This is a genomic window from Zhongshania sp. (assembly GCF_047636175.1).
Classification (GTDB): Bacteria; Pseudomonadota; Gammaproteobacteria; order Pseudomonadales; family Spongiibacteraceae; genus Spongiibacter.
Map to the genome: position 1 here is coordinate 1 of NZ_JBLIKC010000023.1, position 57,671 is coordinate 57,671.

Genomic DNA, 57,671 nt, shown 5'->3' on the forward strand with positions numbered 1-57,671 from the left:
AGGCCGCGCAGGAGTCATTGAGTGCATCCATGGATGGAAACGGCACATCCCAAAGGGATTGCGCGTCGGCTTCCGTACCCCTGGATTTGTTCAGTAGTGCAGCCATCGACATGGGCGCGTCGCTTTTGGCTTCAGCGCACCACTTCGTGAGTCCGAGAGATGAAAATAAGAAGTCATAGGTTGCCATGAGCGTTCAATATTCCTTGCGCATTCAGAATGAGGTATTCGGTGTGATTTTTATGGACCCAACAAAAAAAGAGCCGGCGTGCCGGCTCTTCTTGATAGCGTCTACTGGCCAAGAACGTTGGCGAGTCGTTTGGTGGCTGAAGCATTCAGCCATCCAGACCATTCGTCGGTATTGTTACTCAAGAAGTAAACGGCAGCCTCTTCGGCGGAAGCGTTGTTCTCATCCATCCAGGCCAGCAGGGCGCTCATAGTGCTAGTTTTGAAGGTCATGTTACTCAGCATTTCAACTACTTCTGGCTCGCGCTCACCGAAGCTGGTGGTAACGGCGGTCAGAATAGTGGCAGCAGGGAAATCGGAAACGCCGGGATTCTCGGCCATTTGGGTCTGGTTGCTGGTATGAACATCTGGCTTGTAATCGCCAATTTTAACCCGAGTCATGTCGTACTTGCCCAGTGGTACAGTCGGTCCCCAGTAGTAACCGAACCAAGGCTCTTCGCTCTGAACCGCCGAGGCCATGGACGTCGCCAGAGTTTCACCGGAACCGTGATCAAATACCTTGATGCCTGATGATTCAAGATCAAGAGCGCGAGTCAGGTTATCATTGACTACACGGCAGCCCCAACCACTCGGGCAGTTGTTAAAGCGGCTGTCGACGAGTTCCGGATTCGCCATGATGCCTTCGATGGTTTTCAGTTCCGGGTGTTTCTCGGCCAGATACGTGGGAATCCACCAGCCTTCTATACCACCTGGGTCCAGTACTTCGGCTACCCGCTTGATTTTGCCTTGCTCTTCCAGGCGCAGGTATGCCTCGCCGGCAGAGTTCAGCCACAGCTCGGTCACGATGTCTGGTTCGCCATTTTCAGCTACCGATGTAACGGCAGGAATGGTGTCCGAAGGAATCACGGTTACGTCACAGCCGTAGCCTTGTTCCATAATAAAATTGGCAACGCCGGTCACGACGGCGTTCGAGGCCCAGTTCATCTGGGTAATTGACACTTTACCGCATTCGGCAACAGCGAGTGAGGGTGCAGTAAGGGCGCACAAAAGTGCCAAGGGCGTTAGTTTACGCATGATGGGTACTCCATGTTAGGTTTGAACATACACGGCATAGGGGCCGATGAGGGAGTCTTGAAGACTTCTCGGAAGATGATTTCGCGTTTTAAGAGCGTATTTGAAAGGCAGTGCAAGAGTAGAGACCTCAGTTAATACTCACACACTAGGGTAATGATTTAAGTAAGAGTTACAAGTAATTAATTTTGAGGGTCGCCAAAAATTTGACGTTACGGTCGTATTTTTTCAATCGGATGGGCAACGAAAAGTCATGGGCAAATTTAAAATCTGACCCTGATTTTTTGGCCGATTTCCCACCACCGTTAAGGAGTAAGGGCTTATTTCGAGAGTAGGGCTAAGTTTTTTTATTTCAATCTCTTTTTCAGAGATATTATCAATATTGCAGCAGTGTCTTATATTGGCTAAAGTCAAATCAGCATCGGCACTATTATAAACTTGTGCGACACAATCCATGATTGTATCTTGTAAACTCACCGATAAAGTAGAAAATATTTGCGTTAAAGGAAAAGCTGAAATGGAGCGACGCTTAAAGATCCTTTTTAATTCAAAAATATTAATTTTCAACAGTGAATAAATATTATACTGAAAATTAAAAGAACGGATTGAGTATGTTAGGCTGAAATATTTATATTTCTGTCGTAGTGGATTTTGCAGCCTTCCGTAAGAATGGTATTAAATAATTTAGAGTATTAAAGCCGCCACTGGTTAATAGGCAGCCCATCATCAAGAACATAGAAATGAAAGATGTATTAAATTTATATTTGATTAATATTATGTTTAATTCCCGCTAATATCAGATTTTAAAATCCTGATTTAATTTGCGGTTTCTAAACAGTTTTGATATCTAGTAACAAAATTAATCGTTACGCATCTTGATCAGTATGACTGCTGCGATGGCTAGAAGTAAAATAGCTATTGCTTCGAACAGGATGTTTTCAGGTGCCATATCCTTACCCTGTAAAACAATTAGTCGAGCAAGTGCTGTAATTGCAATGAAAATTGGGTAAACAAACGCTGAGCGTTGGTCAGAGTAAAATACTGCCACCATGCCGACAACTTCAAGATAAAGAAACATTAAGAGAATGTCAGCTAAACTAATCGTCTGCGCAATATAAATCGTGTTGATTTCAAAAGCTACGGCTCCTAATGTCATCACAACAACGATAATCAGTATTATCCGTTGGATTAGATGAAAAATCGCAAGCACCAAAGACCTTTCAGCGTTTCCTGCATCAAGACCATCGCTACGCTTCATCTCATTTGTGTTTTCCTTTGAATTTTTTTCTGAATTCATAAATAAAGTGTACTCATATATTTAAGAGGAATTTTGGTCATGTATAATCGAATAGGGGTAAAAGCCGTTTAAAGCTCATTATTAATAAATATTTAACGCGCAGGACAAACCTATAAATAATGTAATAACCAGTTAATCAGTTAATTGACTTATTCACAAGATAGTAAGCATATGTGGAGCATTGATAAAAGCAGTATGTTAAGACCCGTCAAACGTTTGATTCGCGACCCTCTGTAGGACCTAAAATGCTGTCCACGCCTCGATTTACAACATGAGTATAAATTTCCGTTGTTGAAATGCCAGAATGCCCCAAGAATGCCTGAATACTAAGAAAATCATAACCCGCTTTGAAAAGACGTGTCGCAAACTATGCACAAAGCTGTGGGCTGATGCAGGCATCCCGATTGCCACCGCTCGTATCGCATGACGAATATGGTACTGTAATTGGTTAATAAAACGCGCGGGGCGCTCTGGTATGAGGTACCTGACCTCGTCCATAACAACACCTTTTAATACTGATTATATATTCAGCAGTAGGCGGTATTAAAGCTGTCAAACTTCTATTCAGCAGCGTTGAGCTCACTAATTCTGCTGGAGCTCACTTAAGAAATTGATTTTTATTGAGAAGTGATTATGATCTTAGCTAGGGGATTTCAAATCAAATGTAGGATGCACACAAATGAAAAACAAAGTTCAGACTTACTATCACCCTGATTCAGTATGAGAAATTAGCAAATTAATGTGTCCGGTTTTGTTGACCAGAACATTCATTCATGTGCCTACCCATTATATTTTAGCGCTTAAACCAACGTTGTTTTTCATTAAAACCTGTTCAGCGCGGTAGCTGGAGCGAACAAGCGCGCCTGATACGACTTCCATAAAGCCTCTATCCAACCCCCACTGGCGATATTTTTCAAATTCTTTCGGTGTCACATAACGTTCAATCGGCAGATGATTTTCAGTCGGCTGCAGGTATTGGCCAAAGGTTAAAATATCACAATTTATGGCACGTAAATCATCCATGGCTTCGATGATTTCTTCTTCGGTCTCGCCCAGACCCAGCATGATACTGGTTTTGGTCAGAACCTCCGGCTTGTATTCTTTGGCGTGCTTTAATACGGCTAGGGTTTGCTCGTAGGTGGCGCGCGGGTCTCTAACTGGGTGCGTGAGGCGCTTTACGGTTTCTACGTTTTGGGCAAAAACGGCGATGCCACTGTCGACTACGATTTCTATGCAGTCGAAGATGCCTTCAAAATCGGGGGTGAGTGCTTCAACGGCGACATCAGGGTTATCAGCTTTGACGCGCCGAACAACTTCGGCGTAGTGGCCGGCACCGCCATCTTCCAGGTCGTCGCGGTTTACCGAAGTTAGTACCAGATACTTGAGCCCCATTAACTTGACAGATTCGGCGGTGTTTTTGGCTTCGTCTTTATCAAGCCAGCCTTGAGGGTTACCGGTGTTGACAGCACAAAAACGGCAGGCACGCGTGCATGTATCGCCCATGAGCATAATTGTCGCAGTTCCTGAGCTCCAGCATTCGCTGATATTGGGGCACATCGCTTCTTCGCATACCGTGCTGAGCTTATGTTCATGAACGATGTTTTTAGTTCTGTCATACACCGCCCCGCCTTTGGCTTTTATTCGCAGCCATGATGGTTTTTTGAGCCGTTCATGCGAATCCTTGCTGGAGGCTTTGATACCATTTTTAATCGCCGTGATGCCTTTATCGTTGACGAATTTTTTTCCGCTTTTAATTGGCTCGGCGGGAATTTGAGTGGCAGGGATCAGGTCACGGCTATTCATAATAGTGGCTTACGTCTCAATCTAAGGCCCGGATGTATGGGCTAATGAGTGGGATTTTTGTCAGTCAAGTATGATTTGAGCAATACGCTGTTGATTGTGCAGAGCTTCTTTTTTACCCGGGAATAACTGGATCGCATTCGGGGTAATTAAAATAACCCTTTGATCCATTAAGCCGACATATCCCGATTGATACTCTTGAATAATGCTGTCATCAACCCAGTTTAAATGATGCTCAGGCCCTAGCTCGGCATATCCCAGACAACTGTCCGCCAGCGGGTCTTCAAAGCTGGCCCTGGATTTATGCAGTGCAATGGCTTGTGTTGCCAGTATTAGGAGCTGACCGTCACGAAATACCAGGGCCTGTACTTTCTCTGTGTTCTCAAGCTGAAGAGAGATGACGTCTTTGATGATGTCTGATGTCCCGGAAATACTCATGTTCAACCTGATGCATCAAATAAGCCCTAATGATACTAAAGCTGGTTTTCATTTGCTATTGAGTTGTCAGGTTATGGGGTTCAAGGCGTCTTAACGGGCTTTACAGGGTACGCTGGTCGCTCGGGGGACTACCGCCCTTTCAATCCCTAACGTTTCAGCACTTCGGGGTGCTCGAATTCAGTAATAAATTGGCTTTAATCACACCCTGCTAGGGCGCGCATTGCAAGTGCAAGGCTTCGCCAGCGGTGCAGGAGCGCAGACGGGCGCTGCGCTCGTTAAGTATAATTCACAGGCTTAGGGTCAACTAATATGAGAAAGTGTTCTGCTTCTACAGATTAGTGTGTTGCGCTGACCATTTGAACCCACACACATTAGCGGTCAGTCGCTGAATTTGGTTCTTTTGATGGCGGTGCTGTGCCAGAGTAGCCTGGCTACGCAACAAACGATTTGGCTGCTTTTTGATCAATCTGTCTTTGTATCTTTCTTACGGAACCAGCAACATATTGATATTACTAGACAATCCCGTTGCTTGTGATCCTCTTAGATAAGTAGAGCAGAATAACGATTCGTGTATGCTCAAATCATGAAAAAGTTAAATTTGACAACAGAATTCCGTGTAGCTCAGGCCGTAGGTTCATTGGCTATTGAGGGTATTCGTGTGTCTCCCGAGCTACGAGCAAACATGACTCGGGTCATTAATGGCGAGGTTAAAGGCGAAGACCTACGTCGCGAGCTTGTGGAACGCTATCGCCAGCGCGTCGCCATATAAGAACACCCTCAAAATTGTCCTACGATAATTATGACCTTTCCGAACGCGACCCTTACTGAATCTCAGGCTCGACCTGTCTCATCAACAAACTTGGCCTTACCGATAAACAAGCTCTAAATGAGGCTGAGGCAGAGTTCAGCTCTATTGCCATGGCTGAGCTAGAGATCAATCCATTGAGCAGCACCTACAATCTAACCTACTTGAAAGCCATTCATTATTATCTATTTAATGACGTATATCAGTGGGCCGGTTTTGCCATTCAATGGTCTGCTATATCAGGCGAGGCCATGGCGAATGCATGCCGAAAAGGACGAACAACGACGCCTGACTACCGCGATTTAATTAAGCTTAATACCATTGAGCCAGATTCCATGCCCGACTAACCCCTGAGCGTTTACTTACTAAGAATAGTCTAGCTATTTTACATAAATTCTATTTTGTGCAATAAGGATTACCCTTGAATTGCGACAGGCAAAGCTAAAATGCTGCGCGCATCCCATCGTGGAATGAGATCAAACGCCCAGCAGTTGACCGTTCAAGCAAGGGGCAAAACAGCGCATTGATAATGGCGTTAGCTGGCAAAGAACGGGAATGAGTTTGGTAAAGGCAGGGTCAATATAGGCAAAAGACTGGTGGGAATTCGACACCAGTCTTTTGCCTTAACGGGACTTAAAATACTTTTTTAAGGGTGAAGTAGAAATTGGCTTCGAAAGATTTTAGCGCGGCTGCGTTGGCAAAACCGTCGTCGGCTAAGGAGCGGGCAAAGACGCTGTCAAACTGCGTTGCCCAGCCAAGATCCGCGCTAAATTTCACGCCGGCGTCAACAATACTTCGGGTGTCGCCTTCCACACCGGAGGCATTCTCGAACCAAGCAGCGCCATACTCGACAAAAACCGACGGTGTGAAGTCCAAACCGAGGACGGATACCGTGTTAGCGTAATCAAGCTTGCCATAATAGCCAGAGTCGCCCGACAAAACGCCAGGTAAATAAGCACTCATTGAGCCCATACCCCCTAATACCCACTGTTGCTGCTGGGGCAACTGCTCATTCGCGAACTGCGCCGACAAATTAAGGTGTAAATCGCCACCAGCAGCCACCGGTAGCTTTGCCGTAAACTTTGGCAGCACTGTCAAAAATTCAGCCGTTCTCGCGCCAGGCACAACCTGCGGCGCACTGCGCGCCCCGGGGTTGCTTACCAGGTACTGCGATTGATACGCGTCGTACTTACCCAGACTACCACTATCGCCTGTTAAACCGGTCTTCAAGGACAGCTGAGCCGACCAGCGCAGTGATTTTGGGCCCCGCAAGTCGGCTGAGAAATATTTACCGCCAAGTTCAAGCGTCGCGTATTTTTCGTCTTGGAGATTACCAAAAACACCGACATCAATTTGCGAATCGATATAATCAATACGCTCGAACAGGTTTAGCCTTGAGCTTAAATCACTCGCTAAGACCTGCTCACCCGATACACCAAGCGTATTAATTTTGGCGTTTAAACCCACTTTTTGGGTGCTCGTGGTCGTCGTTGAGCTTGGACTACACAAGCCTAGCGCGCCTAAGGCATCACAAATGGGGTCAGATCCCGACGCAGTCGTAGTTGAGCTTGTGGTGCTACCAAAGTCTTGGGAATACTCCGTGTGTCCAGCGCTAATACCGTATAAGCCCTGTGCAAAAGGCCGATCCGCCGCCAACTGAATTCGGTAGTAATCTTCGCCACCACGCGACTCGCCTAAATCAGTGAACGCAGTTTCAAAGCTGCCCATAGCGCGACTACCGTCATTAAAATTGTGGCTAAGGCCAACATCGCCAAAATAGCGGCCCACGTAGCGACTACCTTGGTTACCAAATCGCAACACCAAATCAGTGGCGTCGTAATCTTCCTGACGCTCGCCCTTAAATTCCATGACAACACGCTCTGGGTTGTTATCATCGACTATATAACTCACAGAGTAATCAATACCGGTGCGCTCACTGCGAACGTTGGCAATTACCCGAGCGCGGTCGAACTCCGCCCGGCTTAAACTAGGATCGTCTTTTAAACCGGCAAAAAACGCGCTTATTTCACCGCCTTTGAGCCCGACCACGCGCGCCTGAAGCGCATGTACATAGATAACATTTTCTTTTGGCGCGTATTGCATCGACACCAGCATATGGCCTTTTCTAAGCGCAGCTGAACTCATAAGAAAAATTGCCTGTGAAGGCGTTTTCGCTGATTTGAAAATTTTATCTAATTCATCCTGGCTCAGGTGGTGATCACCAGAAACCCGCACTTGATAGCCATTTATCAAGCCTTGGTAAGTGCTAGCCGTGCCTGCCCACTCAGCAATCTGGGCTACGGTTGCTTGTTGCGGCGGGAGCGCAGAGGGAAAATCAATTGCCATGTCATCGTCTCTAAACTATAAAAACCAAGGTAGACCAATCCCCAAAAATAAGCGCCAGAGCATCATCTCTAGCGCTGACACTCATTTCAGCGCTGGGACATATTTTCTTCTTTCACCGCATCGAACACATCAGGCTGTAAAACAGTCAACTCTACTCGACGATTTTCTGCCCGGCCAACTGGGTCATCACTGCCATCATCATTTACATTCGGCGCTATTGGGACACCCTCACCGTAACCACGGAAGACCAAACGATCTTCTTTTATATCGGCGGCAATCAAGTAGCTATACACGGTTCGCGCACGTTTATACGAAAGGCGAATATTGTAGCTATCACTACCCATCGAGTCGGTGTGACCATCGACCGTCACCAGGAAATCGGCTTGCGCGTTTAAGACTTTTACCGCGTGCTCTAGAATCGGGTAGGACTCAGGGGTTAAATCCCATTTATCAAATTCAAAGTTCACACCGCGCAACACCAGCGGCGCATCTTCCGACAAATGGCATCCGGTTAAGAACACGGGCATATCAGCGGGAGTACGTAAACACTCGTCTAATTCATCACACACACCATCAAGGTCCGCGTCTTTACAGGAATCCAACAGTGCTAAAGATCCAATGTCACCACAGCCAGCACCACCCGACGCCGTGCAACTGCCATTATTGCTTGCACCGCCGCCATTTGCATTTGGACCTAGCGGCGCATTGGCGACGGCAAGGCTAATCAAGCCACCGGAACCAGAACCTGAACCATTCAACACACCAACGCCAGCCACTCCGCTATTGGCAGAATTTGCACCGTTTAGCACACCTACCGCGATCGTGCCGGAGTTGCCCGAATTTGCGCCATTTAATACCGCCACGCCAGTGAGCTCAGAATTACCGGAATTTGCGCCACCCAGCACTGCAACGCCCGCGCTGTCGCCGTTGCCCGATCCGCTACCTGAGAGCACAGCGACACCGGCGCTACCGCCATTTCCTGAGTTGTCGCCCGATAAAACAGCGACCCCAACGGCTTCGCCGTTGCCAGACGAGCTTTCACCCAAAACTGACAGACCAACTGGCTGATCACTAAGGCCTGGCAGTGGTCCATTGGAACTCAGTCCAGAACCAGCCTGCCCGCTACCATCCTTAACACCAGCTGCGGCCGGGGCAGTAATAGTCCCGTCTGGCCCTGCGACCGCCCGAATTCGATCAGCGCTACCGCTTTCATAACTTAAACCGTATTCATTTGCTGCTTCAGAGCCACCCGCATCATCCAAGGGTACCGCCGGTTCCGAGCCCGTTTTATTACCAGAGCCCGTTACCTCGCCAGAATTTGCCGTTAAACCTAGATCATTTTCAGGGTTGAGCACGTCAACGCCGAGAAAATCATTATCGCCAGTACCAACCGGATCTAGCACTGAGCCGCCAACGGTGCCAACTGACGTAGCAATTTGAGAAAACAGCGCCGGTATACCCAAAGAATTTAAAAAATCAGTCACTGCATCTGCCTTGGCAGTATTTGCAGATAACAACATCGAGCCAAGTAACAAGACACTTAGCAGCGCAGCTGTTAGATACCGAGGAAACGTTTTCATGCCGAACTCCATAGTCATACCCAATACCCATGAAATACTTATTGCTTACCAGCTGATGCTAGCGCCCAAACAAGACTGCCAGGCACCAGAAATCCCGCCATAAAACGGTGATTTGATGCCCTAAAATACAATTTAAAAATCGCAGCGACGAATGCGCTACGGTCCAGACCCTCACCGCCAGTTTGAAACTGCCGCCAAAACGCCGCTATCATAGGTTAAGCGCTAAAATACGCAATAGGCGGAGGCATTGAACTCAGTGTGAATATTGCATAATTGTGAGCTTGTTCCGACTCTTCAATCCAGACTGATTTAAGCAGGGTTATGCACGAAACAATGCGACGTAAAATCTGCTAGGCGCAGTTATTTCGCTTAGAGGATGTCATTCGAGGAAAATTCAGATTTGCACGAAAAGTGTCTTGTTAGAAGCAGCATTAGTTAATGCAATATTAAAGATGACAGTGATTTACATTGGGTATTAGCTTTAGAGGCATATATGGAATGCAAATCCAAAAATAAAATCAGCGAGAATGGGTTGAGTTATAATCGGGTAGCCGAGCCCCCACAACACCCTGCATGAGGATCCGCACAGGGCGTTTCACTGAGAATGGTGAAGCTTGATCCAACCATCGCGCAACGCGTAGAGCCCCTAAGATTTTAAATAGGCATTGGATAATGTCTGATTAATCCCCGGTGTTTTAGAGCTGCGCCATCGGCCTTTACTGGTAATACCGCACGTAACGGCAGTCTGTACGTGGACGCCTCGATTCATCAGGTTTTTTACTTTGGTTCGTGGCTTTCGCCACATCCCATCGCCACAGAGGTTTAGTAAGAAAATGATCCAATCACCTAAGAAGGCCACGCACAACGACGCGATAAGCGTTGCTTTGCACCATGGCGCGTGTGGCGGCTGGCGTTATGTGCTCTACCTGACCGTAGAAAAAATAACTCCGTAATCTCTACAAAGAAAGAGGAAAAAAAATGAATACAATTAGCATAGCTATTGGTCAATTTCTGCTCGGCTTGTATTTTCTTGTTCCTGGAATACGCAAATTCACTGAGTCAGTCGACCTGACGGTTTATATGCAATCTCATGACATAACGTTCCCGACACAACTCTTGTGGTTTGCCGGATCTGTGAGCATTATTGGTGGGATTTTGTTGATGTGCGGTCGGCACGTTAAACTTGTAGCCTATGGATTTGTAGTCTATGTGCTACTCGTCAATTTTATGTTGCACGACTTTTGGACCATGAGCGAGGGTATAGCCGCTCGTGAGATGCAGAATTTTGTCAAAAATCTGGCAATAGTGGCAGGGTTACTGGTCCTCGCTGGATATTCTCCATCACGTCGACTCTCGCTGGACGGGTGGTGGCGAAGTGACAAATCTATTAACGGATAGGTTACTTATTTAGATAGATTTTCTGGAAATTCTTATTAAGTTAACGCAGGGCTTCATGCGAAGTACACATAACAAGCGGATGTTGTCGGACTGATTTTCTGCTGCGCTCCATACCAGCCGCAAATGCGGGCGTTAAGGTCGTAGATATGCATACGAATTTCATCAAAATACGTATTTTTGAACCCACAACCAGATTAGGACATGCGGCATGAAAAGCTAGTACGAAAGTTTCCGACGTCACATTAGCGGTCAGTCGCCGAATTTCTAATCATTAACTTAAACAGTCAAGAAAATAGGCTAGCTGCCGGTCTCAAAACGCCTTTCCCGCCTTGAACGCCAGTGGTTAAGAACCCAAAATGCTTACTGTATCTGCACCTTTAAGCGATGTGAACAGTAGCGTGATCCCCATTAATAAATTAGCGAGTTACTGAATCCATTGACATTTATAATAAACGCGGTATGTTTTATAAAAGGAATAATTAATAAAAATAAGGGAATAGTCTTCGTTTGTCCTGCTCTCGCTATAATTGCGAAGAAGCTATCTTATTGAATTCCATTGTATTTTTTAATTCATGCTGAAGCCCATCCTTTTATAAGGGGGTAAAGTGATATAAGGCGCAAGTCTTCTGAATAATACTGTTGGGCGTCTATTAGAAAATTCTAAGAGAGCAGCAATGACTACTATCAAATTCGGGTAACACCTTCACTCGCTGAAACTGAATCTCACGGGCATGACCGAGTACGGGGTAAGTTTCGACGAAATGATGTTCGGAACCATTCCGCTCCCCGCGGAGGGTGCCAGATTTGATACTGCGTTCGAGGACCAGGCCAGTGGTTCGCGGCTAAACGGGTCAGTTTTGGGATTGATTACCCTCGAGCACGCGCAGATGGCCATATGGAGCTGTATATCCACGAAGCTATTACCACGTCGGATGGGACAAACATTGACGCCCAAGGGAGTTGTTTTGAATTTCTGGAGAAGGCGGGATTATGAACATTCGCGTGAACATGACCCTATTTACGTCCTCGGAAGACTACACGTGGGTGAATCCGTTGCAGGTATGGTGCATCGGAGTGGTCAATAAGGGGGCGGTCGAGGTGTCTTGCGACGTCACATGAACCTTGCGCCATGGTTTGGGAGACGCCCAACAAGGTGCTGCAGGTGACGCTTGACCTACCGTCCACTTTTAACAGTTCATGAAATTCGCCTGTTAACGCTTTATGTTTCTGGCTCCAGCGTCACGCTATCTGGCAGTCGCTGAAATTCTAAATATCATTGCAGCGGATATTTGATCCGCCGCCGACTTTTAAACGGCCGGTGCCTCAAGTGCCGGTTACCTAAGGCGCTAGTCAGGTGCATCACATTAACCATGGTGAAGCACCACAATGACTAAGGAGAAATAAATGAGCAGATCAGTTGAAGGCGGATGTCTCTGCGGAAACGTGCGTTACAAAATTTCTGGTGAGGCAGTGATGCAATTTTTTTGCTTTTGCACAGATTGTCAAACAATAAGCGGGGCTGCTGGATACGCCGTATATGGTGTTCCCATCGCCTCCGTTGAACTTACGAAAGGCCAGCCATGTCAGTTCGATAAGCAAGCGGACTCAGGGCGCATTAATTCCAGACGCTTCTGTGACAAGTGCGGTACACGTCTCTGGGCTCAGCTTGATGAACTTGGTCTTGCAAGCATCAACGCACTTACCCTTGATGATAAATCGTTATTTTGGGCAACACAGAATCACCTTCCGGAAAGCGCGCCGAGTTGGTGTACGTTAAATAGAACTCTTGAAACGCTAGCTCCCATACCGAGAGAATGAGTGGTCTTGTCGATATCTGGCTAACAAACAAAGGCTACCGACGCCTACGGCACGGCTGCTTTGGGCGTTATGCGTCAGGAGATACCGAAATATGACACTTTCAGAGCTAGGGTTACTTGGAGAAATTGTAGGATCACTCGCGGTTTTAGTTACCTTGATAATACTTGTGGTTCAAGTCCGTGGCGCCCGGACCGAACTGTCAGCCCAGATGACACGTGAGATCAAGCGAGACAACAATCAGGCTTATCATCAGCTCACGCAAAGCCCAAAACTGGTTGAACTCCACATTCGAGGACAGTCCGATTACGAGAGTCTTACCGACTCTGAGAAAGTGATGTGGATGATCTGGCTGTTCACATGGATTAATCAGGCTGAAGACGCGTGGGTCGCCCGCCAACGAAGAATCCCAAACATGGAGTGGGTAGACAACTACTTACTCGGTGTGGCACTTGTCATCCGAAGCGATGGCGGGCGGGCCGTTTGGCCCAAACTGCGAGGTTTCTTCGACGAGGAATTTTCGGAGGTAATCAATCAACGTGTGCGAGAAGGTGATGAAAATTTCCTTCAAGCGCTGTTAGGCTAGTGTATAGAGTGCGCTGGCAGCGACGCATAACAAGTAAAGGAACCGGACTAATGGACTTCCCTGGGTTCGCTAGACAGTTGCTAGCCATTAGGTATCTAGCTAACTATGGGAAGTCCAGAATTTCGTAATTTCGTCTGCTTTCCAATAGAAAGCGAGCGGTATGGAAATCACTGCCAGTACGAGCCCAATTGCCATAATCATGCCCATCATCGCTAATTCACTCCTAAAAAGTACGCCAGCTTGGAACTGCAAACAGTTTTAAAACTATTTCGTTTGAATGCTCAAAATTAACTAAAAACACCGTGCCGAATTCGGCCAATCAAGTCTTGAACTTCCCTAGCGCCGCGGGCTGTCGCGGCGTGGATAATCGGGGACTCACCACCCAGTACCTCTTTAGGTTCATTAAGCCAGTTAATAGCTGCTGACTCATTGCCCGACATCATTTCAATTGCTGCGGCACGTAACTTCGCCAGCCGTACATCAGGGTCAAATACATCATCTTGCATAGTGCGCCTCAACCTACCCCAGCTCTTATGGACAACCCATTGGATCCATTAATTGAAACTTAGCGCATCACCCATTTCTGGAGAAACTTAACGCTTCGGCCTACATTTGTATCATGAAAAAATTGACACTAACAACAGAATTTCTTGTATCGCAAGCCTTAGGATCTATGACCATTTCTGGTATTCGTTTTTCCTCTGAAATCCACGACAAAATGACTAAAATAATAAATGGCGAGGCCAACGCTGGCGATTAACGTCAGTAGCTTGTGTAACGCTATTGCAAGTTTAGTGACTCAAACGATCACAAACTCTAGCACACCCCAAAATAATGCAATTCTGCATCTTTTGCTTAAATTGTTTAACACCTATTTTAGTCCCTGCTAAGGACGATCGATCTAACCAGATAACGCTATTTAGTGTCTACCAAACCGTAGTAAGTCCAGTTGGTGTTTTGCCGTACAACTTGCGATCAGCATAAATATACTCAATAGATAGGCTCTCACTAAAACTCCAGTCAAGAGTTTTTCTTCATTCTCTAAATCGCTAGTTGACACTTACCATTCGGGCGCAGTTATGTCGAGTTGTTAGGGTGAGCAGGAGCCTACACTATTGCTTGCGAATGCCCAGCACCCCAATTCGACTAACAAATTAATCAGGCTACCCGAAGAGAGGCTTTTGTTCGGCCTACCCAGCTCTGAAGCTTGAGTTGGCTATTCGCTAGCAAGCGGTATCGCGCTGATTGGCACAATCGGAAACACCACGCTCGATGGATGCTCTGCATCGCTATAAATAGTTAGCAGACCGGCTAGTTGATCTAGCAGGTCGAGTATCGGTGGTATGCCGCGGGGAAAGTCGCTGGCACCGACGGAAATGCGTAAGGCATGACCTTCTTTGATCACGGCACTGGTGGAAAATATTTCTACATTGATAGGCACGATTTGATTCAGTCCCGGAGTCTCCCGGCTTTCCTTAGTATACAGGTGCCAAGGTTGAATCATTTGCCCATCTAAAAAGCGAGAGCGCTCTGAGTCTAGAGCTCGGGCGGAGGCGGTAAGTAGACCGCTGGTGAGCTGTTTGGAAACGCCATCCGGAGCTACGTCGGTCACACGCACGACGACGCCGGCATCTAGCGCGGTAGTCGAAATCCATAAGTCCGCTTGGATCGGGCCATTGATGAAGTAGTCCTGGTCCATCGGCGTGCTGGTATAGGTAAACTCCAATGCTTCAGCGACGCGGTTGTCCTCGTAACAAGGTAGCGGAACAACACCGAGAATACCGGCCGACCATTGGGCAGTACTGTCTGAGCAGATGCCACCCACAGGTTGTTGCAGGATCATGTTGGCGCTTTCGCCAGCATCAGCCGCTGTTTGGGTAAGGCTGCCGTCACCCCGCAGGTGCCAACGCTCGGCGCGCGCTTGGGGATGCGGCCAGTCCTCCATCACGGCATAGCGTTCCTCACCGTAGAGATATTGGGTGACCTTAGGCATGACCTCGGCACCGTTATCCATGCCTTTCAGGTAATAATCGAACCAAGCTAAGGCGATGTTATCCATGCTCGGCACACCGTCGACGGGCAGGCCTGCACCCTGTGAGCCTTGTAGGTGATCCCAGGGTCCGATCAGCAGCTTGGCATTGGTGTTGTTCTTCAGGCCTTCGTAGGTCATGGGTTCGCTGCGTTGGAAGATGTCGCGCAGGCCGCCGAGGACAAAGGTTGGGATGGTGATTTCATCGATATGCGTAAGCGGAGAGCGCACAGACCAGAATTCCGTGCTGTAGGCCTTGTCATCGAAACCGGTTAGGCCGCCAACGAAGGTGGGGGTTTGGAAGGCGATTAAGGAATTGGTGGCATGTTCGGTGAGCAGTTTTACGAACAGAGCCGGGTCTTGGATATTTTCCTGAGCGGGTATTAGCGACAGACCCGTCACCAGATACAACCAGGCTGGCACGAACGCACCGTTGATCTGTCCACCGGCGAAGGTGATATCACGATATACATCGCCGGGCGGTACGATGGTGAATAAGGCCTTGTGCGCTGGGTGATTGTGGCGTGCGGTAAGTAGCTGAGTTATGGCCATAAATGATGGCCCCCAGGTGCCGACATTGCCGTTCGACCAGGATTGGGTCGCAACCCATTCCATGACCTCAGCATAGTCTTCCTGCTCGATCGGCCCCCAGGCGTCCCATACGCCTTCGGAATTACCCGTGCCGCGTACATCAACATTCACATGGGCATAGCCGCGTTGAATAAAGTGGGCATTAGGTGCGGCTATTGCACCGAGGCTACTGTTGTACCCAGTCTGGGTCAGAATGACCGGCAGCGGACCCGTTACAGGGCTGCCTTCTACATCAGTGGGCAGCGAAACATGTGCGGCTAAACGAATGCCATCACGTAGGACAATGTATTCAAGCGGCAGCGTGGTGAAACCACTGTATTCCTGCTCGCGCTCATAGGGCTGCCAGCTGCTTTGTGATGAAGTTTGCGTGCCGGGCGATACCCCAGTGTTGATGCCGTTATTGTTTGAATCACCGCCGCAGGCACTCATCAGCAATAGAAGTAAGCTAATTAGACCGGCTTTGATAGGAAGTGGGGGTGCTAGGTAAGTCATTATTATTCTCCGGCAAGTGGCGCTAGGCCACGGATCAGTATCTTGAGTATATCTTTGAAATAGGCTTCGTCTTGATCCTGACTTTGTGTGGGATCAAGTTGCCAGGTCTGCTGAAACAGTGCTCGGTAGCTAAACCATGACGCGATGAGGGAGTTGGTCAATAAATGTACATGGCGGGCATCTTCGTCTTCACGCAGAGTACCGGCCTTTTGCGTTTGACTAAAAGCCGTACCAGCTTCCTGTAACAGTCGCGACATTTCCGAAGGGATACTGGCACCATTGTCGACGGCAATCCAGTTGGCAACTTAGGTGTAATCAAGGTGCGTTTGGAAGAAGCGGAAAGTGCGCCGAAGAAACAATTCGATGCCCGGCATATCCAGCGTCGAGTTTTGGTCAATGAACTCGCTGGCCCCAGCCAGACTTGCGTAGTAGTCTATAACTGCTTGCCAAAGCTGTTGTTTTCCACCGAAATAATGCACCACCAAACCTTTGATGTAGCTTGCTTGGCTATAGCATCCAGTGATGTCCCACTAAAGCCTTGTTCCGAAAACACCCTGCGTGCTGCCCCGAGAATTCGATTATAGGAATCCTCACGCGCTTGCTGTCGACTGGTTTGCTTGGGGATTTTCGTGCCCGTAGCGGTTACAAAAAAAGACATAAAATAATTTCATTGCCGAAATTGTCAATGAAATTTACACAAGCACCCAATTGATTGCAAGCAACCCTTTATAACAATTTGTGTCCCTTTTATCTTATTTACGATTGTAAAAAAATGACACTAAACAATCTTCTAGCCGGTAATGCCACGGGAACTAAAGTTACGCAGGAACCTTCCGGGGCATACTTGGCCCCGGCTAAAACTGTAGTGCTAAATAAGGGCTGGGAGCTTGTGGCGGTAACTGGCGCTTCTGGTGCAGATCACGCACTATATTTAAAGCGTGCCAAGCTTAAAGTCAGCAGCGAATAGTCATGTTTGGCATTGCTCATAACAAGTGGCGGCAATACTGACCATGCGGGGGGGACCGTACGCCAAAAGTGCTGAGCGTATTTTGTGGCCGTTGCAATAGGCGTTAAGGTCCTAGAAAAACCTGCGACTTTCACCGGATTACGTATTTTTGACTGTCCGGTAATTACCAGATCCGGAAATGCTGCTTTAACACGTAATGTGACTGGCGTTAGCGTCACATTAGCGGTTAGTCAATGTTTCCGCGTTATCGAGACAAGTGAACAAGAGAGTATTTCCCATTAACACATTGGTGAATCATTTAACTCATTGAAATTTCTAAAAAACGCGATAAGATCAAGGGAGTGAATATTTGGCAGAAATAAAGGGAATTAATCTTCGTTTGACTGGCACTCGCTAATAGCTAGGCCACCATCTGATTGAATTCGCGCTTTTATAAGGAATGACACTTATGTCAGTTATAACAAGGAATGTATTTGTAAGCCATCACCACAAAGATGATGCAAGTGTAGATGGGTTGAAAAGTATTTTGGCGGGTAGAAATTATAACATAAGAAATAGTTCGATTAGAGCAAAACCCGAAAATCAAAAACGCTTAGATAACAAACAAGTTAGTGATAACACAATTAGAAGATTGCTTCGCATGAAGATGCGTTGGGCAAGCCAAATGATTGTTGTAATTGGTAAAGAAACGCATTCCAGGCCATGGGTTAACTGGGAAATCAAAGCGGCCAGTGAATTAGGGATTCCAATTATTGGTGTTTATGAGAATGGATTAAAAGATCAAGTCGAAGTCCCTGAAAATTTTAAAAAATATGCTGCATCTAGAGTTGGGTGGAGAGCAGAAGCGATAATTGATGCTATGGAAGGAAAAAGCCAGTTTGAAAATCCCGATGGTAGTCAAGCTCCAAAAGAAAGCGGGCGTAATATACAATGCTGATACTCCCTGATTCAAATTTATTCGTATATGTAATTGCGAGAGATTTTGGCTTTGCACCTAATCCTTTTTTTGGTGTTTGTACGTTAGCAACATGTAAGCCAGGTATTCGCAAAGGTGCAAAAATTGGTGATTGGGTATTGGGCGTCGGCGGTAAAAAACTAGGTATAAATATACACCGAAAAGGTATTTTGCTTATGCGGGTTTCTAATAAGATTAGTTTCGATGATTATTGGACGGATCCACGATATTCTTTAAAGAAGCCATGCCGGAATGGAAGCCAACTTAAAATGCTTGGCGATAATATTTATCATAAAGATAAAAATGATAAGTGGATTCAGGAGGATTCGCACCATAGCAATCCTGATGGTACTATAAATATTGATAATTTAGATCGAGATACCGGAACCAGTGATAACGTTTTGATCTCTGACTTATTTTTTTACTTCGGTGACAAAGCAATTCCATTAGATCTTGCATCAATTAACTATAAGTCTGGGTTAGGTTTTAAAAAGATATGTCTTCCGACCTCGACTGAAGGACGAGAGCTTATTGACAGAATATATTCGAAAAATAAAAATAATGTTAATTGTGTTGTTTCTGATCCATGCCAATTTTCGAACTCTCACCAAAGAGTCGATCAGAAGAGTGGAATATTAAGTAAATAGACGTGAATTTGAATAATACGTAACAATAACGAATTACATAAATTGGGCGTTAGGATGAAAAAAAGTTACGTACCTCCATTAATTGTCTCTTTTATTTGGAATCCCTCAGATAATGAAGTGGTTGATCCATTGCTAAAAGTATTTAGAAATACATTTGCACGTGATAAAGATAAACCATTTTCAAGATCGCTTAACATACCGCTTTTCTTTTACAGCTCACTAAATTGCAATGAAGTGCCGGAAAATAGCCCAACGAGAATAGCCGGGAAAAATATAGTTTTCGTTTTTACAAGCGTCAACACATTAGGGCGGCCAGTTTGGAAGAATTATGTTGAGGCGTTACCAAGATCGAATTCAATCAATATTGTTCCAGTTGCAGTTGACAGGAATGGTCTGCGTCATGCGGGAATTTTGGAAGGGCTAAACTGTATTAGAATGTATGAGTGGCCTAAAGTAGACTTAGATCTATATGCCACTGTCTCATTGGCACATGAATTATATCGCTATGGGTTTTCGCGTATAAAACCTGATGAAGAAGGGAAAAAATCGTCAATTTCACTATTTCTTAGTCATGCTAAAGCCGGTGATACGGGGCGTGTTCACTCGGAAAGAATAAAGACGTTCATTGATAATTCGAATATGAATCGCTTTTTCGACGCAAATGAAATATCCCCTGGGTATAAATTTGATGAGGAAATAGAGAGGAGTATTAAAAATTCGACGTTGATCGCAATAGTAAGTGATGCGTATTCATCGCGATATTGGTGCCAACGGGAAATATTGCTTGCTAAGCAATGTGGTCGTCCAATTATTGTCGTTAACTGTTTAGCGGACTATGAGGATCGTATTTTTCCTGCAGCTTCAAATGTACCTTCTGTTCATCTGGAATCAGCAGTACCAATAAGCAATAGAGATATATTGCGAATCCTATCGAGTTCCCTTCTGGAGACGATTCGTTTTTCTTACTCCAAAAAGTGTCTCGATGAATACAGAAATGCAAATTGGATAGACCGTGATTGTGAAGTCGTCTCGCGGCCGCCGGAATTACGCCAAGTAATTAGCTTTAAGAATGATGGCAAAATGAAAATATGCTATCCAGAGCCGCCTATATACGCGGAAGAAGCCGATTGGCATGATTTGATGGGAATGGAGGTTGTTACACCGTTGTGGAATCCGGTAGATCAGAGCTGTCTTTCTGGGAAAAAAATCGGGTTGTCAATTTCAGAAGTAGAGGCCGATGGCTTTTCAGGGAATCATGTTCACGCAGACAATTTAATTCAGTTGTCGCAGTATCTAGGGAGACATCTTCTCGCTCGCTCAGCTATTCTCCTCTATGGAGGAGATCTCCGACCTGATGGGTTTACGGAATATATTCTTGATGAAGCGCAAATATTAGATGATCGAGTACGTGATGCAAATCCACACGTTGAAAATCACTTAGCATGGCCTTTGTATGTTTCCGATCCAGAGATTATGTCCTGGAGGGCTAGATTTTCTAATGTGATGAAAACAGTGGAATACGATGTTCCTGAAGATATTTTTGAAACCGTTGACAAGAGTATTTTCCTTCCGCCGATTACCCCAGAAAACCTGTACATTTGGTCTCGATGCCTATCGGTAATGAGGGGAAAATCCGTTGGTTCATCTACGGCTAGAGTTTGTGTGGGTGGGCGTTTAGTTGGGTTTAAGGGGAAAATGCCAGGTGTGTTAGAGGAGTTGATATTAGCTTTAGATAATGGGGTTCCAGTATTTTTGCTTGGTGCTTTTGGTGGGGTTGTTGGAGAGGTATGCAAGTATGTTTTGGGTGAAGAATTGCCGCTACCCCTGACGGAAGATTGGCAGGTATTACATAATGCGGGTTATGCAAATTTACAATGTATAGCCCGTACAAATGGGCATGAATGTGATTATTCAAGAATTGCCGAAACTATTAAGCGTTTTACGGTGCGGGATTTGGCAGGTCAGTGTGGGCTTGACGAAGCGGAGTATCGACGCCTCATGGTATCGCCATTTATCGACGAGTGTGTCCATATTATTTTGAAAGGGCTGAAAGCGCTATAGTTTGTGGTCATTGGAAGATGCTATATAGACAGGAAGTGAATGGAATGGGGAAAATTACACCAGCAGAATTTGAGAAATTAGTCGGCGCTATTCCGTTGCACGAGTATGAGCGAGTAATAAAGGAAACGGATAAGTTTTTGATCGCGGATATAAATCCGATACTCCTTGGGCTTTTTGGGGAGGTTGGCAGTATTATGTCTGCGTCAAAGAAGTATCGTAGAGAAAAGAAGGCTTATATAGGATACAAAGAATCTGTTGAAGAGGAATTTGGTGATGCACTCTGGTATTTTACTGCCTTGTGCAGACGTCTAGATGTTAGGATTGCTGACATTTTTGAGGCAAGTTTGAGTAATGACTGCACCAAAATCATATCAGCCAATGACCAAGAAAATTCTCCTATTTCGCAAATCACAACATCCGCAAATGTTGATGACCTAGATGAGTCTCTTCTAGAGTTGGGGTATATTGTCGCTCAACTGCTGAAGACGCGGGGCGCATCTCCAGATGTTCGAGAAATTCTAGTCGGATTTGCGCGTATTTACATTCAATCCATGCAAGTCACAGGACTTTCATTTGCGAAAGTAATAAAACGGAATGTACAAAAGGCTTTCGGGCGATTTTCTGTTCCCGCAATAGATTCTCTTCCAGATTTCGATGCTGGATTTCCAGTGGAAGAACAGCTTCCTCGGCATTTTGAAATTCATATTACACAAAGAGCTACTGGCCAAAGCTATTTAAGGTGGAATGATGTTTATATCGGATCGCCATTAACTGATAACATTCAAGATCCTGATGGATACAGGTTCCATGATGTATTTCACCTGGCGCATGCGGCAATTCTTCACTGGTCGCCCACTTTTAGATCTTTAATAAAGCAGAAGCGTAAAAGTAATAAGATTTATGATGAGGCACAAGATAGTGGTCGTGCCATCGTCGTAGAGGAAGGGTTGACTGCCTGGCTATATTCTTATTCCAAAGGCCTTGAATATTTCGATGGGCACGATAGTGTTTCTTTTGATGTATTAAAAATAATTCAAAAATTCGTTCACGGGTATGAAGTCGAAATGTGTCCGTTGAAACTCTGGGAAGACGCTATTCTTCAAGGGTACTCAGTATTTAGAAAAATACGGGAAAATGATGGAGGAATTGTAGTAGGTGATCGTGAAAAGCGAACACTAACATATCGATCAATAGGAAATTAGGATGAGCGCTGAACGCTTTGTCAAAGAATTAGCTCGTTTAAAATTCGATAATACCTTTAATCCCTATTCTGACAAGTGTGATGTTTATGATTATTTTGATTCGCCAAAAAGGCGACGGGATTTGCTTCGAAAAATGCTTGTAGCAGCAGGTAAAGTCGAAGTCGATGCAATTTGGATTGGAAGAGACTTGGGATATCGGGGTGGGCGTAGAACTGGATTAGCTTTAACGGATGATCTGCATTTAGCTCACCATGCAGAAAGATGGGGAGTAACTTGCGATAAGATCACTAAAGGAAACGCGGTGCCTGAGAGGACGGCGACGGTAATTTGGAACGTACTATCACAAATTTCATCTCCTATCTTTTTGTGGAATGTATTTCCTCTTCATCCATTTAGACCTGATTGCGCTTTTAGTAATCGAGCTCACAACTCTATTGAAAGAAAAGCTGGTGAAGAGGTGTTGGCGCTGCTTATTAATTATTTGCGACCGAAGCGATTGATAGCGATCGGAAATGATGCGGAAAGTGCCGCTAGTCAGTTTGTTGATAGGTGTGAAGTTGTTAAGGTTAGGCATCCTAGTTACGGTGGGCAGAATGTCTTTCTTGAACAAATAGAGCTACTTTACGGTATCGATGGAAAGTTACCTTCGAATATGTCTTTGTTTGATTGAAATAAATAAGTCGCTATATCGAAGATGTCAAAGGACATAACAATCAAAGACAGCATCGCCCTGATCTTCCCTCGATTTAACGGACACCAAAATCTAATAGATGAGGTGTCCTATGTCAAAACACAAATGGGGTCAGGTCTTTGATTTATGATTTAGGCAGTGTAGTCGCATAGTGAATTTGGTCATGTGATTAAAAGCGAGATGATCGCCTCTACAACAACACAGACGCTCAATAACTATGGGCGTTGAGGCGGTATGAAAATCAATAATCTTCGGCGTATTAGGTGTTTTTGAACGTCCACTTATTCCCAAACTAGGGCATGCGGTATGAAAGGCTGTTGCGTCACATTAGCGGTCAGTCGCTGTTTCCGCGTTATCTAGACATGTGAACAAGAGAGTGCTTCCCATTAACACATTGGGGAATCACTTAACCCATTGAAATTTATAAAAAACGAGATATGATCAAGAGAAAGGAATGCTTGGCAGAAATAAAGGGAACTAGTCTTCGTTTGACCAACGCTCGCCAATAGCGAGGCCGCTACATCATTGAATTCCCTAGAAATTTTAAATTAACGTAGAAGCCAGCTCCGGGATAAGGGGGCCAAAGTGATATATGGCCTGAGTCGTTATAATAAACTGTTATATGCTCGTATACATCCATAGGTAGATTTGATGAATTTAGAAAATAGAGTGTTGCCATACCTATCTTTAGGAACAGTTACTTTACTGTGTTTCATTTCAACTGTTTTTATTCCAGAAGGTGATTTTAAGAATGTACTCTTATCCGTAGGAGCTAATGGGATATTCTTTTTTATCGCTTACTTTTTCTACGATATTGTTAGGCAATTTATCCTAAAAAAGGAACTTCGATATATCCATCAACATATTAGACAGCAAATATCATCTAGCATATTTAGCTATTTGTACTTCGTGAAAAAGATAGTTTATGGCTATAACCTTGATACGAATACAATTGAAAATATTATGGGTATAGCAAAATTAAAGAAAGGTGAGATTAAAAACCACGTGGCAAACCAAAGTTATTTGGGTTTTCAAATATTTAAATCTTCATCGGAAGTAAGAAGTCTATTTAATGAAATAGGTAAAGACAGTATTTTCTTGAAATTTTCATCCCATTTAGATTCCATTGGGTTATTAAAAATATCAAACAACTTAACGAAGTTGGAGTTAATATATAAAAACCAAGAAAACTTTAGAGCATGTGCAGAGAAAGGGATTGAATTTAAAGTTGTGGATGGAAAAACACTAAATCCTGCGAATGACGATAAATTACTACTAATGAAGTCTACTGCCCATGACTCAAGATTTGTTGTTTACGATAGTGGGTATTTTGAAACGGACACTCGTGAATTACTTTTAAATCGGTATGTCTTAAAACCAGAAGTCGCAGAATTCGTATCAGTTGTAATGCAAGAAACTCTCATACTCATGTCAAACTGGCTGCCTCAGGAAAATGATATTGTTTTCCCAAATAGTATGTTCAGAGTCATAAAAGGTTTCTTTAGTGAAAAAACAGATATGAATAATAAAGAAAGTAACTTGTTTGTTGCTGATATAGTTGAATATAAAAATCGCATATAACAAGTTTGTCAACGAGGACGAATTTTAGCTACGCATTTTGTATTGCCGCTGCGCGTCAGTATCACACAAACTGCTTCGCAAAAATTAGCCTGTTACAAAAGCGTTATGACACTAGTTGCATATCAAGGAAATAGGAAATGACAAAGGCAATATCTATTCAAGTACAAAATGATGACGAAGAAATTCTAAAAACGTTTAATTCCGAAGCAGACTTAGACTTCTTGAAACTTGAAACTTCAAGCTTCGATGGCCAATCAGAAATAGTTACTTTATTAGTAACCTTGACTCCAATGGCTTTAACATTTTTAGGCAAAGTAATCACTGAGCAAATTAAATCAAAAAGATACGTAAAAGTCATATACAAGGGCGTTCAAATTCAAGGTGTAAACGAAAAAAATGTAGCAAAAATACTAGAAGAAATTACGGGTGAGGAAAAATAAATGTCCTCTTCAGGAATGGCGGGGATCACTCCAGAAATTAAAGCATATCTAGAATCAACTAGGCTTGTACTTCCTCAAAGCTATGACAAAAAGTTTCAGGATTTAACTAACCTTATTTATCAGGTTCCGATCGAATATTTAAACATGGTATCTAAGGCATATGAAACGAATGCTGAAATACAAATAGTATATAGCGACTCTCTAAAGTCTGAGGCTGTAACTGTAGGCGGTAAGAACCACATAATTCACGACAGATATTTAGGTCAAGCTCTAAGCATGTTGAATCGCTTATTCTTATATGGAGCATCTAATCACACGAAAATAATATATGCACATAAAATAAATTCTCAAATATTAAGTCGATATGGCTTTTACGAGGAGGCAATATTTTCTGCACAGTGTTATCAAGATCTACGAAATGAAATGGATCACAAAGAAAAACAAGAAGAGGATGGCACTTTAGTTCACGCCAAGTATATACATATTCAGGAGATATTTATTCTTCTTCATGAGCACTCTCACCTTGTATTCAAGAAGAAAGATCAAAACTATAACGAAATTAGAGATGATGTTAATGAATGGCTCAGATCATACATAAAAACAGAACAAAGCACCAAGGAATTGTATAGTACTCTTGTTTCTGATAAATCAATCCCAGAGGAAGAAAGAAAATTTATAGAAGAAAATCTTGAGTCACTTATTAACAACTCAAATATAAAAGCTGACTTTATTAAAGACATAATGAATCGAGACAAACTATTGGAAGAATTTTGTTGTGATCGGCTAGCTATTGTTCATCTTCTTCCATATATAAATCAATCGTCTTTGAGCTCAGAAGAAGCGATTAAAGCAATAATTATTTGTTTTTTGCATCTTAGGTCAATTCAATTGGCCGAGATTAGATGCAGCCTAGAGAATGAAAAAAACTTTGAAAGAAGGAAAAATGAAATTGATTTAGAGGAAAATCTATATGCAACATTTTATCATGCAAGGCTGCACCATATTAAAGATTTCTGCTATCAATTCTTAATAGGCAATGATGACGATATTCAGATTGTTCACGAAGATGTTTCTAATATCATGAGCGATCATTCTGATGACATACTTACACCTATTCAAAATGTATTATCTACATTGCTTTACGATCCAGGACATAGAGAAGAAATGAAACGATCTCTTCAGTACATTCAGGATAATATGCCTAGCGGTCAGTACGATAAAAGAGTCGTTAGTGCAATACTACATTCTGTTCCTAGTAGCGAAGAATGATCGCAAATACAAGGAGTGTCATAACAAGGTGCTGTTGTCGGACAAGTTTTCCGCTAGCGCTCCAAACTTGCCGCAAAACACGGCGTTAAGGTCGTAGATAAGCATACGACTTTCATCAAAATACATGTTTTTGACCGTCCGCTTATTACCAATACCGGCCCTCGGATGCGTTCTAAAGCAGCCGTACCATAAAGCCGCCATAGGCATCTTATGAGTGAAGTTCCAGGCCGAATAATAGAAAATTTCTGCATTATATAACCCTATAAAAAACAATAGATGAACCTAAGTCTCGCCTACTAATACCTACACAATTTGGCTTGTACTTGGTGTTACTGGTGCACCATTGCTTGGTAGTTCGATTTGGTAATCTCTCATTTGTTGCCGCTCCAGTCTAATATGCTTCGCTCGCCTGCTTCGGCTTGTGCATCAATCGCTGCGCTAAGGGCAATGTCAGTTCACTTGGGAAAGCAGTATAGTCCTGCGTATGCATTAAAACCCACGAAGTAATCTTTTCAACAGTATTGCCTTCGCTTTCCAGTACAAATTTGATTAGTGCATCCAGGTAGGGCTTTGATCTGTCGAGGTGGCTGAGAAGACAGGAATTAGCAGGGGGACGCTTTCGAAGATTGCAAATGAGAAGGGCTACAACACAGTAACAGCGAATATTGACAAATTATGTGCTTATTTCGGGTGTCAGGCTTCTGACCTTATGACCTTTATTGAGGACAAGGAATGACCGCTTGGTGTGGTGTTTTTAAGCATTGATCGAACAAAGATAAGAGGTCGGATTAATAAGGGTTGCCACACAATGTGCCACACAACCCGTCACAATTGCGTCACAGCCAATTTCAGGCAAAAAAAAACCCAGACCAGTGGTCTAGGTTTCTTCATATAAGTCACAGACTTATGTTTGGTGCGCCCGGGTGGATTCGAACCACCGACCGCTCGGTTCGTAGCCGAGTACTCTATCCAGCTGAGCTACGGGCGCTCAGGGGGCGTACTATATGGATGTCACCATGCTCTGTCAACGAATTCTGGTTAATATGGTTTAAATTTCTGTTACTGTTCAGAAAATAATCAACATATTGATATTCAAGCCTATTAATCGGTATTTCACTGTGTCCCGCTTACTATTTTAGCCTCGAAATGACGGTATTGCCCAGTGCTGGCCCTTAATCTTCGCTAGGTAATTAAGCTCGGGCAAGCCACACGGGCTGTGGCAAGACTGAGATGTCAGTGTGTTTATCAGGTCTTGGCGCGGGCGGTGACGTCCGTGCCGATTAAGTGGCGATAGAAGAAAATGAACACCCCTGAAAAGGCCATTTGCGCTGCGCCATAAAATATCAAGGTGAAGAAAATCATGTCGCCGATTGGATCAGCCACGCCGACGACAGCAGGGAAGAGCGACGCCTTGATCAAGATGCCCAAGTTAACATTGCGTAGTACAACTTCAATATTAATAGCGGCGGTATCCGGCCAATCAAGCCGCATCGCGCGGGACACTCCAATGGAGAGGGCACAGATTGCGACGATGAACGCCCAAACCACTAGTGCGTTTTGCACGCCGAAGGTGTCCATGTCTAAGCGGCCCGCACCCAATGCTCCAATAACAATTAACAGGATAATGAACAAAGACAAGCGGATGGCCCACTTTGAAATTGTCGGGGCTAGCCGTGGTAAGCGATTCAACACCACCATGCCAATAGCAAGTGGTAGTAAAAGATAGATGAATATTTCTAAAGCAATTTTCCCGGCGGGAATAGCGACTTCTCCCGAAAGATGCTGGTCGACCAGCAGATCAAGCACGATGGGCACTGAGACTAAACAGAGCAAACTGGTAACGGCAGTAATGGCGATGGAAAGCGCCACATGTCCGCGTGCAAAAAAAGTAAAGATGTTGGAGGTGGTGCCGCCTGGAATGGCTGCGCAGAGTGCTAAGCCAATGGCAACGCCGGCAGGCAAGGTGAATCCGATAATGAACAAGTAGCAGGCGAGCGGTACCAAGATGACTTGAATTACTGCGCCGGTAGTAAAGCCCCGAGGATCTCGCACGACTTCCTTAAAATCGCCGGGAGTGAGTGTTGCTCCCATGCCTAGCATCGCAAGCGTTAACTGGCTTGCCGCAAAGATAAATTCGTTGGCAATAAAAAAGTCAAAAGGGTTCATAGGCGAGGGAGTTATTCCTGAAATGGCAGCAGAATTTCTAGCATCCCGCTGGCAGGCAAAGGGTTCATGGCAAATGCCATAAGGAAAGTGGTGCGACGCAATCCTTACTGCGGTTCTTACTCAAAAAAAAGCAAACGCTTAGTGAGGATTAATACTTTTATTGATTCTAATTTATAGTAAGAACAAGACAAGTTGCAACAATTGCTTCAGTGAGGCGATTGATATGGGCTCGCTTAAGTGACCTGATCTCATTCGTGATTATTTTTGAGATAGTTAAATATAGGCCGGCAGGCAATCAGAACGTCCTTAAACCGGCAGGAGCAGCCTCGTTTCCAAGTAAATTAAGGTGTTAGTTCACTTAAAGATTAGGATATCGCTAATTGGCGGGTTCCTGAGCCAAGCCTACTGGACGGCGCGTGGCGAAAGCCTCGGGAATTACGTAAATAAGTGCCGGCAGGGTAGTCGCCGGTTTGATCTGAAAAGATGCGCTCGCCAACTAAAATCTCTTCGCCTTTTGGGTGGTCATGCGCGGAAAGTGCCGATCATGGATTTTAGTGAACGAGACTGATGGCGCTTCTGCGCTCAGCATCTTCTACTGCAGGTGACTGGCGCCAGACGTGAGCTTTGAAGCTGGCTACACGTGTGTTTAGGGTCACGCGTTCGGTGTAGCCAGAGAGATAATGACATTTTCCGCACTATCGACTGAACCTCCTCACGGAGGCTTTGTTAAAACCATGATGTTGCGGCTATGGTGCCGTACGCATCAACATTAAGTCAGCCAGTTGAATATGCGCGTCGCCCAATTCTGGGAAAACTATTTGTAACTCCTTCAGCGAGCTTAAATCAACACCTTTAAAAGCGGTGAGCGGTATATCAATGGCATTTAACAAGGTTTTACGGCTACCGCCCCCCTCGGGATCGCCGGGCGGATAATACAGCGAATCAGAAAACGAGCTTGCCAAGACAGTCGCACTTTGGCCCGCGGTATCGAACAGGCTAAGTGAGAAATCCATCACTATATCTTTATCTGCATTTAAGGTGCTCACGGCTGCGCGTATGCTCAACACATCAAAGTCAGACGCATTGATATCAGGTAGCTGGTTGCTGAGCGTTGCTGTGTTGGTCCACTGCAAAGCCAATTGCGGCGTAATGCTAAAGGTAGTGGCCGATGGACAGCCAACGCCGTCACGGTCTGGGTCACAAATTTCATAAGCAGAAAAACCATCCAAATATATTGCTCCACCTACATCATTCAAGGCCAAGTCTTCGCTGCCGCCAAAGTCATTAATTAACAGGCGGTCTTTGGCGGGTGCATGCACGCTGAGGTGATGACGGTCTTCACATGGGCCGACGCCAGCTGGGCAGGCAAAATCTGGAACTTGAGCCTGACCATTCCAGTATTGGCCGTACTCGGTTTCACCGCCAACATAATACCGGAAGAAAGATGCCATAAAGAACAAGCCCAAGGCGCGTTGCTCTTCTGGGGTATCGCGCTGATTGCTATCAGTATTGGTGCCGCAGAATGAATCACTGCCGGAAGAGTCTGTAATCGTCCAGTCGTCGGTGGTCCATACCGTATTAAAGTAATTATGGTTGCTTCCCATTGTCACAATTTGAAATTTAGGGCTGGGATCATCTGCATCGAGAAAGCGAGAGTCGTCATAAATAAACGCACCCTGAACATCTTCAACATCGCCGTCGCAATAAGGTAGCAAGGTTGCGAAGGTTTCACCGTCTACAAACTCTTGATTGTAATCGGTTGGTGCTAACGCAAAAGTTGCCACAATCTGCTGCGGCTCGGCCTGTTCACGGTTGTAGGCCAAGTAGCGAGCAGCGCCGTCGCCACCACGTGAATGCCCCATAACTCCGATGTGGTTGATATCCAGCGCGCCTACTAGGTTGGTCAAATCGACGTCACCGCTAACTGGTTTGCCGTTATGAATGTCACGAAAGCTGTCTAAGTGGCTCTTAATGAGCTGTGCACGGGCATTCGCACCCGCGTCACCGCTCGACGCCGAGCCGTCGCTGTCATTAATGTCGTTGGCGTCGACTGAAATAACAAAATAACCATGGCTAGCGAGATTCTCCGCTAAGTAATCGTAACCTCGGTAGCTAAACGCCGGATGCACTAGTGGTGTATTCGGGCACTGGTCGTCATCGGCGATCAATATCGGCAGCTGGCCAATTTCGGTCTCGCAGGTTTGATGGCGCCCATGCATTAACAGCACCATTGGCATGGGTGTGCTGGCAGTTTTGGAATAACGTACATAACCATGTACGTCTGATTCGTAACTACGATCGCCTATTGGGTCGGTTACGGTGATACGGCCAAAGTTATAGTCTACGTCTTCAATCACCTCGTTAGGACCTGTAGGCGATGGATCTGCTGCTAATTTTACTAATTCAGCTCTACTGGCACCTGGCGTGGTATCGGTAGAATTTTTTGTGCTGTCTTGGCAAGCTGCAAGGATAGTAAGTGCCATTAAGCCAACCATAGCCCTGATAGGAGAAAATGATATAAAAGATTGCACGGAATGACTCCATAATTAATTTGCTTATGTTAAGCAAATGCCGTGCCACAGAGTTGCCGCGCTAAATCAAAGCCTGCCTTTTAAACATTAAGTCTAAAATGCACCACGTCACCTTGGCCTTTGGGTACTTGCATGGGGGCCGCACCTTTCAGGTTTGAAGAAAATAAAACCAGATTTTGAGAGGAATAGCCCAAGACATCACGCTTAACAACTGCTCAATACGATATAGCGTTTTCCGGATGTTCCATAAATATCGTGGGTCCCGGGGCTCGGATTATCGGAAGCCTATCGTGGGGTATTCTGTTTTAGTATGTGTAGGCTAAGTAAGTTAGCGAAAGAGCATTAGCTCATCTCTTATTTGTCATTGATGCGATGCAGCTGGGTATATTTTATTATGTGTTATCGCCCTGTATATAGCGCTAATAAGAGAGCGCCTTAACAAAAACTATAAAGTAGGTAGAGATAAAATTCGATCAAAAATATACCTTTAATGACCAGCACAAGTTGGATAATATGTGCCAAAATAGCGTTATTAAGAATGATAACTGAGGTGGATAGGGGTGTTATGAAAAGTACACTAGTATTTATTATATTGGCAGCAAACTTATTGTCATTTGCTTCTAATGTGTCGGCAGATAAAACTATTTTGGCTGGAGGATGTTTTTGGTGTATGGAGTCAGATTTCGAAAAACTTGAGGGTGTAACTGATGTGGTCTCAGGATTTACCGGCGGAAGCTTAAAGAACCCGACATACAATGGTAACCATAAGGGTCATTTTGAAGCGGTTGAGATTACCTATGATCCTAATAAGGTAAGTTATAAAAATTTATTAGATTATTACTGGGTTAATGTCGATCCCTTTGATTCGAGAGGGCAGTTTTGTGATAAAGGTGAAAGTTATTTAAGTGCGATTTTCGTTGCGAACGAAGCGGAAAAAAATATTGCCGAACAGTCTAAACGAGACGTTGAGAGTAAATTCCCTAATAATAAAGTGGTTACGCCTATTTTAAGTGCTTCTACTTTTTATCCGATTAAAGGTGACGAAAGTTATCATCAAGACTTTTATAAGAAAAGTCCGATTCGTTACAAGGCTTATCGTTGGAACTGCGGACGTGATAAGCGCTTAAAAGAACTATGGGGCGATGAGGCTGTTCATTGAAAATGGTTATAACAGCAGTATTAGTGCAGCGCTAGAAAACAGCACTTTAGTCCGTACAATGTTTTAGTGATTTTTTATCTGGCAATTGATCTACTTCAGATGTTGGGAATATAGCTGTAATAGAAGTCTTTTTAAATTTAGGCTGCAACACCTACAAACTATTAAGCGCAGTTGCGGCCGCCGTTACCTTACTTGTAAAAATTGAATTTTTTGGGATCACCGAAAGTGAGGTAATGAGACTGATGCTCTATCTCCGAATTAGCTGTTTAGCGATATGGCATGACGTGTGAAAAGATATATTGCCATCGTTTTGCGCTGCGCTTCTCCGATATTTTTATAATCCGCTAAGTAGTCTACGATACAACGGTTAGGTGACATCGTTAACTCATCTGCAGATGGCGCGATAATTGCTGAGGTTTGGTGCCGTATTTATTTGGAGATTGCTTTATGCGCTTTGCTAATCCTAGTCGCGCTGTTGTTGTGTTGTGCTCCACCTTTTCCCTAATTTTGCTTGCAGCCTGCGGGCCTTTGAATTCCTCCTCAAGCTCTAGCAGTAAGCCAATCGCAAAACCGCCAGAACGCTTCGAGCTACTGGAGGCGACGGTGGCAGATATTCAGGCGGGATTTCGCGGCGAGCAGGTCGATGCCGCCGGTAAACCCTTGAGTTGTGTCGGACTGGCTGAACAGTATCTTGATCGGATCGAGGCGCTGGACACTTCGCCGGAAACGGGGTTGCCGATCAGTAGTATGGTCAGCATTAACCCTCAGTGGCAGGCACAGGCACAGGCACTGGATGTCGCTTTTGCAGCTAGCGGCCCGGTGGGATCGCTGCATTGTGTGCCGGTGATTCTAAAAGATCTCTACGATACCTTCGATTTTCCGACTACGGCTTCTTCCCTCGCCTTGGCTGGTTCACAGCCGCCTGATGATGCCTTCACTGTTTCGCGCCTCCGCGAAGCAGGTGCACTTATTTTGGGCAAAGCGGGTATGAGTGAGTACGCTTATTGGACTCAGAGTTTGAACAGTGTTTCGCAGCGTATTGGTACGCCTTACAACACTAATATGGATTCCGGTGGTTCTAGTGGCGGTTCTGCGGCCGCCATCGCGGCTAACTTCGGCCTGCTGGGAACGGGGTCAGACACGTGCGCGTCGATTCGTTTACCGCCGGCAAATAACAGCTTGGTGGGTGTGCGTTCCACGGTAGGTTTGGTGTCACAGGATGGGCTAGTACCGCTGTCGCACACCATGGATGTTGGCGGTCCGATTACGCGTACGGTCCGCGATGCAGCGCTAATGCTGGACGTTATGGCGGGCGTTGATTCTGCCGACCCGAGAACTCATGTTGCCGACCGTTCACAGCCCACCAGCTATGTCGATTTCTTAGACGCGAGCGCGCTGCAGGGTAAGCGGATAGGGGTGCTGCGAAGCTACGGTGGCACCGACGCATTCGGAGATAATGCTGATGTTAATGCATCAATGACTCAGGCGCTTGCCGATTTGGCTGCGGCGGGTGCAGAGATTGTTGACCCAGTAATGCTGCCGGACTTCAGCGATATCTCCAAACTGCTCATTGTGCAAGAGTTTGCCGATCATATGGATGAGTATCTGGCCAGCTTCGACGCTCCACGAGACAACACGCTAGACATTTTCACCAGCGGTTTGGTACACCCCTTTATCGAAGCTTTGATAGGTGCGAGTCTAGCCGCTCGGGACACCAGCTCCGCCAGTTACTTTGAGGCCCTCGATGAGCGCGAGGCGCTGCGCGAATATGTAGAAGCTGAGATGGATGCACTTGGCTTAGATGCGCTGGTTTATCCGCCTGTGCAAGAGCCCGCTCAGCCCACGGGTTTGGTGCAAACCGACAACTGCAGTTTTAGTAGCACCACGGCCATGCCGTCGATTGTAGTGCCAGCTGGATTTTCGTCTGATACCAAGCCACTGCCGGTGGGTATTGAGTTTTTTGGCCGCCGCTGGGATGAAGCGGGTTTGTTTGGCATCGCCTATGCGTTTGAACAGGCGACTGAGCACCGCCGACGTCCGGCGCTGCCGGGCGATCCAGCACCCTAGCGCGAGTCGGTCAATGCGAGATGGAAGATCTTGCACTAGACCACTCATAGGACTTCCTCCTAGGATGATAAATTGTCTGAGCTAATCGGAGCCTTCAAGTAGCCCCAGCATCCATAATCCTATGGATGCGCGGAGCTGGGGAGCAAGGGCGCAAGAATTAAGAGCCAAGAATGGCTCGGTTAATGACTTTATTCGACAGCGCTCAACGATGTCGCTATCTGCTGTATCAAGGGCCGGATACATTGGCGATCATATTTTAGTAGCGCCATGTCTTCTGGCTCGTATTGAATGCTGGCGCCAGGGCCTGCAAACATAATCACATTTGGCAGCATAGGATGGTCGTCTTCCCGCACCTCTAATTGCCGAGGATTACCGGCCGCCTCACACCATATTTCCAGATAGTCTTTCCACGATAAGTTTTCGTCACCGACTAAATAGCCTTTGCCACCTTCACCGTTTTCCAGAGCATTGAGCGCGGCTTGGGCCAGTGAGTGTGAGCTGATGTGGTTGGTGCCGCCCGTCGGCGCAAACAATGGCAGATCGGGAATCGCGCCCTGTACATAATGTACCAAGGCGGTAATATGCGGCGTGTCCAGGCCCGCAATTTGCCCCAGTACAAAGGGGGCATTGAGGCAGCAAACTTTAAAGTCAGCGCTGTTCAAAGCACGCACAGCGACATCGGTATTATGGCGTGACGTTACATAGGCGCACTGGCCAATTTGCGCCGGCGCAACAACTGGATAAAATGTGCCGATATAGACTGCCCGCTGAATACCGGCCGCTTTGGCGGCGGTAAAGAATCTTGGTACGGCCACGTCGTTGTATTTGGTATAAAACTCCTCGGGTGTGACCGAGCCATCGTAGGGCAGATTGCGAATATCGGCAGCGGCGGCAAAGACCAAGCTATCAAATCCTGCCAAGCGGCCATCGCCGCAGTCATCATTAACATAATCGCCCTGTAAAAAGGCTAGGGCCGCAAGTACCGGTGCTTGCGGAATCTTGCGCGCCATAATCGTCACGTCATGGCCGTGCTTTCTTAGGTGTAGCGCAATTTCGCCACCGATAAGGCCTGAGCCACCGACAATTAATACATTCATTATTTTTTCCTATGTTAAATTTCCCGCTAGTACATTAATGGCGGAGTACCCATCGATCATGTTGTAAATTAAAATACTCTAAACCGCTTTTGCACATGTTGTTGTCGTTCGGCAATGGCTGCCTTGCGCTGCGCCGCAGAGATACGTGGCGTCTGCGTTGGGAAGCAGGCCGAAATATTATCAAAGGCGACTTTGCGCGCTTTAATATTCGGCCACTGTTCTTGTGGTGGTAATTGGCAGTAGGCCCAGCGATTTGATAAGTAGCCTCGTGTCAGACCGGTGGTGTCAATCCAGTTGGGCAAGCCGGGGTCACGATGGGCTACCACCCAGCGCTGCACGCCATCTTTCGTCACATAGGTCTGAAAACCATTGAGACTGCTTTGGTGATTGGCGTAGTCCGGCGACTCGCCCCATAGGTTGCCAAGGTGGATGCTGGTATACACCGGCTCACCGCTGTAACTGGCCTCAATGTAGAGCGCCTCGTCTTCCGCTAAATCAAAAATACCACCGGCATAAATATTGGTGCTCATACCGCCACCGGTGTCCTTTGACGCGGCGTTGGGCTGGTTGTAGGCATTGACGGGCATATAATAGCGGCCTTGCTCGGCATGGCTTTGATTGCAGTTAAGCACCTTATCGTAGAACGCTAGCCAAAAATGCATTTGGCCGCGAATAATGCCGCCCATATTCCGCAGCTGTTGTGCGCCCCGTTCGCTAGTCAGTGCGGGCGGTTGCTGGCCTTCGGTGTGGAGCGCAGTAATACTCATCTGGATGGCCTGCTCACGCCCCCAATCGTAAAACAGTTGGCGACCACTAATATAACTGGCGAAGCGATCGCCGCCATCGGGATTACGCTTGCTTGGTGGTTTGTGGGTACAAACAAAATTGCCGTTATAGTCCTCGGGTTTTTCTGGCCCTAACAATATTTCAAAATCACCATTTTCTGCGATCAGTAGGGAAGACGTATCCAAACTACCAAAGCCCGTGCGGTCACCTGCTACTAACTCGCGCAAATCGCCGCTGTCGCCAGACATCGCGCCCTTGTGTACTTCAAAAATCACATACTGTGGTGCCAATGGGCCTTGCTCCGCGCGGGGCTCACCTCGCCAGTGACGGCTGTCCGCCGCGTTGCCGTGCACTTTGTAGTGCTTACTACCATCGATGGGCGCATAGAAATATATCGCGTCGGCATTATCGATAGTCGCTTTGTTATACACCGACAGACCGTTGCGAAATACGGGGAAATCGGCGTCTTCGTGAAAGGCGCGTTCAACGGCGTGATGAATAAAACCGGAGAGATAACGATAGCCCTCGGCCAAGCTGCGATCACTGGCGTCCGGTGGAAAGTAGTCGGGATTATCGATGGCATCACGTGCCAATTGCAGTTCAGCAATCATGTCATCCCACGCTGCCTTAAGCTTTTCCTTGCTGGCTGAGACGTCCACCTCGCTGCTAGATTTACGAGTGCTGGCTGATGGCTTATCCATTAATCTGCTCCATTGTCTGAGGGCCATTTCTATCGCTTAAGCGCGGCCATTGGTATTCGTCAAACAAATCGTCGAGCTGGGCTTCAATCTGTTTATGGGACAGTTCGTAATCTTTAATCGTGTACTCAAAGTGGGTTTTGTGACTGCGCTCTGTGTTTTCCTGAGCGTCTAAGTAGGCATCAAAATCATCTGACAAGGGCATTGCCAAGGCCTTATAAATTTTATGGACTGTCTTTCGTGGCTCCGCGGTGATGTCGCGGTAATCGACAAAGGCGTGAAGGGTGTCTGGGTGCGCTGTGAGTACTTGACGAGGGTGGCGCATTGAATCAAAAGAAATAGCCATCATCTCGCGGAGTGAAGCGGCGTATTGCTCAGGCGTCCACCCCTTGGCCCGCCAGCTTAACTCCAGCAGTTTCAAGGTGCTGGGAATGCAGTCGTTGGGGTTGCGCATCAGCACCACAATACGGGCATCGGCAAAGGTCTCGATGATCGCGCCCACCCAGCCACACATCAGTGGGTTTTTACTGAGGTGGATGCGATTACCGCCATTTAATAACAGCTGGCGTTTAAGGCATTCGCGATAGTGATGCATCCAGCGCCGGCTTTTTTTGGCGGACATTTGGTCAAGGTGATACAAATCAATCTTATCCATCATCGGTACATCAATCGCCCACTGTTGGGTGACGAACGCAGCCCGCATTACAAATTGATCTTCCTCTGCGTTCCATAAACTCATATTGTGAATATGACGAAATTTACCAAAGGTCTTATCATCCCACTTTGTCAGATAGCGCTTGCAGGGCGCCCCCAATAAACGGTCGAGTCGGCCCAGGCCGCGAATTACCTTTTTCTGAAGCAGTGATGGAAAAAACAATTCCCAATATAGAAAATAACTAAAATTATCGCCATCTGCGGCCAGCAGGCGATGGCACAAGGTGGTGCCGCTGCGAGCGTGACCAACAATAAAGACTGGCTTGTGAACTTGCTGAAACCACAGTCGTGGGAAGAAGAGATAATCCAATAAAAAGCATAGACCGTGAAATCCGCTTGCCAAGGGCAGCCACAGCAGTAACCTCAGCAGTGTTAGCTGTCGGCCTGGCCAGTTTTTTAAAAACCATACATGTCGTAAAACTCGGGCATAATACCCAAAGTCAAAATACATAAGAAAAGCCCGTCGGTATTAACAATAGGGTCCCAGCCTAGAGGCTTGAACAGGCTGTTAACAACTGGCATTCTCACTTTTCAACAGCAGGCATAAGTGGTTGAATTATAATAATAATTTTTTATTGTCGTGGGCGTTTAAATGGCCCGCTTACATTTTTGAGCGAGTGTTAGGGTAATGACGGAGAAGCAACCACCACGAGCGCGCAAGCGCCCTAAGCAGAGTCGCGCTCTGTTTACTGTGCATGCGATTCAACAAGCGTGTCTCAAAATTCTAGATGAAGAGGGTGCTGGCAAACTTACCACTCAGCGTATTGCCGATGTTGCTGGGGTGAATATCGCGTCGCTATACCAGTATTTTCCTAGTAAAGAAGCGATTCTGGCCGATGTTTACGACAAGGCTATCGTGGATATAGCTGAGCAGACCAGCAAACGCTTTCAGGAACTTAACACCCTTTCAAATCGCTCCGTAAGTGACACGCTGGCTACCATCATCGATTTAGAGTGCGAACAATTATTGGCGCTACTCAAACTTGATCCCGCCTTCTTCCGTGAATATAAACACAGCTTTGATATTCATCGTCGCGTTGACGAGCTCACACAGTCTCAGAACAATCCATCTTGGCAGCAATGGCTAGAGCCCTGGTTGGCTAGCCATCAATGCAAGGGTAACCCGCGTTTTCGCGGGCAATTAATTGAGCAGACTCTGCAGGGCAATCTCCAATACGCATTGCTGGAGCAGCCTTCATTATTGGATGACCATGAATTTAGGCAGGCGCTTTTGCAGCTACTGCTTGCTTATCTGAGCTAAGCAAGCAAGGCGATAGATTTAGCCACCTTTGGAAACCGGTATAAGCGCACCTGAAATAGATCTCGCCGCTGGTGATATTAGAAAACTGATAATTTCAGCGATTGAGTTCGGTGTTACCCACTGGTTGGTATCTGCATCTGGCATGCTGTTTCTGTTTGCTTGGGTGTCGATGATGCTGGGCAAAATTGCATTGACGGTGACCGGTGTGTGCAATAATTCTTTAGACAAGGCTTCGGTGAAGCGGTGTATTCCTGCTTTTGACGCGGCGTAAGCACTGAGACCGGCATCAGCAGATAATGCCCCCAGCGCACCCATATTAATAATGCGACCGGCGGCACTCTTTCTTATTTCAGGCATGGCTAGTTTAGTCATGGTCACTGCGGTTAATAAATTCATTGCGTTCATTCGCTCCCAACTTGAGATTGGAGCCTCTTCGAACGTCGCCCAGGAAAAGCCGCCGGCGATATTAAGGAGTACGTCTATGCCGTCGAATGCTTCTGTAACACGGGTAATGACCTGCTCGCAGTCTTTTGCTTTGGTCAGGTCTACTCCGGCTAAATCAAGTATGCCGTGACTCTTTTCGCTGGGGGCGGCGGCGAAATCGACGCGGCAGACCTTGTGTCCTTGTTGGGCTAGCGCTTTGGATACTGCCGAGCCCAGTTCGCCGAATCCACCGGTAACGATAATATTTAACTGCGACATTCTTGGATCTCCAATTGTTTATTGTAATATTGGTCAGTGAGCTTAGACGCTCATTCTGAGTTCAAGCTGGTGGCGTCTTCTCGATTTAAAATCGCCCGCGTTGCTTTCTGGCGACAATGGTACATCCTTTGCGCCGAGTAAATGCCGTTTTATCGAAGGCGCTATAGAGGAAATGCGTCAGTGACCCATGCTCTTCAATCGTTCCATAGCTCAATCTGAAGTTGTGTGTGGCATAACCTTCTTGTAACCCGGCGGGATCGCTATCTGTGGTTAAGAACGCATCATCAATAAAGTTCAAATCCCATGCGAACTGCAGATCGCATATATGGTCTTTGTGAGGTGATATCCATATGATAGCGGATAATACTATTATCCAAGGATTGTGGGGTTGTTGCCAACTGTAATATGATAGTTAGATTGTGAGCGTGTCTATTTAGCATACAGGGTGAGGGTTAATCCCATGGTTGGGTTCGGTGTAAATAAGTTGGCGCGAGCGTCGTTCCCGCTAGTGATGGCAGTTATTTTGATGGGCAGTTTGAGCTCGCTGGCGCAGGATGCGGCCGCTGATTCTGTCGATGCCGATTCTTATGCGTCAACGGTATTTGCGGCGGCGCGGCCATGGCTCTTGGTTGCGACGCGAGACGGGACCCAGGTTTACCGAAGTGAAATCGAGGGTTCGCCCTACTTTGCGATTAAAGCTATTACCTTGATCAAGTCTGATGTTGAGTCGGTTGTTGGGGCTTTTGATGGCAAACATGCGCAAAAGAACGGCTGTAGTCCCTGGCGCAAAATGTGCAAGACGTCTCGGGTGTTGAGCAAGCCGACAGAGCTGTCGAGCTATGTATACAGCGTACTCGATATGCCTTGGCCTTTGTCAGACCGTGATATAGTCGCGCGCAGTCAATTGACGATCGACGATGAGCGCGGTGTGGTCACCCTCGATATTGTCTCCGATGCATCGCACTACCCGCTTCAGGATCACATTCGGGCTGATGCCAATATCCGCTATGTTTTTCGTCGCCTTGAGGGAAACCTGACCGAGGTGATCTATACGAATCATACCAATTTAAATGGTGGGGTACCGGCGAGTTTATTTAATTCACAAGTGGTCTCATCGACTGCAAAAGAGATGTCGGCGCTCAAGCGTTTTGTTGAGTCTTAGTGGCGCCGGCACCCATTCGATCAAGGGAATATCATGGTTAAACGCGCAGAGCTTAGCGGCGCAGCTGGTCACTATCGTATTTCTGAGCTGGTAGAGAAGTCAGGTGCCACTCGGGAGATGATTAAGTACTATCTGCGCGATAATTTATTGCCCCCCGCTATTAAGCCACGTCCGAATCTGGCGCTTTACTCAGATCAACATGTACAGTTGATCGCCGTGATTCAGCGTTTGCAAAAACAAACTAGGCTGTCTCTAACACAGATAGCAGAAATTATTGCCGAGCAAGATTATGATCCTCGGCGTTTAGAGATACAGCTGCTCTCCGGTAAGTTTAGCCGGCAGCACGGAGGCACTATTAATCCGCTGAAGGACGGCCAAAGTCCTAGTCAGCGGGGCTTAAATTTTAGCGTTCAATTTGTTGCTGAACTTCGCGAATACGGGCTGCTGAGAGACGATGAAGTGATGTCTGCTGACGACGAGAATATCGCCAGCCTGTTGTGGAACGCCCGCGAGATAGGGCTGTCTCTGAGCCTATTTTCTGAAGCTCACAAGTCGCTGGTTTCGCTGGCAGAACTGCAGATTAATTCGCTGATCAAAACCCTGCCTGTTACCGGTGATTTCAGCAAGAGCATTGTAAATCACGAAGAGGCCGACCAGCTTTTCAATCGCTGGCTTATTACCGACAAGACGCAGATATTGCGCCACAAATATCAGCAGATTCTTGATGATACCGAGCGGGACATGGCCCATAGCGTAGAGGCGATTTATATTCCCAGCGCGGTCTTTTACAAGCGTTTTGGGGTGGGTAATGATATTGCAAACTGGCAGAGCAGTGTTAGAGAGAGTGGAACTGGCAGTCATCGCGCGCAGGAATATGCCGCCGCCGCGGTGATGCTTGCCGACTACGAGTACGCCGTGGAGCTTTGCGATGCTAGTTTGGCTGCTGGTAATGACCCACAGCATTTTTGGGCAGTTAAATGTGTCGCTTTTACGATGCAAAAGCGTATGGCTGACGCGGGAGAGTGCTTAAAACATCTTAAAAGCACTGCTGAAAACTCGATTTGGTTTTTCACCGCAAGGCTGTTGTATTTGCTTTTACAGGGCGCGGAACTCGGCGCAATATCGGATGCTTCGAAAACAATGGGTGAAGCATTATTGCTTTATCAGCGTGCAATGAGCGAATGCTCTGCTGGCAATGCGATGGAAGAATTGGATGTGAAGCTGCTGCGAGGTCGCGCTTGCGTGATGTTTTCACAATGGCTACCACCAGATCAACAGGCAGTGGAATCGCTGCGCGAAATAGTGGAGATCGTTGGCAGCGCGAGCGCCGCAGAACTGTCATTGCCGTCCGAAGCCGTCCGCGTCATGTATCAAATCTACGGTCATTATTATTTGGCGAAGCTACTTGATGCCACCGATGAATCCCCGCAGGCTCGGCAGCATTATGAGAAAGTCATGCTGCTAGATCCAGCGTCCAATTTCGGTGAGTACGCCTATCTGAGGTTGGCAGAGTAAATCGGCCGAAAGAGCGAACTCGCCAGCGCGTTAATTTGACCAGTACACATATTCGTCGTCCTCGGCGTCCGGCTGGCTATGATCCTTATCAATATTGACGGGGTTAGCAATCATTGCCTGCCAGGCGGGAGACGCTTGCTCGGCGTTGTGTGCGTTTAGTGCTGCCATTAATTCCTTTACCTTGTCCGGGTGTAGTTCCGCGAGGTTATTTCGTTCTGTTGGATCATTGCGCATATCGAAAAGCCAAACCCTGCCCGGTGGGTCACTGATATTTAGCTTCCAGCCATCTACCATCGCCGTTTGTGATGCGCCGCTGCGCCAAAAAAAGGCTTTATGCGGCGCATCAGATCGCTGGCCGGTGAGGAATGGAAGCAGACGGACCCCGTCAATTGTTCGGTCGGTGGGGAGTGCCGCTCCGGCGGCCTCGGCGGCAGTGGCGCCATTAGTATCAGCAGGGTTATGGGTATTAATAATCGGCCGCGCATAGCGGAATCTTTTAGAAATTAGCGGATAATATTATTATCTGATTGCTAATTTTTAATCACTTTTGTCGGGGGTGGTCAATCTTAGCTTGCGGGTCACTAGCGGCTTTAGTTCTAGTAAACCCTAATTTAACTGACAATATTGGAAGTCAAATAGTGGATGTAAAGATCAAGTATAAAACCATCGGCCACACCATTAAGAGTGTGGAAGACTTCTTTGGGCATCTTGCCGATATACCGGTAACTCTCAGCTATTTCCCCAAACTTAAACCCTTGGTAGCTCTGGACTCGCAACGGTATCAGTGGGAATTCGAGCGTATGGGTATGGGAGGTATTCATCATGATCTGCTGTTTGCCACGGAATTCAGCATTGATGAAGGCAGCGGTCTGATTCGCTTTGCCGCCTTGAGGGGTGTTGGCAATGCCACGCTATCTGGACTTTTCACCACTATCGAGGACGACAAAGGGACTCACTGCGCACTGGAGGTTGAGGGCGTTTTAAAAGGATTCAAGGTGCCGCGCCTGCTGCATCTGCCAGCCAAGCCGGTGATCCGCAAGCAGTTTGATGCGATGGTGTCGCAATTTGTGGCGAATGTGATGACAGCCTATGGCTGAAAAGCGGAATTGTAGATGGTGTGAAACACCGATTTTGTGGGGCGATAGTTGACATTGCATTAGCGGATAATTATATTATCCATATAGCCACGAAGGAGTAGGTGACATGAATACAGCAGCCGCGTCGCAACAATCGTTTACCGACAACCCTATCGAGGTCCGCAAGTTTGAACCCGACACCTCGCAGGTGAGTGAATACTACTTTGATAACGATCCCTTCAAAACGCACTTCATGAATGCCATGTCGATTACGTTTCCAGAGGGTGAGCGTTACTTTTTGCGTTCGGTGCTGGCATATCGGGAGGAGATTAGCGATCCAAAGCTGCATGAGGAGATCCAGCAGTTCTGCGCTCAAGAGGCACAACATTCTTTGGTCCATATGAAGTTGAACGAGTCGCCCAAGCACTTCGGCTATCCCATGGATGAGATAGAGGCTTTCGTTGCCAAGATGCTAAGAGCGAGAACAGCAGCTGGGAAAAAGAGTGCGGCGTGGCGGCGCTACAATCTAGCTGTCACGGTATGCCTAGAGCATTTCACCGCGGTCTTAGCCAATCAGGTGTTGAAGAAACCAGAGGTCATGTTTGATGGTCTGGATCCGGCTATTCGATCCTTATATCAGTGGCATGCGGTGGAAGAAATTGAGCACCGCGCAGTGGCTTTTGACGTTTACAAGGCGACCGGCGGCAGCGGCCTAGTGTTGCGCTTAGTTATGCTGACTACCAGCCTGATGTTCTTGTTTAGCAGCCTCAGAATTACCTATATATTACTTCGTAAAAGGGGTCACACTAAGCGCTTGTCTACCTGGAAAAGTGGGTTAAGGTATCTGTTTTTACCCCCTCAGGGTATGTTGTTTAGGGTTCTGCCCGACTGGCTAACGTTTTTTCTGCCGGGATTTCACCCGTCTAAATACCATTGCGACTTAGACACAACAGCGGTCTTACACGAAGTTGGTCAGTACTTGCGGCCGGCGGACTCTGTTTAGAGATGTCAGTGGATAGACTCAGAGTCCTCAGTAGATAGGGGCCTATAAGCTCAGGCGACATTCTCGGCGGTATTCGCATCACCCAAACCTTGCGACTTGTTTGGACTCGCTTCTGAGGTCGAGAGTGGCGCGCGCGATATTTATAGAATAATAAAATTATAATTATAATAATGATTCGAGAAAAATATGCGTATAAAAAAGTGTACTGTAGTGACAGTGAGTGCAGTTTTAATGCACTCCACACTGGCATTGGCGCAGTCCGGAGTGAGCCAGACTGACTCAAAATCCGCGCGTTTAGAAGAGGTATTAGTGACCGCTCAAAAACGTAGCGAGAACATCCGTGATGTGCCAATTTCGATCACCGTTATGAGCGAACAGTTTCTAGACGAGCAAGGCATCACCAACGTCAATGAGCTGTCGCAGCTCGCCCCAAATTTGGTCATTTCCGCGAGTCCATCGTTTAGCTTCGTTACGATGCGCGGCCTAGGCTCGGGCAACAATAAAGGTTTTGAGCGCTCCGTGTCCCTAGCAATCGACGGTATTTATTACGGCCGGCAGGATTATCTGCTTGAGGCCTTGGCTGACGTTAAGCAGGTGGAAGTCTTGCGTGGGCCGCAGGGCACATTGTTTGGTAAAAATGCCATCGCCGGTGCCCTTAATATCACCACCGGGCAAGCCACCGATGAGTTTACTGGCAAGCTCGCTGTGCAAGGTGGTGACCTCAATCGGGAAAGGGCTCGCTTCGCACTAGCGGGCCCTTTGATCGACGGTGTTTTGAACTTCCGCGTGAGTCATGATCAAGATAAGTATGATGGTTACATAAGAAATTCAGTCTTTGATCTTGACCCCGCAGATAACCCCCATCGGCAGAATGTGGATGAGTTTGAGTCCGCTAGGGATGCGCGAATAAGCAGGCTCAAATTGCATGCGCCTAACTGGATTGAAGGCCTCGATATTAATTTTTCAGCGACCCGCGCCAAGGTCTTCGGCAATGGCGTCGGCCTGCAACTGACCAAGGCGGAAGACTACACCTTAGAGGTTTCGCGGCGTTACGATCCGCAGATAGAGTCGGATAATAGTGATCATCAGGGGTCTATCAATCAGCGCGAAGACACAAATCGCATTGGCAACAGCTACTCATTGCAGTTCGATTACACCTTGAGTGATTATTTACTGACGGCGGTTATTGGCCATTCTTTTTTTAATCGGGATCAAATGTTTGATGCTGATATGGGGCCAGTAGATGCGCTTCGCATGGATGTTGATGACTACTACGCGCAGAGCACGGTCGAGTTTCGTGTGGCGTCGCCACAGGGAGAATGGTTGGAGTGGGTTGCTGGCGCTTACCTGTTTGATGCCGATATTATCGGTAATACTCGGATTTTCTTGAATACCCTGAAGACGCTGGAAATTTTGGAAGCCGCCCGCACCGGAGGTGTTAGTCCTGTGGTGGGGCTGGCAAACATGCTCGGGCTTAATAATGCAGTAGCGGCATCACAGAATAATGAGCGCTTCTTTGATCAAAATACCCGCTCGCTGGCGCTGTTTGGCCAGACTACTTGGAATGTGACGGATAAGCTTGCGCTGATTGCTGGCTTGCGAGTGTCCAAAGAAAGAAAGGTAGCTCAAGGAATTTTAGCGTATCCGGATGCATCATCAGAAGGCGTGTTTAATATCTTTCTTGGTGAAGAAGGCTACGATGAGCGCGGGGATCGCACCGAAGATGATGTCTCGCCAAAGTTAAGCGTGCGCTACACTTTGAGCGACGAAATTACTGTTTACGGTACCTACGCCACTGCATTTAAAGCGGGTGGCTACAACGAACAGGCTGTTACCAAGGATAATTTCACCTTTGAACCTGAGCAGGCAAGCACGCTTGAGACAGGTGTGAAAACCCGTTTTTACGGCGGTGCCGCGACCCTTAATGTCGGTTTATTTTATACCGAGTTTGATGATCTGCAGGTCAGTTTATTCGACGGCCTAAATTTCTCGGTAGGTAATGCCGCAACCGCTACCAGCTACGGCGCTGAAGTTGATGGCCAGCTCATTCCTAATTCTTGGTTGGTCCTGGGTGGTTCCATTGCCTACCTGCATGCCCGTTATGACGAGTTCACCGCTGGCCAATGTCCGTTTACCCCAGAATCAGAGTCTGGCGACGTCTGTGACTTGAGTGGCCGAGAGTTGTCGCGGGCACCGGAATGGGAGGTAAGTTTTACACCCCTAATCAGTTTGAGCCGCATGATTCCCTTGCTAGGAGAGAGTATTCCGGTGGATATAGGTGTGGGTATAACAATGACTTACCGATCTCACCTTTATACTACCGTGGATCTGGATCCCGTGGACTCTATGGGTGGGCATACTGAAGTCGGTGGTGGCTTAAAGTTTGCTGGTTTGGATGGAGACTGGGAAGTTGCAGTCAGTGTTAAAAATGCAACTGATAAAACGATCTTACTGGGTGGCAATGATGTGCCGATACAACCCGGCTCTCATGCTGGAGTAATGGCTGGGGGTAGACGAATTTTTGCAGAATTTACTTATCATTTGTGAGGCTTGAATAACGATGGAAACTCTCGACATGCTAATAATCGGTGCCGGCATTTCGGGTATCGGTGCGGCTGTTCACTATAAAAAGCACTTTCCCGAAAAGACCTACACTATAGTGGAGTCGCGCCAAGCCATTGGCGGAACCTGGGATCTTTTCCGCTACCCCGGTATCCGTTCGGACTCGGACATGTTCACCTTCGGCTATAAATTCAAGCCGTGGACGTCACGTAAGGCAATATCGCCGGGTGAAGACATTCGCGCCTACCTAAGCGAGACCGCTCAGGAATTTGGTTTAGATAAAAACATCCGCTTTGGTAAACGTTTGGTCGCGGCTAACTGGTGCAGTGACGCCCAATGTTGGCAGTGCGATATCAAGGAAATGGCCAGCGGTGAGATCACGCGTATGGCTTCGCGTTTTCTATTTATATGCAGTGGGTATTACAACTACGAGCAAGGCTACACGCCGGACTTCGCCGGTCGGGAAGATTTTAAAGGTCCCATTATTCACCCGCAGCACTGGCCGGAAGAACTGGATTATTCAGGTAAGCGGGTCATTATTATCGGCAGTGGCGCAACCGCCATGACCTTGGCACCTAACCTAGTTAAAGGCGGCGCCAAGGTGACCATGCTGCAGCGCTCGCCGACTTATGTCATTGGCGCGCCTGAGGAAGATGCGTTGGCCAATCGCCTGCGAGGCAAGCTCCCAGAAAAATGGACACACAGTATTGTGCGTTGGAAGAACATTCTGATGCAGATGTTCTTCTATCAGCTCTCCAAGCGGAGGCCGGTCGTCGCCAAGCGCTTCCTGCTCGGTCAGCTACGTCAGAAACTGGGTCCGGAATACGACATCAAGAAGCATTTCACACCAAGCTATAATCCCTGGGATCAGCGGGTGTGCCTGGTGCCGAACGGTGATTTGTTTCGATCCATTAGGGAGGGTCAGGTCACCATGGTCACTGACCATATTGAGAACTTTAATGCCGACGGAATAAAGCTGCAGTCGGGTGAACAGCTGAATGCCGATATTATTATCACGGCAACAGGTTTAAGAATGGAGGTGCTCAAAGACGTTTCACTGTCTTTAGACAAGCAGCCCGTCAACTTGCCAGATTTGTACAATTATAAAGGTGTGATGCTCAGCAGCATGCCGAATTTTGCTTACTCGGTCGGTTACACCAATGCATCATGGACTTTGAAGACCGATTTGGTAGACGATTACGTGTGCCGACTGATCCGTTACATGGATAAGAAGGATTTCAGTGTGGTGCGCCCCGAGATCCCTGCCGAAGGAATCACAGAGGCAGTTAAAATAGATCTGCTATCTGGCTACGTTCAGCGGGCGATGGATTCGCTGCCAAAACAAGGCACTAAAATGCCGTGGAGTTTGCATATGAATTACATCCGCGACATTTGGGCACTGCGTTACTTACGTCTGGGTGGTCTGCGCTTTGATAAGCGTGTCACTGCAGTAGACAAAGAAGCGGTTTATCCAGCAACGGCAGAATAATTATTTTACAAAATATTAATTCACGAAATAATCTAATAATAAATTAGCTGTCATTACTGGCGGTAGCCCTGCTATTCGCCTTTTTATTAGCTGTGCTGCTGCGTTATTGAGGGGGCACTTGGTTACTGAGATGGGTAGTAAAGACAGTCAGCGTACAAAAGTTCGCTCGAGAAATTCGTGAAATTGTCGTCATTGAGAATAGATTTTTCGATATCAGCGTGTAGTTAACTGCAGACCTAAAGACTGAAAATAAAATGCGAGATAATAAGACATCGAACTAAAAGGGATTTGAAATGAGTAAGAAAGTAATTGCTGTGGCGGTCTTGATTAGCGTAGGTGGGGCTGCCCTGTGGTTTAGTCAACGACAACCTAGTGTCGGCGCAGAGCACCTTGTCGACACCTTACGCAGTAAAATATTTGAGGCGGATTACCGCGTTTTATCACTGCCGGCTCCCGCAGATCAAGATCAAAGGGTAGTTGAGGATGGCTCGCGTCGGCCGTTTTTTGGCGATGTTCATGTCCATACTACCCTGTCATTCGATGGCTTTTCGGTGGGCACTATTGCTACGCCGGCAGATGCTTATCGCTACGCTCGCGGCGAGCCGCTGCAGCATCCGGCTGGTTTTGAAATGAAATTGCGAGAGCCGCTGGATTTCTATGCGGTAAGCGATCACGCCATGTTTATGGGGGTCGCTCGGGAAGCCGCTACTGTGGGTACCGCTTATTCCAAGCACAATTCATCTCAGAGTATTCATGGCTTAAATGATCCTGAGCGACGGGGTACGGACCTACTGAGTACCTTAAAGCGCATAAAGGCATTTTCAAATTTCCTGCCCGAAAATGTGAATGCGATTAAATCAGGTGAAATTCCTGTCAGTGATGCGCTTGACGTGATGTCGGCCGCTTGGCGCGAAACAGTGGAAGCCGCGCGGCGCTATAACGATCCAGGTAAATTTACCACCTTGGTGGCCTATGAATTTACCTCTACGGCAGCCGATGCCGGCAATCTACACCGCAACGTTATCTTTCGGAATACTGAGCAACTGCCAGTGCAACCTTTTTCTACCTTGCACTCTGCGAATCCCGAAGATTTATGGGACTGGATGGACGCAATGCGTGAGCAGGGCGTAGAGAGTTTAGCGATTCCTCATAATTCCAATGGTTCCAACGGTCATATGTTTGAAATGACCATGAGCGATGGCAGCCCGATTGATGCGGCTTATGTTCAGCAGCGATTGCGCAACGAACCGGTGGTCGAAATTACTCAAATTAAGGGGACCTCGGAAACCCATCCCGCCTTGTCGACACGGGATGAATGGGCTGGTTTCGAAATCACCAATGAGCGTGTCGCCTCCTCCTTGATGAGCGTGCCTGAGGGCAGTTATGTGCGCCATGCTCTGAAACGGGGACTGGTTTTAGAAAAAATGGGAATAGGCAATCCTTATGACTTTGCCGTGATTGGCTCAAGTGATACCCACAATGCCGCCAGCGGTGTAAGCGAAGATGACTATGTGTCTAAACTAGGTTTGATATCCGCTGATGGAAAATTCCGTGGTTCTGTTCCATTCAGTTGGTGGGAAGGGCTGGCTATTAAACTAGCCACTCAGGATTTGGTGGAAACGGTCGAAGGAAAAACCTATACCGGCGGTTCACTACCCACCTTTGGCGCATCCGGTCTAGCCGGCGTGTGGGCGGAGGCAAATACCCGCGAGCACATCTATCAAGCCTTTCGTCGTGGCGAAACGTTTGCGACCTCGGGGCCACGTATTTCGCTACGTTTTTTCGCGGGTAGCGACTTTGATGACGACATGCTTAAAGGCAATGATGTGTTTGCCGAGGTCTATAGGCGCGGTGTCACAATGGGCGGACATTTAACGCTGCAAGGCGAGCAGCAACCCACTTTTATACTTTGGGCAATGGCTGATGCCAATAGCGCCCCGCTACAGCGCCTGCAAATTATAAAAGGTTGGATCGACAATGATGGTGACGTTCATGAGGCCGTTTACGACGCCGCTTGTGCCGATGGTGTGGAGGTCGATCCAGTCACTCAACGTTGTCCGGACAACGGCGCTGACGTGGACATAAGCAACTGCGAGCTTTCAGCGTCTAGCGGTGCGGCGCAGTTGCGCACAGTGTGGCGCGACCCTAGTTACTCTCAGGGGCAGCGAGCTTTCTACTACGCGCGAGTATTAGAAAATCCAAGCTGCCGATGGTCTACCTGGGACGCTATTCGGGCAGGTATTAAGCCCCGGCCTGACTTTCCTGCGACGATCCAGGAGCGCGCTTGGAGTTCAGCTATTCAAGTGTACTAGTGCCTTTTACTCACAGAGTTAGCTTCACATGATGTCAGTGTGAGCAATGTTGCCGTCGGCTTTTTTTAAAATACCTATTGTTGATGCGGTTAAACTCCATGTCGCCATAGGCAATCCCGAGGGCGAAGAAAAAATTTCAAACGGTTTAGTAATGTGAGCATGGTGTCGGAAAGCGTCGCTATAGACTAGACGAATGACTGCTTGGCCTGAAACGAGTATGGGCCGGATTGAAAACTCGCTTGGCCTAGGTCTTGTTCAAGCTAAATCAGTTTTGAGAGCCAGCAACGTTTTGAAAGTTCCTGTGTTTAGAGAAAGTAAATACTATGTCAACAATACTGTGGTCACTAATAGGGATTGCTCTATTTATTCATTTAACTAGATCTCTATTGGCTATCAAGCAATGGTCTGCTCCCACCGCTGAATTCTTTAGTGGTGACTTACTGACGCTGGGCGATAATTTAGTTTGTATCCCCGAGCGGGAAATTGATTCTCAGCTTCCTGACGACGCGCCAACGGTAATTTGCTTTCCCGGACTTTTAGAAGACATGCGTTACTTTCTCAATGTTCATCGGGAAACGCCAGCACGGCTCATCATTATTAATAATGCTAACTACCAGAATCCATTTGCAGCTCGGCCGTCGCCGGAACCAGTGTGGTGGCAGGTCAACCCGCACAGATTGGGAACTATTGCCCACGACGCGTTTTGTATGGTCAAGGTGGTGGAACACTTTATTAAAGAGGGTGCTGTCTACCTGCATGGTCATTCTCGGGGTGGTGCGGTGGCCTTGGAAGCTGGCCGACAGCAGCCGCATTTATTTCGACAGGCGACCGCAGTACTAGAGGCGGCCGTTGTTCCCCAGGGACGGCTGGCGAATAATGGGGAACGCTATTTAAAACCGGTTGGCCTCTATCTACTGCCATTTGTTTTTACCGTGCTGCGGCTCTTGCCAGAGGAAAAGCGGCGGCGGGCTTTGATGATACGGAAGCCGACGGTCAATAAAAATAAGCTTGTTGCCGCCTTCCCCTATGTTCCTAAGCAATATGCAACAGTGGTTTCGCAGGTGGCCGATATTATTCAATGGCAGTTAAAAAGTGATGTCAGCTATTACGAACATTTCGCAGCGGTGTGCTTGATTACGGGGGAGCGTGACCAAGTATTATGGCGAAAGGCAATGCTAGCGAGTGCTCGCCAGTCAGCAAAAGTGCAAGTCATTGAGACCCAGGATACCGACCACTTTCCGAGTCTTGAAAAACCGGACGAGGTGAGTGCGCTATTTGCCAAACAGTTAGCGCATTGTCACAGTATGACAGCCGAGGAGCTTACTGAGTAAGTTTTGAATACACAGGGTTTTAACATCACGCTCGCGTTTACCGCGTCGAGTTAGATTCATTTGCGGTGCATGAAGCTAAACGGAATTTAGGGTAGATAGTGATATTTTTATTTCGACAGCCGTTTTTACATTTCCTGCTTATTGGCATATTGCTGTTCGCGCTTCAACACTATCAGGGCCTTGCCAAAACCTACCAGCTGGCGTCATTGGATGAGGGTGCCACTCAGCTTTTAGTTGATGATTTCTTTAGCATGACGGCTAGGATGCCAGCACCGAGCGACATGAAGAAGCTTGTCGCTAAGGAGCTTGATAAACGTATTTTATTTGCCGAAGGATTACGTCTGAATTTTCATCGCGACGACAGTGTCATCCTTCAGCGTCTGTTGCGTAACGCAATCTTCCTTGGTTTTGAGGGCAGTGATAAAGAAAAAATCCGCGCGGCATTTGAATTGGGTATCCATGAGTCAGACGAGGTTATACGCGCTCGTATAGTTCAGCGTATGGCGAGTGTCGGGCGAAGTCATGCGACAGGCACCCCTACTGACGCAGAGTTGATGGATCTCTATCAGGCGGATTTATCTGCTTGGCAAGAACCTGCGCGCTACACCTTTGAACATCTATTTTTCAGTGTTGATCGCGAGCAGGAACCGGTCGAGCGCGCCGCATTGGCATTTGAGCAGCTGCAGGCTGATTCATCTCCTCAGGGTCTAGGTGATATTTTTCTGCCCGGCACACAGTTCTCTGCTAAATCATTGCGGGATGTGGCGAGTATTTTCGGCGTGTCATTTAGTGAATATTTTAATTCAAAAGAGTTCTTGCTCAAGGTGTGGCAAGGTCCGATAGCCTCAGTATTTGGTCAGCACATCGTTAGAGTAACGGCGATAGATCCTGTCCAGCAGCAAGACTTTAATGCGGTGCGAAGGGAACTCGCACAGCGTTGGCAGGAGGAACAAGAAAACGCAGCGTTTGAGGCCTACCTTGCGCAATTGCGGGGCCGCTACCGTGTCACCACTGACGGAGAGCTGCAATGATCCGTCTACTTTGCCTGTTGATTCTTCTATACGCTGCGCCGTGTTTTGCTCATAAGCTAGCCCCGTCCTTGCTAGAGATTGATGGCGGCAAGAGCCAGCAGTTTAATGTGCTGTGGAGAACGCCAGCCTCAAGCGAGCAGGCGAGTCCTGAGCCGGTGTTGCCCGAAACCTGTTCGGTCTTAGCCGGTCCGACTCAGCGCGCGGTCGGAACGGCTATCGAATACCAGTGGCAGTTGAAATGCCTTCAGGGTCTTGAGGGGCAGGATATTCAGATCACTGGCTTAACCGCGAGTCGAACCGCAGCACTGATTAAAATTTCTCTCGCTGATGGTCGTCAATACACCCAACTGATAAGACGTGATAATCAAACCTTTAGGATACCCACCGTCCCCAGTGCCTTGGCCGTGGTGGAGCAGTACTTTGTTCTGGGCGTAGAGCATATTTTAATCGGGCTTGATCATTTGCTGTTTGTTACCGGACTGTTGCTACTGGCGGCTTCTTGGCGGCAACTAACACTGACGATAACCGCATTTACCGTCGGTCACAGTGCGACCTTGGTGTTGGTGAGTTTGGGGATTATTCCGCAGGTTGCGGCGTGGGTGGAGCTGGCAATTGCCGCCACAATTCTTTACCTAGCTGTGGAGCTTAGCTATGGCGCTGCGGGAACGCGGCGAGTGCGATGGCCGATCGTCGCGGTGTTCGGGCTTATTCATGGCTTGGGTTTTGCGAGTGTACTTGCGGAGCTGGGTTTGCCACAAAGTGATGTGCTGACGGGGTTGCTCTCTTTTAATGTGGGTATTGAAATAGGCCAGTTGCTATTTGTAGGCGCTCTGGCCTTGGCGTTTATGTTACTGCGACAACTGTTTGCTGGCGCAGGACCGCTTATGCGCAATGTCGCGGTTTATACTATGGGCGGAATGGCGGTGTTTTGGTGTCTCGACAGAGGCTACGGCATGTTGTTAAGTAGTCTTTACTATTTCTAAGCTTATTTTAGCGCAGATCTTGCTGGCCAGATAATCGGGTGGCTAAGTGGTATTGCTTGCAGGTTTGCTTATATACATCGCTCGGCGCTGGCAACTAGAGCCTTGGTTTTGCTCACAGTCAGATGCACAATCTGTCCTCCTGATTTCTTCTAACCGATGATCCCGAATAAAATTAACCATATACTTCGGAAAAATAGACTTCCCCCGACCGGATTCGAAACTGGTCTGCAAACAGCTTGCGATTATCAGCTTCAGGACTAAGAAGACGAGTACCAAGGCTGCAACAAAGGGGCTGATTGATCCTAGAGTAGGAAAAAATATGGACAAATTAACTGAAGCTAAACAGCGTGCGATCCTTGAGAGATTGGATAAGTTCAGCCGCTTTACCGATAGTAGCATTGGCATTCCCTTCACCAAATTTCAGATTGGCGCCGAGGCCGTGATCGGCCTGCTTCCGGTGGTGGGTGACGTGGCAGGGCTGCTGCTTTCTGGGTACGTCCTAGTTGAGGCGCAGCGGGCCGGGGCTAGCAAGGACGTGAAGCTGCGGATACTGCGTAATATGGGGATTGATTTTCTCGGCGGACTGTTGCCTGTAGTGGGCGATGCCTTTGATGCGATTTATAAGGCCAACACACGCAATACCCAGTTGCTACGAACCTATTTGGAAGAACAATTGGCGGTGGAACCGCCTCAGCCGCCATTCCCTTGGATGACACTGATCGTGCTGTCGGCTCTTTTTGCCATAGTCACTGGCGGGATGTCGCTGGTCCTCTGATCACTTTCCTCGCGTTACTAGTAGCGAGTGTAAAATCAGATCCTTCCGTGGCCGCTCGGTCGTTCAAACTGACTGTTTGCGGGCTCATTGCGCAGTGGTCGACGCGTGGGGAATATCATGACTTTGATTCAATCAGCGAAGATCAATGGGTTCGATCTGCAGACCTACCTGAGAGGGCTGATGGAAAAAATGTCGAAGCATCGTGCCTCGAATATTGGTCAGCTGCTCCCACACAATGGGCAGTTTTGACTCAAGAATGCATGGTCGGACGGTTACGGGCTGCGAATATGGCGCGTTATTTTCGATCTTTGCCAGTAATATCTTCTCATTGGTCGGAAAACTTGTTAAACATACCTAGTGGCCAATGTCTCAATAAGCTATTTCTGAGAAAAACTGCCGTGATAAATATTTAATGAACAATTTTTAGAGTGATACTGCCGTTACCGGAGCTGCGTAGCCACCGTAAATAGTAGCCAAACTTACACAATAAAAAGTCTGCCCGAGTTTATTCCTAGGGCAAGACTCTTATTTCTAGAAAGATGAGGACCACAATGAAAAAAAGAATCAGTGCCTTATTGCCCCTACTGCCATTGAGCTTACTTGCTAGCTTCGCGCAGGCCGCGCCAATGCTTGAAGAAGTTGTGGTTACTGCACAGCTGCGTGCGCAAAGCCTTCAGGATGTGCCGGTTTCCGTTAGCGCCATCGGGGGGGAGAAAATGATGGAGGCGGGTATTGCTAAGATTGAGGACCTGCAGGCCTACGTACCCAACTTCACTATGTCGGAATCCGGCATTGGTACTGATATTTATATTCGCGGCATCGGCTCAGGTGAAAACCAAGGCTTTGAGCAATCGGTGGGTATGTACGTTGATGGTATTGCCTTCGGTCGCGCTCAGTTGGCGCGGGCACCTTTCCTCGATTTGTCTCGAGTAGAAGTTTTACGCGGCCCACAGAACATCCTAATGGGCAAAAACAGTATTGCTGGCGCCATCAGTATCCAAACCGCTAACCCAAGCGAATACGCTGAAGGCAACGTTCAGGTCACCTACGAGCCTGAACAGAACGAGCGTATTATCGATTTGGTAGTCAGCGGCCCGATCAATGATCGTTTGGGCTACCGTTTTGCTGTGCGCAAGCGCGAGCTAGACGGCTTTATGGAAAACTTGGTGCTGGATCGCGACGAAGCTCAGCGCGGCGAAGAAACCTTCCGCATTAAGCTCAGCTGGGATGTCAGCGACAGTGTAACGGCCAAGTTTAAAATCGAGGCGGGTAGCTTTGATGTGGTCGGTCGCAACTCTGAAATTATTACCAATTACGCGTCAGACTCCGATGTTTTCTTATTCCAAGGTCGCACCTACGGCGAGATCATGGATCGCACAACATTCCCAGACGCAGACGGCTTAGCGGCATTGAGCGGCTTACTGCCGGCACCGGTGTTAAATTTTCTACAGCTTCAGCCCAACGGCTCGATTATCGATATCGACTCCGATGAGGGTGTACTGAACAATACCGCTGATCGCAAGCGCCACAGCAACGGCGACTACAGCAATAACGACACCTATAATTTTACAGCCAATATCGACTGGTATCGCGACGATCACCAATTCACCTCGATCAGCGGCATTATGGGTTATGAGTACGATGAAGACTGTGACTGCGACTTTACCGGAGCGCCGCTGTTCCAAGTTGAGTTTCAAGAAGAGTACCAGCAGTTCAGCCAAGAATTCCGCTGGATTTCCCCAGCCGGCGAAACCTTTGAGTATATTGCGGGTGCCTATTTCCAATACAGCGAACTGGACTTTTTCGACTCGCTATATCTGCCCTCCGACATTATTCCGCAACTGGTTAACGCCGCCGACCTGCTCGAAGGTGGCGCCCGTGGTGATGCTGATCCCGGCGCTGACGGCTCCAGCGGCTTTGAGCTCCTAGGTATTGGTGACGCCGGTAACGCGCTCCGTGGCATCCGTACACCGCGTGACTTCAACAGCGAATCAACCATCGCCTCAACCTTCATGCAGGCAACCTGGAATATGACGGACACCTTCCGCCTGACCCTCGGTGGTCGCCTGACTTGGGAAAATAAAGAAGGTGCCCGCAAACTCGAATTTAGCTTTGAAGACGGTACAATTCAGCCACTGGGTGAAATCGACACCGCATCTGCGGTCAGTTTCGCCGCCGAACGTCACGACCTGAAAGGTGAGCGCGAAGAAGTGCAGTTCGCACCGCTGATCAACTTGCAGTGGGATGCCACTGATGACTTAATGACGTACTTCTCCGCCAGCCGAGGTTACAAGTCAGGCGGCTTTGACGCGCGCTCCAATGCGTCGCCTAGCGCAGAGCCTACGCCGATTAACCCCAATGCGCCTACAGGTACTAATCAGAAAGTGTTGATTGGTAGCTTTGAGTTTGAGGAAGAGGAAGCGCTTAGCTTTGAGTTGGGTATGAAAAGTACACTTCTCGAAGGTGCCGCCGAGCTGAATATGGCGCTGTTCCGCACCGAGTTCGAGAATCTGCAGGTCAGTGTCTTCGACGGCACCCTGGGCTTTAATGTGGGTAATGCTGCCAGCGCTATTTCTCAGGGTATTGAACTGGATGGCCGGATGGCCCTGACCGAAAATCTGGTGTTGGCCGGCGGCCTGGCCTTCCTCGACTTCGAGTTTCAGGACCACCAGTTTGGCACCTGTATTCAGGATCAGGTGCCCGACAATGCCAATGGCATTAACTGTGACTACAGTGGCAAGACTAATCAATACGTTGCTGACTACTCCGGTAATTTGATGCTGGCCTACGAGCGCCCGCTGGGTAACTCACTAATGCTGCGCGCTAATATTGATATGATTTTTACCGACGACTATCACCCCTCGCCGAATTTGGATGATCGCATCAAGCAGGACGCTTACCAAACCTTCAATGGTCGAGTTGCCCTGTCGTCAATAGACGGCGAGTGGGAAGTGGCATTGCTGGGTAAAAACCTTAGCGATGAGTTGGTTGTGCTCTACGGCGTTGA

The 57,671-nt window shown here is 47.2% G+C and carries 48 protein-coding genes, 1 tRNA gene and 3 pseudogenes (1 of these 52 running past the window's edge); 30 read left to right on the plus strand and 22 right to left on the minus strand.

What is annotated here, in order from left to right:
• The 7 genes and pseudogenes from ACI955_RS13460 to ACI955_RS13490 all read right to left on the minus strand — a co-directional run.
• A pseudogene (locus ACI955_RS13460) lies at positions 1-187 on the minus strand (glycine/betaine ABC transporter permease); the annotation flags it as partial.
• Positions 188-288: 101 nt separating this feature from the next.
• The gene (locus ACI955_RS13465) at positions 289-1,257 is read right to left on the minus strand and encodes an ABC transporter substrate-binding protein (protein ID WP_415244261.1); all 969 of its coding nucleotides are present in this window, start codon (positions 1,255-1,257) and stop codon (positions 289-291) included.
• Between the two features lie 225 nt (positions 1,258-1,482).
• Positions 1,483-1,821 carry a hypothetical protein gene (locus ACI955_RS13470; protein WP_415244262.1) on the minus strand — a complete coding sequence of 113 codons (339 nt, stop codon included), beginning with the start codon at positions 1,819-1,821 and terminating at the stop codon, positions 1,483-1,485.
• 292 nt (positions 1,822-2,113) lie between these two features.
• The gene (locus ACI955_RS13475; RefSeq protein ID WP_415244263.1) at positions 2,114-2,551 is read right to left on the minus strand and encodes a phosphate-starvation-inducible PsiE family protein; all 438 of its coding nucleotides are present in this window, start codon (positions 2,549-2,551) and stop codon (positions 2,114-2,116) included.
• 208 nt (positions 2,552-2,759) lie between these two features.
• Positions 2,760-2,876, minus strand: coding sequence for a hypothetical protein (locus ACI955_RS13480; protein ID WP_415244312.1), 117 nt, complete (start codon positions 2,874-2,876; stop codon positions 2,760-2,762).
• A gap of 461 nt (positions 2,877-3,337) precedes the next feature.
• On the minus strand, positions 3,338-4,354 hold the full coding sequence (gene lipA / locus ACI955_RS13485) for a lipoyl synthase (protein WP_415244264.1): 1,017 nt from the start codon (positions 4,352-4,354) through the stop codon (positions 3,338-3,340).
• A 60-nt stretch (positions 4,355-4,414) separates the two neighbouring features.
• Positions 4,415-4,789: a hypothetical protein gene (locus tag ACI955_RS13490; protein WP_415244265.1), complete on the minus strand. Its 375-nt coding sequence runs from the start codon at positions 4,787-4,789 to the stop codon at positions 4,415-4,417.
• Between the two features lie 583 nt (positions 4,790-5,372).
• Between ACI955_RS13490 and ACI955_RS13495 the strand changes: the two genes are divergently transcribed.
• Both ACI955_RS13495 and ACI955_RS13500 read left to right on the plus strand, forming a co-directional pair.
• Positions 5,373-5,558 (plus strand): hypothetical protein, encoded by a 186-nt coding sequence (locus tag ACI955_RS13495; RefSeq protein ID WP_415244266.1) that lies wholly within the window; start codon positions 5,373-5,375, stop codon positions 5,556-5,558.
• Between the two features lie 149 nt (positions 5,559-5,707).
• On the plus strand, positions 5,708-5,941 hold the full coding sequence (locus tag ACI955_RS13500; protein WP_415244267.1) for a hypothetical protein: 234 nt from the start codon (positions 5,708-5,710) through the stop codon (positions 5,939-5,941).
• A 286-nt stretch (positions 5,942-6,227) separates the two neighbouring features.
• Here the strand turns inward: ACI955_RS13500 and ACI955_RS13505 are convergent, their stop codons facing one another.
• Together ACI955_RS13505 and ACI955_RS13510 are read right to left on the minus strand one after the other, a co-directional pair.
• The gene (locus tag ACI955_RS13505) at positions 6,228-7,940 is read right to left on the minus strand and encodes a ShlB/FhaC/HecB family hemolysin secretion/activation protein (RefSeq protein ID WP_415244268.1); all 1,713 of its coding nucleotides are present in this window, start codon (positions 7,938-7,940) and stop codon (positions 6,228-6,230) included.
• An 86-nt stretch (positions 7,941-8,026) separates the two neighbouring features.
• Positions 8,027-9,520, minus strand: coding sequence for an OmpA family protein (locus ACI955_RS13510; protein WP_415244269.1), 1,494 nt, complete (start codon positions 9,518-9,520; stop codon positions 8,027-8,029).
• A 978-nt stretch (positions 9,521-10,498) separates the two neighbouring features.
• Here ACI955_RS13510 and ACI955_RS13515 point away from each other — a divergent pair.
• The 3 genes from ACI955_RS13515 to ACI955_RS13525 all read left to right on the plus strand — a co-directional run bounded on the left by ACI955_RS13515 (position 10,499) and on the right by ACI955_RS13525 (position 13,319).
• Positions 10,499-10,918 (plus strand): DoxX family protein, encoded by a 420-nt coding sequence (locus ACI955_RS13515; protein WP_415244270.1) that lies wholly within the window; start codon positions 10,499-10,501, stop codon positions 10,916-10,918.
• 1,473 nt (positions 10,919-12,391) lie between these two features.
• Positions 12,392-12,736 carry a GFA family protein gene (locus ACI955_RS13520; RefSeq protein WP_415244313.1) on the plus strand — a complete coding sequence of 115 codons (345 nt, stop codon included), beginning with the start codon at positions 12,392-12,394 and terminating at the stop codon, positions 12,734-12,736.
• Positions 12,737-12,827: 91 nt separating this feature from the next.
• A complete protein-coding gene (locus ACI955_RS13525; protein WP_415244271.1) occupies positions 12,828-13,319 on the plus strand; it encodes a hypothetical protein in 492 nt (163 codons plus the stop codon).
• A gap of 287 nt (positions 13,320-13,606) precedes the next feature.
• Here ACI955_RS13525 and ACI955_RS13530 read toward each other — a convergent pair whose 3' ends face one another.
• The 4 genes from ACI955_RS13530 to ACI955_RS13545 form a co-directional block, all read right to left on the minus strand.
• On the minus strand, positions 13,607-13,825 hold the full coding sequence (locus ACI955_RS13530) for an antitoxin Xre/MbcA/ParS toxin-binding domain-containing protein (RefSeq protein ID WP_415244272.1): 219 nt from the start codon (positions 13,823-13,825) through the stop codon (positions 13,607-13,609).
• Between the two features lie 710 nt (positions 13,826-14,535).
• The gene (locus tag ACI955_RS13535; RefSeq protein ID WP_415244273.1) at positions 14,536-16,431 is read right to left on the minus strand and encodes a CocE/NonD family hydrolase; all 1,896 of its coding nucleotides are present in this window, start codon (positions 16,429-16,431) and stop codon (positions 14,536-14,538) included.
• Positions 16,432-16,433: 2 nt separating this feature from the next.
• The gene (locus ACI955_RS13540; RefSeq protein ID WP_415244274.1) at positions 16,434-16,688 is read right to left on the minus strand and encodes a hypothetical protein; all 255 of its coding nucleotides are present in this window, start codon (positions 16,686-16,688) and stop codon (positions 16,434-16,436) included.
• A 176-nt stretch (positions 16,689-16,864) separates the two neighbouring features.
• Positions 16,865-17,089 carry a TetR/AcrR family transcriptional regulator gene (locus ACI955_RS13545; RefSeq protein WP_415244275.1) on the minus strand — a complete coding sequence of 75 codons (225 nt, stop codon included), beginning with the start codon at positions 17,087-17,089 and terminating at the stop codon, positions 16,865-16,867.
• A gap of 757 nt (positions 17,090-17,846) precedes the next feature.
• Between ACI955_RS13545 and ACI955_RS13550 the strand changes: the two genes are divergently transcribed.
• The 9 genes from ACI955_RS13550 to ACI955_RS13590 all read left to right on the plus strand — a co-directional run bounded on the left by ACI955_RS13550 (position 17,847) and on the right by ACI955_RS13590 (position 26,980).
• Positions 17,847-18,335, plus strand: a complete 489-nt coding sequence (locus tag ACI955_RS13550; protein ID WP_415244276.1) for a TIR domain-containing protein — start codon at positions 17,847-17,849, stop codon at positions 18,333-18,335.
• Entirely contained in the window at positions 18,329-19,000 is a 672-nt protein-coding gene (locus tag ACI955_RS13555) for a hypothetical protein (RefSeq protein WP_415244277.1), read from the plus strand. The genes ACI955_RS13550 and ACI955_RS13555 overlap by 7 nt, the downstream gene beginning before the upstream one ends.
• 54 nt (positions 19,001-19,054) lie before the next feature.
• Positions 19,055-21,061: a TIR domain-containing protein gene (locus ACI955_RS13560; RefSeq protein WP_415244278.1), complete on the plus strand. Its 2,007-nt coding sequence runs from the start codon at positions 19,055-19,057 to the stop codon at positions 21,059-21,061.
• 44 nt (positions 21,062-21,105) lie between these two features.
• Positions 21,106-22,263, plus strand: a complete 1,158-nt coding sequence (locus ACI955_RS13565; RefSeq protein ID WP_415244279.1) for a nucleoside triphosphate pyrophosphohydrolase family protein — start codon at positions 21,106-21,108, stop codon at positions 22,261-22,263.
• 1 nt (position 22,264) lies between these two features.
• Positions 22,265-22,933, plus strand: coding sequence for a uracil-DNA glycosylase (locus ACI955_RS13570; RefSeq protein WP_415244280.1), 669 nt, complete (start codon positions 22,265-22,267; stop codon positions 22,931-22,933).
• Positions 22,934-23,605: 672 nt separating this feature from the next.
• Positions 23,606-24,535, plus strand: a complete 930-nt coding sequence (locus ACI955_RS13575) for a hypothetical protein (protein ID WP_415244281.1) — start codon at positions 23,606-23,608, stop codon at positions 24,533-24,535.
• A gap of 137 nt (positions 24,536-24,672) precedes the next feature.
• Positions 24,673-24,975 carry a hypothetical protein gene (locus tag ACI955_RS13580; protein WP_415244282.1) on the plus strand — a complete coding sequence of 101 codons (303 nt, stop codon included), beginning with the start codon at positions 24,673-24,675 and terminating at the stop codon, positions 24,973-24,975.
• The gene (locus tag ACI955_RS13585) at positions 24,976-26,244 is read left to right on the plus strand and encodes a hypothetical protein (RefSeq protein ID WP_415244283.1); all 1,269 of its coding nucleotides are present in this window, start codon (positions 24,976-24,978) and stop codon (positions 26,242-26,244) included.
• A gap of 583 nt (positions 26,245-26,827) precedes the next feature.
• A complete protein-coding gene (locus tag ACI955_RS13590; RefSeq protein ID WP_415244284.1) occupies positions 26,828-26,980 on the plus strand; it encodes a helix-turn-helix domain-containing protein in 153 nt (50 codons plus the stop codon).
• A gap of 175 nt (positions 26,981-27,155) precedes the next feature.
• Here the strand turns inward: ACI955_RS13590 and ACI955_RS13595 are convergent.
• The 4 genes and pseudogenes from ACI955_RS13595 to ACI955_RS13610 form a co-directional block, all read right to left on the minus strand.
• Positions 27,156-27,232, minus strand: a tRNA-Arg gene (locus ACI955_RS13595).
• A 257-nt stretch (positions 27,233-27,489) separates the two neighbouring features.
• The gene (locus ACI955_RS13600) at positions 27,490-28,410 is read right to left on the minus strand and encodes a bile acid:sodium symporter family protein (protein ID WP_415244285.1); all 921 of its coding nucleotides are present in this window, start codon (positions 28,408-28,410) and stop codon (positions 27,490-27,492) included.
• Positions 28,411-28,775: 365 nt separating this feature from the next.
• Positions 28,776-28,940: pseudogene (locus ACI955_RS13605) on the minus strand (cupin domain-containing protein); the annotation flags it as partial.
• 216 nt (positions 28,941-29,156) lie between these two features.
• Positions 29,157-30,893, minus strand: coding sequence for a hypothetical protein (locus ACI955_RS13610; RefSeq protein ID WP_415244286.1), 1,737 nt, complete (start codon positions 30,891-30,893; stop codon positions 29,157-29,159).
• Positions 30,894-31,506: 613 nt separating this feature from the next.
• Between ACI955_RS13610 and msrA the strand changes: the two genes are divergently transcribed.
• Both msrA and ACI955_RS13620 read left to right on the plus strand, forming a co-directional pair.
• Positions 31,507-32,100, plus strand: coding sequence for a peptide-methionine (S)-S-oxide reductase MsrA (msrA, locus tag ACI955_RS13615; RefSeq protein WP_415244287.1), 594 nt, complete (start codon positions 31,507-31,509; stop codon positions 32,098-32,100).
• Between the two features lie 447 nt (positions 32,101-32,547).
• Positions 32,548-34,167 (plus strand): amidase family protein, encoded by a 1,620-nt coding sequence (locus ACI955_RS13620; protein WP_415244288.1) that lies wholly within the window; start codon positions 32,548-32,550, stop codon positions 34,165-34,167.
• Positions 34,168-34,355: 188 nt separating this feature from the next.
• Here the strand turns inward: ACI955_RS13620 and ACI955_RS13625 are convergent, their stop codons facing one another.
• From ACI955_RS13625 to ACI955_RS13635, 3 genes are all read right to left on the minus strand, one after another.
• Positions 34,356-35,264, minus strand: coding sequence for an NAD-dependent epimerase/dehydratase family protein (locus ACI955_RS13625; RefSeq protein ID WP_415244289.1), 909 nt, complete (start codon positions 35,262-35,264; stop codon positions 34,356-34,358).
• Between the two features lie 68 nt (positions 35,265-35,332).
• Positions 35,333-36,751: a hypothetical protein gene (locus ACI955_RS13630; RefSeq protein ID WP_415244290.1), complete on the minus strand. Its 1,419-nt coding sequence runs from the start codon at positions 36,749-36,751 to the stop codon at positions 35,333-35,335.
• Positions 36,744-37,913: a sulfotransferase family protein gene (locus ACI955_RS13635; RefSeq protein ID WP_415244291.1), complete on the minus strand. Its 1,170-nt coding sequence runs from the start codon at positions 37,911-37,913 to the stop codon at positions 36,744-36,746. Before ACI955_RS13635 ends, ACI955_RS13630 begins: the two co-directional genes overlap by 8 nt.
• Before the next feature lie 177 nt (positions 37,914-38,090).
• Here ACI955_RS13635 and ACI955_RS13640 point away from each other — a divergent pair, with 177 nt between their 5' ends.
• Positions 38,091-38,723 carry a TetR/AcrR family transcriptional regulator gene (locus ACI955_RS13640; protein ID WP_415244292.1) on the plus strand — a complete coding sequence of 211 codons (633 nt, stop codon included), beginning with the start codon at positions 38,091-38,093 and terminating at the stop codon, positions 38,721-38,723.
• An 18-nt stretch (positions 38,724-38,741) separates the two neighbouring features.
• Here the strand turns inward: ACI955_RS13640 and ACI955_RS13645 are convergent, their stop codons facing one another.
• On the minus strand, positions 38,742-39,425 hold the full coding sequence (locus ACI955_RS13645; protein WP_415244293.1) for an SDR family NAD(P)-dependent oxidoreductase: 684 nt from the start codon (positions 39,423-39,425) through the stop codon (positions 38,742-38,744).
• 460 nt (positions 39,426-39,885) lie between these two features.
• Here ACI955_RS13645 and ACI955_RS13650 point away from each other — a divergent pair, with 460 nt between their 5' ends.
• Positions 39,886-40,587: an START domain-containing protein gene (locus tag ACI955_RS13650; protein ID WP_415244294.1), complete on the plus strand. Its 702-nt coding sequence runs from the start codon at positions 39,886-39,888 to the stop codon at positions 40,585-40,587.
• A 33-nt stretch (positions 40,588-40,620) separates the two neighbouring features.
• Positions 40,621-42,102: a MerR family transcriptional regulator gene (locus ACI955_RS13655; RefSeq protein WP_415244295.1), complete on the plus strand. Its 1,482-nt coding sequence runs from the start codon at positions 40,621-40,623 to the stop codon at positions 42,100-42,102.
• A gap of 30 nt (positions 42,103-42,132) precedes the next feature.
• Here ACI955_RS13655 and ACI955_RS13660 read toward each other — a convergent pair whose 3' ends face one another.
• The gene (locus ACI955_RS13660; RefSeq protein ID WP_415244296.1) at positions 42,133-42,270 is read right to left on the minus strand and encodes a hypothetical protein; all 138 of its coding nucleotides are present in this window, start codon (positions 42,268-42,270) and stop codon (positions 42,133-42,135) included.
• Between the two features lie 470 nt (positions 42,271-42,740).
• Here ACI955_RS13660 and ACI955_RS13665 point away from each other — a divergent pair, with 470 nt between their 5' ends.
• The 11 genes and pseudogenes from ACI955_RS13665 to ACI955_RS13715 form a co-directional block, all read left to right on the plus strand.
• Complete coding sequence (locus tag ACI955_RS13665; RefSeq protein ID WP_415244297.1) at positions 42,741-43,199, plus strand: hypothetical protein; 459 nt, start codon at positions 42,741-42,743, stop codon at positions 43,197-43,199.
• Positions 43,200-43,305: 106 nt separating this feature from the next.
• Positions 43,306-44,181, plus strand: coding sequence for a metal-dependent hydrolase (locus ACI955_RS13670; protein WP_415244298.1), 876 nt, complete (start codon positions 43,306-43,308; stop codon positions 44,179-44,181).
• A 186-nt stretch (positions 44,182-44,367) separates the two neighbouring features.
• Positions 44,368-46,728: a TonB-dependent receptor gene (locus ACI955_RS13675; protein WP_415244299.1), complete on the plus strand. Its 2,361-nt coding sequence runs from the start codon at positions 44,368-44,370 to the stop codon at positions 46,726-46,728.
• 28 nt (positions 46,729-46,756) lie between these two features.
• Positions 46,757-48,232 (plus strand): flavin-containing monooxygenase, encoded by a 1,476-nt coding sequence (locus tag ACI955_RS13680; protein ID WP_415244300.1) that lies wholly within the window; start codon positions 46,757-46,759, stop codon positions 48,230-48,232.
• A gap of 293 nt (positions 48,233-48,525) precedes the next feature.
• Complete coding sequence (locus tag ACI955_RS13685; RefSeq protein ID WP_415244301.1) at positions 48,526-50,544, plus strand: DUF3604 domain-containing protein; 2,019 nt, start codon at positions 48,526-48,528, stop codon at positions 50,542-50,544.
• A 323-nt stretch (positions 50,545-50,867) separates the two neighbouring features.
• Positions 50,868-51,875 (plus strand): alpha/beta fold hydrolase, encoded by a 1,008-nt coding sequence (locus ACI955_RS13690; RefSeq protein ID WP_415244302.1) that lies wholly within the window; start codon positions 50,868-50,870, stop codon positions 51,873-51,875.
• Between the two features lie 98 nt (positions 51,876-51,973).
• Positions 51,974-52,906, plus strand: coding sequence for a peptidyl-prolyl cis-trans isomerase (locus ACI955_RS13695; RefSeq protein ID WP_415244303.1), 933 nt, complete (start codon positions 51,974-51,976; stop codon positions 52,904-52,906).
• Positions 52,903-53,889, plus strand: a complete 987-nt coding sequence (locus tag ACI955_RS13700) for a HupE/UreJ family protein (protein ID WP_415244304.1) — start codon at positions 52,903-52,905, stop codon at positions 53,887-53,889. Before ACI955_RS13695 ends, ACI955_RS13700 begins: the two co-directional genes overlap by 4 nt.
• Positions 53,890-54,208: 319 nt before the next feature.
• A complete protein-coding gene (locus tag ACI955_RS13705) occupies positions 54,209-54,664 on the plus strand; it encodes a DUF4112 domain-containing protein (protein ID WP_415244305.1) in 456 nt (151 codons plus the stop codon).
• A gap of 33 nt (positions 54,665-54,697) precedes the next feature.
• A pseudogene (locus ACI955_RS13710) lies at positions 54,698-54,913 on the plus strand (transposase domain-containing protein); the annotation flags it as partial.
• A gap of 302 nt (positions 54,914-55,215) precedes the next feature.
• On the plus strand, positions 55,216-57,671 hold the 5' portion of the coding sequence (locus ACI955_RS13715) for a TonB-dependent receptor (protein WP_415244306.1). 97 nt of this gene lie beyond the right edge of the window; the window shows 2,456 of its 2,553 coding nt (coding positions 1-2,456); the start codon lies at positions 55,216-55,218; the stop codon falls past the right edge of the window.

What these genes read in the sequence shown, in the direction of transcription:
- ACI955_RS13465 (WP_415244261.1), bottom strand. Translation starts at nt 1,257, where the DNA reads ATGCGTAAACTAACGCCCTTGGCACTTTTGTGCGCCCTTACTGCACCC.
- ACI955_RS13475 (WP_415244263.1), bottom strand. Translation starts at nt 2,551, where the DNA reads ATGAATTCAGAAAAAAATTCAAAGGAAAACACAAATGAGATGAAGCGT.
- lipA (WP_415244264.1), bottom strand. Translation starts at nt 4,354, where the DNA reads ATGAATAGCCGTGACCTGATCCCTGCCACTCAAATTCCCGCCGAGCCA.
- ACI955_RS13490 (WP_415244265.1), bottom strand. Translation starts at nt 4,789, where the DNA reads ATGAGTATTTCCGGGACATCAGACATCATCAAAGACGTCATCTCTCTT.
- ACI955_RS13495 (WP_415244266.1), top strand. Translation starts at nt 5,373, where the DNA reads ATGAAAAAGTTAAATTTGACAACAGAATTCCGTGTAGCTCAGGCCGTA.
- ACI955_RS13500 (WP_415244267.1), top strand. Translation starts at nt 5,708, where the DNA reads ATGGCTGAGCTAGAGATCAATCCATTGAGCAGCACCTACAATCTAACC.
- ACI955_RS13505 (WP_415244268.1), bottom strand. Translation starts at nt 7,940, where the DNA reads ATGGCAATTGATTTTCCCTCTGCGCTCCCGCCGCAACAAGCAACCGTA.
- ACI955_RS13510 (WP_415244269.1), bottom strand. Translation starts at nt 9,520, where the DNA reads ATGAAAACGTTTCCTCGGTATCTAACAGCTGCGCTGCTAAGTGTCTTG.
- ACI955_RS13515 (WP_415244270.1), top strand. Translation starts at nt 10,499, where the DNA reads ATGAATACAATTAGCATAGCTATTGGTCAATTTCTGCTCGGCTTGTAT.
- ACI955_RS13520 (WP_415244313.1), top strand. Translation starts at nt 12,392, where the DNA reads ATGCAATTTTTTTGCTTTTGCACAGATTGTCAAACAATAAGCGGGGCT.
- ACI955_RS13525 (WP_415244271.1), top strand. Translation starts at nt 12,828, where the DNA reads ATGACACTTTCAGAGCTAGGGTTACTTGGAGAAATTGTAGGATCACTC.
- ACI955_RS13530 (WP_415244272.1), bottom strand. Translation starts at nt 13,825, where the DNA reads ATGCAAGATGATGTATTTGACCCTGATGTACGGCTGGCGAAGTTACGT.
- ACI955_RS13535 (WP_415244273.1), bottom strand. Translation starts at nt 16,431, where the DNA reads ATGACTTACCTAGCACCCCCACTTCCTATCAAAGCCGGTCTAATTAGC.
- ACI955_RS13540 (WP_415244274.1), bottom strand. Translation starts at nt 16,688, where the DNA reads ATGTCGCGACTGTTACAGGAAGCTGGTACGGCTTTTAGTCAAACGCAA.
- ACI955_RS13545 (WP_415244275.1), bottom strand. Translation starts at nt 17,089, where the DNA reads ATGTCTTTTTTTGTAACCGCTACGGGCACGAAAATCCCCAAGCAAACC.
- ACI955_RS13550 (WP_415244276.1), top strand. Translation starts at nt 17,847, where the DNA reads ATGTCAGTTATAACAAGGAATGTATTTGTAAGCCATCACCACAAAGAT.
- ACI955_RS13555 (WP_415244277.1), top strand. Translation starts at nt 18,329, where the DNA reads ATGCTGATACTCCCTGATTCAAATTTATTCGTATATGTAATTGCGAGA.
- ACI955_RS13560 (WP_415244278.1), top strand. Translation starts at nt 19,055, where the DNA reads ATGAAAAAAAGTTACGTACCTCCATTAATTGTCTCTTTTATTTGGAAT.
- ACI955_RS13565 (WP_415244279.1), top strand. Translation starts at nt 21,106, where the DNA reads ATGGGGAAAATTACACCAGCAGAATTTGAGAAATTAGTCGGCGCTATT.
- ACI955_RS13570 (WP_415244280.1), top strand. Translation starts at nt 22,265, where the DNA reads ATGAGCGCTGAACGCTTTGTCAAAGAATTAGCTCGTTTAAAATTCGAT.
- ACI955_RS13575 (WP_415244281.1), top strand. Translation starts at nt 23,606, where the DNA reads ATGAATTTAGAAAATAGAGTGTTGCCATACCTATCTTTAGGAACAGTT.
- ACI955_RS13580 (WP_415244282.1), top strand. Translation starts at nt 24,673, where the DNA reads ATGACAAAGGCAATATCTATTCAAGTACAAAATGATGACGAAGAAATT.
- ACI955_RS13585 (WP_415244283.1), top strand. Translation starts at nt 24,976, where the DNA reads ATGTCCTCTTCAGGAATGGCGGGGATCACTCCAGAAATTAAAGCATAT.
- ACI955_RS13600 (WP_415244285.1), bottom strand. Translation starts at nt 28,410, where the DNA reads ATGAACCCTTTTGACTTTTTTATTGCCAACGAATTTATCTTTGCGGCA.
- ACI955_RS13610 (WP_415244286.1), bottom strand. Translation starts at nt 30,893, where the DNA reads ATGGCACTTACTATCCTTGCAGCTTGCCAAGACAGCACAAAAAATTCT.
- msrA (WP_415244287.1), top strand. Translation starts at nt 31,507, where the DNA reads ATGAAAAGTACACTAGTATTTATTATATTGGCAGCAAACTTATTGTCA.
- ACI955_RS13620 (WP_415244288.1), top strand. Translation starts at nt 32,548, where the DNA reads ATGCGCTTTGCTAATCCTAGTCGCGCTGTTGTTGTGTTGTGCTCCACC.
- ACI955_RS13625 (WP_415244289.1), bottom strand. Translation starts at nt 35,264, where the DNA reads ATGAATGTATTAATTGTCGGTGGCTCAGGCCTTATCGGTGGCGAAATT.
- ACI955_RS13630 (WP_415244290.1), bottom strand. Translation starts at nt 36,751, where the DNA reads ATGGATAAGCCATCAGCCAGCACTCGTAAATCTAGCAGCGAGGTGGAC.
- ACI955_RS13635 (WP_415244291.1), bottom strand. Translation starts at nt 37,913, where the DNA reads ATGTATTTTGACTTTGGGTATTATGCCCGAGTTTTACGACATGTATGG.
- ACI955_RS13640 (WP_415244292.1), top strand. Translation starts at nt 38,091, where the DNA reads ATGACGGAGAAGCAACCACCACGAGCGCGCAAGCGCCCTAAGCAGAGT.
- ACI955_RS13645 (WP_415244293.1), bottom strand. Translation starts at nt 39,425, where the DNA reads ATGTCGCAGTTAAATATTATCGTTACCGGTGGATTCGGCGAACTGGGC.
- ACI955_RS13650 (WP_415244294.1), top strand. Translation starts at nt 39,886, where the DNA reads ATGGTTGGGTTCGGTGTAAATAAGTTGGCGCGAGCGTCGTTCCCGCTA.
- ACI955_RS13655 (WP_415244295.1), top strand. Translation starts at nt 40,621, where the DNA reads ATGGTTAAACGCGCAGAGCTTAGCGGCGCAGCTGGTCACTATCGTATT.
- ACI955_RS13660 (WP_415244296.1), bottom strand. Translation starts at nt 42,270, where the DNA reads ATGGCAGCACTAAACGCACACAACGCCGAGCAAGCGTCTCCCGCCTGG.
- ACI955_RS13670 (WP_415244298.1), top strand. Translation starts at nt 43,306, where the DNA reads ATGAATACAGCAGCCGCGTCGCAACAATCGTTTACCGACAACCCTATC.
- ACI955_RS13675 (WP_415244299.1), top strand. Translation starts at nt 44,368, where the DNA reads ATGCGTATAAAAAAGTGTACTGTAGTGACAGTGAGTGCAGTTTTAATG.
- ACI955_RS13680 (WP_415244300.1), top strand. Translation starts at nt 46,757, where the DNA reads ATGCTAATAATCGGTGCCGGCATTTCGGGTATCGGTGCGGCTGTTCAC.
- ACI955_RS13685 (WP_415244301.1), top strand. Translation starts at nt 48,526, where the DNA reads ATGAGTAAGAAAGTAATTGCTGTGGCGGTCTTGATTAGCGTAGGTGGG.
- ACI955_RS13690 (WP_415244302.1), top strand. Translation starts at nt 50,868, where the DNA reads ATGTCAACAATACTGTGGTCACTAATAGGGATTGCTCTATTTATTCAT.
- ACI955_RS13700 (WP_415244304.1), top strand. Translation starts at nt 52,903, where the DNA reads ATGATCCGTCTACTTTGCCTGTTGATTCTTCTATACGCTGCGCCGTGT.
- ACI955_RS13705 (WP_415244305.1), top strand. Translation starts at nt 54,209, where the DNA reads ATGGACAAATTAACTGAAGCTAAACAGCGTGCGATCCTTGAGAGATTG.